The sequence below is a fragment of the Streptomyces sp. AP-93 genome (assembly GCF_022808175.1).
GTDB lineage: Bacteria > Actinomycetota > Actinomycetes > Streptomycetales > Streptomycetaceae > Streptomyces.
Window position 1 is genome coordinate 55,024 of the sequence record NZ_JALGBX010000014.1, and the last position, 56,237, is coordinate 111,260.

Genomic DNA, 56,237 nt, shown 5'->3' on the forward strand with positions numbered 1-56,237 from the left:
CCGCCAGGCCCTGTCCTCGACGCTGCGGCCGGCCGTGGAGCGCGGCGAGTTCACCGTGGAGTACCAGCCGCTGGTGGACCTGGAGAGCGGTGCGGTGCGCGGGGTGGAGGCCCTGGTGCGCTGGAACCACCCGCAGTTCGGCACGCTGACGCCGAATCGGTTCATCGCAATCGCCGAAGAGGACGGCTCCATCGTCCAGTTGGGCCGCTGGGTGCTGCGGACCGCCTGCCGACAGGCCCGGCGCTGGCAGATCGAGCAGCCCAGCGACTCCCCCGTCTTCGTCTCCGTCAACGTGGCCGTGCGCCAGGTCTGGGACTCCGACCTGGTCGGCGACGTGGCCGAGATCCTGGCGGAGACGGGCCTGGCACCCCAGCTCCTCCAGCTCGAACTGACGGAGTCGGCCGTGATGGGCTCGGCGGGCCGGCCGCTCCAGGCCCTCCAGGCCCTGAGCGACATGGGGGTGCGGATCGCCATCGACGATTTCGGCACCGGGTACTCGAACCTCGCCTACCTCAGCCGCCTGCCGGTCTCCGTCCTCAAACTGGACGGCTCCTTCGTCCGCGGCTTCCGCTACGAGGAGGGCTCCCACCCGAACCCGGCCGACGAGACCATCGTCGAGGCCATGGTGCAGCTCGCGCACCGGCTGGGCCTGACGGTGACGGCCGAGTGCGTCGAGACCGCCGGCCAGGCGGCCCGCCTGCGGCGCGTCGGCTGCGACACCGGCCAGGGCTGGCTGTACTCCCGCGCGGTGGCCCCGGACGTGATCGCCGGCATCATCAGCCGCCAGGCCGCGGAGGCGGCGGCGGGCACGGGCCCCGGCCGGCCGGAGGGACCCGCCCCCCACCCCCAGCTCTGAGCCGAAGACTCCGCACCAACGCCGCAGGACCCCGCGCACACAACGGCCCCCGCACCCTGGGAGAGGGGTGCGGGGGCCGCCGGCGCTCGGCGCGGGGTGGGGGGATCAGCAGGCGCCGAGGTCCTTCCAGACACCCCATTCACCGGTGGTGCCGGGCACCTCGTTCTGCGTCCACCACTGGGCCTTCCACTTGCGGCCGTTGTGCGAGACCTCGTTGCCGCCGGTGTAGATCGTTCCCGCGACGTACGCCGGGGTCGAGCCGCAGCCGGTGGGCGGGGTCGTCGTCGGAGGCGTCGTGGTCGGCGGGGTCGTGGTCGGCGGAACGGTCGTGGGCGGCGGGGTGACCGGCGGCTGGGTGGTTCCGCCGAGGGAGTCCGAGATCTGGTTCAGCAGGGTGGCGTTGGCGTCCAGGCCGAGCAGGGAGTACATCATCGCGCCGGCCAGGCCGCGCTGCTTGCCGTAGTCGACCCGGGCCTGGATGGACTTCTGGTTCAGGCCGGTGAAGAACTCGCCGTCCTTGAAGAAGTACGAGGCCTTGGCCTGGTCGTCCCAGAAGGTGGTCGCCGGGTTGTCGACGATGCCGCCGAGCTCCTTGTAGAGCGCGATGCCGGCCTGCTGGCTGGTCGGACGGGCGGCGGAGGCCAGGGTGGCGGGCTGGGCGAGACCGTTGGTGGTGCCGGGCTGCACGCCCTTCCAGCCGCGGTAGTAGAACTCGTAGCCCAGGACCAGCTTGTTGGCGGGGAAGCCGCCGGTGATCCCGTAGGCCGCGTTGCCGTCGATCCAGGAGTCGATGGCGTTCTTGATGCTGTACTTCTCGGTGCCCGGGGCGATCGCGTCGGTCGGGTCGGCCGACGAGGGCAGCAGCGGGGACTGGTGGTACGTCGGGCCGTCCGAGTCCCAGGCGCCGTGCATGTCGTACGTCATGATGTTCGCGTAGTCGAGGTACGCGCCGATCTTGTCCGTCTCGATGTACTTGATCTTGTCCTGGCCGGCCGGGAGCGCCGAGGTCAGCAGGTACTTCTTGCCGCCGTTGGCCGCGCCGTGGGCGTCGAGCTGCTCGCGGAACTCCTTGAGCAGGAGCGTGAAGTTCTGCTTGTCCTCGGGGGCGTAGTGGTTGCCGAGGTGGCCGCCCGACGAGCCCGGGTACTCCCAGTCGATGTCGATGCCGTCGAAGATGCCGGCCGCGCTGCCCACGCCGCCGTAGCCGCCCTCGACGGGCAGGTTGCCCTTGATGTACTGGTCGATGCAGGAGGAGACGAGCTTCTTGCGGGAAGCGTCGGTCTTGGCCGCGTCGCTGAAGTACTTCGAGTAGGTCCAGCCGCCGAGCGAGATGTTGATCTTCAGGTTCGGGTACTTCGCCTTGAGCTGCTTGAACTGGTTGAACACGCCGACGATCGGCTGGTCCCACTTGTCGGCGACGCCGCTGACGCTGTCGGCCGCGCTGAAGGACTTCTGGTAGTCGGCGTACGAGTCGCCCGCACCGTCACCGGCGTTGGGGTTGTTGTCGTCGCCCGCCGCCTTGTTCGCCTCGAAACAGGTGAGGTTGGTGGGGTGGATGTTGCCGAACGAGTAGTTGATGACGTCCAGCTTGCTCGCTATGCCACGGGTGTCGAGGTGCTTGGGATAAAACGCGTTCCCGTACACGCTCCACTGGTCGTAGTAAGCGATCTTGACGTTGCCGGCCGACGCGGTGGTCCCGGCCTCGGCGGCCGAGGCGGTGGTGAGTCCCGCGAAGGCGGCCAGCGTCCCGCCGGCCAGCGCGGCCGTGGCGGCGGCCGCGATGAGGGATTTACGGATGTGCATGAACTGCCTCCGGGGAAGTGGGAGGGGAAGGCAAGACTTCAGGTGGGGACAGTGATAGCGATCACTACAGGCCTGAGTCAATGGTTTGGACCAAAGAAGGACTAGACCAGTCGCCGCCCAGAACCCCACGTCAGCGACGTGGGACCACACCAAAAATCGCCCGCCACCCTTGGTGACGAGCGATTTAAGGCTGCCTTCATTCACCCTTCGGCAAGGTTTCGGCAACAAACCAGCCAAACTCCGGATGCCGTCCGATCAGGCTCAGGCGGAGGCCCGCACCTCCGCGGCCGGCATGCCGTACGCATCCGCGACGAGGGCGTACGAGCGCAACCGGGCCTGCCCGTCGTGGGCGCTCGCAGTCAGCATCAGTTCGTCCGCGCCCGTCAGCTTCGCCAGGTCGTCCAGGCCCGTGGTGACCTCGTCGGGGGTGCCGTGGACCATGCTCGCGAGCCGGCCGTCCACGAACTCCCGCTCCAGCGGCGTGTACGGGTACGCCGCCGCCTCCTCGGGCGTCGGGACCAGCCCGGGGCGCCCGCTGCGCAGCCGGAGCATCGACAGCGCGCCGGTCAGGACCTGCGCGCGGGCCGCCTCGGCCGTGTCGGCGGCGAGGGCCCCGACTCCGATGACGGCGTACGGGGCGTCCAGGACGGCCGAGGGGCGGAACGACTGCCGGTAGAGGTCGAGGGCGGGCAGGGTTCCGGCCGGGGAGAAGTGGTGCGCGTAGGCGAAGGGCAGCCCGAGTCCGCCGGCGAGGCGGGCACTGAAGCCGGAGGAGCCGAGCAGCCACACCGGCGGCCGTTCGGCGGGGCCCTGCACGGGGCCCGGCACCGCGTGCACGCGGGCGTACGGGTGCCCGTCGGGGAAGTCGTCGTCGAGGAAGCGGATCAGCTCCGCGAGCTGCCGGGGGAACTCGTCCACGGCGTCGTCGCGTCGCCCGGGCCCGCGCAGCGCGGCCGCGGTCTGCCCGTCGGTGCCGGGGGCGCGGCCGAGGCCGAGGTCGATCCGGCCCGGAGCCAGGGCCTCCAGGGTGCCGAACTGCTCGGCGACGGCGAGCGGGGCGTGGTTGGGCAGCATGACCCCGCCCGAGCCGAGCCGGATCCGGGAGGTGTGGGCCGCGAGGTGGGCCAGGATCACGGCCGGGGAGGAGCTGGCGACCCCGGGCATGGAGTGGTGTTCGGCGACCCAGTGGCGATGGTAGCCGCGCGACTCGGCGAGCCGGGCTATCTCGACGCTGGTGCGCAGGGAGGCGTGGGCGGTGCTGCCGGCGCCGACGGTGACGAGGTCGAGCACCGAGAGCGGCACCGGCGCCCGGCCGAGGGCCGTCCCGCGGATCTCTCCGTCGCCCGCACGGTCGACCCCCCGTCGCCCCGTGGCCCCCGCGTCCCCCGCGTCTCCGATGTCACTCATCGTCTCTCCCGCTCCGCTCGCCCGTCCGTCCCGTCCGTACGAAGAACCCGAACCGCGCGGCCGGTCCGGGCATTCCCGGCACTCTCGGACACCGCTCATGACCTAGGCATATGCCAGAGGAGTAGATCCAGGCAGAGCGGTGTGATTGAGCCATCAATCTCATCAACAGGCGCTCCACACGGGCCTCTTGATGGCTATCGTGTGAGAGCAAGCGGTAACAACCTGCTAGGGGGAAACCGTGGCGCTGAAGCCCGAGCCGACCGCGCCGTTCCACTCGGTGCAGTACGCCCTGCGCGTACTCGAAACGGTCGCCCGCCATACCGGCGGCGTGACCGATGTACAGATCGCGCGTGAGACCGGCCTGCCCGCGGTCCATCTCGCCCCCATGCTCCTCATGCTGCGCCGGGAGGGGTACGTACTGCAGGTGTCCGACGGCGCCTACGCCATAGGGGACTCCCTCGTCCTCCTGGGCTCCGGCGTCGACCGCCAGCAGGCGTTGCAGGACAAGCTCCAGGACACCCTGGACCGGCTGCGGGACTCCGTCGGCGCCGCGGTCTACATCAGCCGGTACGTGGACGGCGAGGTCCGGATCACGCAGTTCGCGGACAGCCCGCGCACCCCCAAGGTCCACGAGTGGGTCGACTTCCGCTCGGCGGCGCACGCCAGCGCGGTCGGCAAGTGCCTGCTGACCCAGCTCGACCTCGACGGCCGGCGCGACCACCTGTCCCGGCACAAGATCGCCCGGCTGACGTCGAAGACCATCGTGAACGAGCGGATCCTCTTCTCGAAGCTGGACAGCCAGCCGGCCACGGTGCCCACGCTCGACCTGCAGGAGTACGCCGTCGGCACGGTCTGCGCCGCCGTCCCGATCACGGCGGGAGCCTCGGTCGGCTGCCTGGCCCTGTCCCTGCCCGTGGAGCACGCCCACCGGCTGCGGGCCGCGGCCGACGTGCTGAACCGCAAGGCCGCGCCGCTGCTGCTCTCGCTCACCCTCTGAGGGGGTGGGCGGCCCGCCCGCGGACGGGCCCGGAAAACACTTCGGGCGGTTCCCGGTGAACCGGAAACCGCCCGAAGGACAGGTGCGCCGCCAGGGACTCGAACCCCGGACCCGCTGATTAAGAGTCAGCTGCTCTAACCAACTGAGCTAGCGGCGCCTGCTGACAGAGAAAATACTACCTGCTCCTCCGGAGTGCTCAAAACCGCTTCCGGATCCGCCCTCGGCGACCCCTTCGACGACCCCTTCGGCGCCCCGGTCAGCGGCTCAGCAGATCGGCCCGCCCCTGGGCCTCGTAGGCGGCCAGGAGCCCCGCGAGATCCTCCGCTTCCAGCCGCCGGTACGCGTCCTCGCCCGGCGGCCGCCACCAGACCGGGTCGGTGGTCCGGAAGGCCGCGCCGCGCAGGGAGACCCGGTGGACCTTGTTGGTCGCCGTGGTCGGCATGGCGTCGACGATGCGCACGTACCGCGGGGCCATCTTCGTGCCGAGGTCCGGCTGGGCGGCGAGGAAGGCCGCGAACCCCTGCGGGGAGAAGGCGGCCCCCTCGCGCAGGGCCACGGCGGCCATGACCTGGTCGCCCGCCACCTCGTCCGGTACGGCGTACACGGCCACCGCGGCCGCCCGGGTCCAGCGGGCCAGGATGTTCTCGATCACCGCGGCGGCCAGGTTCTCGCTGTCGACGCGCAGCCGGTCGTCGGTGCGGCCGGCGAAGTAGAGGAAGCCGTCGGGGTCGCGGAAGAAGAGGTCCCCGGTCCAGTACCAGCCGTCGCGGGTGCGGACGGCCTCCGCGTCGGGGTTGCGCCAGTAGCCCTCGAAGAGGCTGCGGCCCTTGTTGACCAGCTCGCCGATGGCCTCGGCGCCGTTGAGGAGCCGGCCCCGCGGGTCGAGCACGGCCGGTGGGCACTCGCGGCCCGTCTCCGGGTCGATGACGGCCAGGTCGTCGCCCGAGCCCGCGCGGCCGAGGGCGCCCGGCGGGGTGTCGGGGGTGCGCTGGACGGAGGCGCCGCCCTCGGTGGCGCCGTAGCCCTCCACGAGGCGGACCCCGAAGCGCTCGGCGAAGCGCGCCGCGTCGACCGCGCCCGCCTCGGTGCCGAAGCCGAGGCGCAGGGGGTGCGCGCGGTCGTCCGGGCGGGGCGGGGTGGCGAGGAGGTACTGCACCGCCCTGCCGACGTAGGTGAAGTACGTCGCCTCGTAGGCCCGTACGTCGTCCAGGAACGCGGAGGCCGAGAAGCGGCGGCGCAGGGCCACGGCGGCCCCGCCCGCGAGGGCGGGGAGCCAGTCGGCGATGACGGCGTTGCCGTGGAAGAGGGGCATGCAGATGTAGTGGACGTCGTCCGGGGTGACCGAAAAGTGACGTGCGAGCGAGGCGCCGGCGCCGGCCAGGCGGCCCTGGGTGCAGATGGCGGCCTTGGGGGCGCCGGTGGAGCCCGAGGTGAAGTAGAGGAGCAGCCGGGAGGCCGGGGTCGGGCCGGGGCCGAGCGTCGCGTCGCCGGGCTTTGCGCCGGCGTACGGGGCGAGCAGGGCCTCGTACTCGTCGGGGTCCTCGGCGTCCGTGACCAGGAGGCGTACGCCGGGCAGGTCGAGGCCGCGCAGGAGCGGCAGGTGGGTCCGCTCGGTCACCAGGATCCGGCAGTCGGTGTGCAGGATGTCGCGGGCCAGCTCGGGACCGCGCCGGGTGGGGTTGATCCCGGCGACGGCGGCCCCGGCGAGGGCCGCCGCGCCGAGCCAGAACGGGAACTCGGGGGTGTTGTCGAGCAGCACCCCGATGTGCGGCTCCGCCCCCGGCGGCAGCAGGTCGACGAGGAGCGCGGCGCGCGCCGCGGCCTCCCGGGCGGTCCGGTGGTGGCTGAGGACGCCGTCGGCGTACTTCAGACCGGGCCGGTGGTCGCCCCATTGGCTCGCGATGAGCTCCGCGACGGTTTCGGGTGTCGTCGTCCGCATGCCGCCGGAGAGTAGCTGACGTTCCGTCAGAAATGAACGCCGCGGTGGGCCGCAGCCGTCAGAACTGGACGTCGGAGCAGGAGTAGAAGGCCATCGGGGTGTCGTTGACGGTCCACACGGCGAGGATCAGGTGCCGGCCGGTCTTGCCGCTCGGCATGGCGCCCTGGTGGACGGTGGTCATGGCGGGGCGGGCGCCGTTGTAGGCGACCGTGAGGAAGGGCTGCGGGTCGAGGGCGGCGCGGGTGAGGGGCTTGGTGGGGTCCCAGCCGTTCTTGGTGACGTAGTACCGGAAGTCGGTGGTGGAGTGGTTCGCGGTGAACTGCCAGCGGAAGCCGTAGCTCTGACCGCTGGTCACCGGGGTGGCCGGCCAGGCGCCGCCGCGCGGGTCGTCGAGCTGGGCGAACTCCGGGTGGTTGCCGGCGCATATGCGGCCGTCGGCGGGACCGGCGGCGGGGAACCCCTTGAGGCCCTCGACGCTCTGGGGCTCCCACTGGATGGGGCCGCAGTCGGAGACGGTCTTGTTGGCGCAGAGCTTCTGGCGGCTGATCGGGGTGTCGGTGTACCCGTGGCTGCTGGCCGTGGGGGCCGTGACGAGCGCGAGGGCGGCGACGACGCCGAGGCCGACGGTGGTGGCGGTGGCCGTGGCGGCGGCCCGCTTGGTTCTGGGCATGCGGAAGGAACGCATGAGGCTGTTGCTCCTTGAACGTGGGGGGATGTCCGGAGAGAGCGTGCGCACGCGTGGGGATGGGCCGTACCGGTGTCGGCGGTACGGCCCGTTCACGAGTTCTGGTTTTAGGTCTAGACCAAGTTCCACAGTATTGACGGGAGTTGGCCATGTCCAGACCAATGGAAGAACGGGTGGTCCGGACCATCCGGATTCCACCCGTTCTCCCGTCGGCCCGGCGTCGGCGGGCCGTCGGCCCGGCGTCGGCCGGTGGGGGCTACTCGGCGCGGCCCGTGTAGAACGCCACGGTCAGGTCCTTCACCAAAGCCTTGCGCTCGTAGTCGTCGAGCTCGACGAGCCCGCGCGAGGTGAGGCGGTGGACGGTGTCGTCCACCGCGTCGACCACCGAGGTCAGCACGGTGTCCCGGTGCTTGGCGTCGATCGCCGCGACCCGGCGCCGGCGCATGGCGTCCGCGACCTCCGGGGCGTACTCGATCCGGGTGGGCTGCGCCGAGAACACCTCCACGCCGACCGCCTCGGTCTCGGCCGCCAGCATCCGGGTCAGCGCGTCGCCGACGGCCTCGGCGTCGCGCAGGGTCGGGGCGGCCTCGTGGAAGGCGTCGGCGGGGAGCTGGGACAGGACCCGGGCCATCGCCGATTCGACCTGCTCGGCGAGGTAGTCGACGTGGTCTTCCACGGCCAGGGTCGCGCGGGCGGTGTCCTTGACCTGCCAGACCACCTGGACGACGACCTGGAGGGCGAGCCCGCCGGAGTCCACGGCGGGCATCGGGTCGCTGCGCCAGTGCCGCAGCCGGACGTCGACCCGACGGCGCAGCAGCAGGGGGCTGATCCAGGTCAGCCCGGAGCGGCGGACGGTGCCGCGGTAGCGGCCGAAGAGGGTGAGCACCCAGGCGTGGCCGGCCCGGCCGCGGCCCAGGCCGCCGAGCGCGAGGAGGGCGACGATCCCGAGGAAGGCGAGCGGCGGCCAGAAGCGTGCCTGCAGTCCCCGGTAGGGGCGGGGCTCCGCGCCGAACGCCAGCGCGAGGGAGTCGGGGACGGCCCCGGCCCGCCAGAGCACGACCGTGCAGCCGGCGAGCGCGATCCCGCCGACGGCCACCGCGATCCAGCCGGGCAGCACCGGGCCGTGGTGCTCGTGGAGCCGGTCGTCGCCACGGGGCACGCGGCGGCCGGGGGCGGCCTTCGGCGACTTCGGGTTCGGGTTCGGGTTCGGGGTGGGGGTGGGGGTGGGGTTCGGCTGCTGGGGCTGGGGCTGGAGCTTGGGCTCCGGCTGGGCGGCGCCGCGGAACGGCAGGTGCACCGGCACCTCGGTCACCGCGACCCCGCGCACCGCAGTGACCTGGGGCAGGTCCTGCGTATCGTCCTCCGCGATCCGCGCCACGGCCCGCGCGACGACCTCGGCGACTTCGGCGGCCTCGGGCCCGGGCACGGCGCGGCCGCCGCCGGCCGCGGGCTGCGGGGCGGTGGCGGCCTCGCCGTCGGCACCCTCGCCGTCCGCGGCCTCGCCGTTGGCACCCTCGCCGTCCGCGGCCGCCCGTCCGGGTCCGCCGGCGCCGACGGGGCCGTCGCCGACGGGGCCGTTGCCGACGGGGCCGTTGCCGACGGGGCCGCCGTCACCGGCGCCGGCCGGGGCGGGCACGGACCACGTCAGCTCCCGCCCGCCGGCCGGGTCCGCCGGATCGGCGTCTCCCGGCTCGGGCAGGTCCGGTACGGGGTACCGATCCACGTACTCGACCTCCGGGGCGGGGCCCGGGACCGCGGGCTGCGGAGCGCGGCCCTGCTCGGCGGACGAACCGCCCTGTCCGGGCAGGTCCCAGGCGGCGGGCGGACCCTCGTGCCGTGGCGCGTGGTCCGTCGCGGCGTACGGGCCCTCCCCCGACGGGGTCGGCACCACGGCGGCGAGGGCCGCGCCCGGGGCGACCACGGCAGCCGGGGGCCAGGCCTCGTCCTGCGGGTGCGGGCGGGCGGATTCGGCGTCGGGGTTCCGCAGCCGGACCTGGGCCGCACCGGCGTGGGCCTCGTTCTGGGGGTGCGGGATGTCCACCCCCGGCTCGGCCTGGGCCCGCGCCGCCGGTACGTCGCTGCGCGCGGGCCCGTGCGGGGCGACGGCCGTGGCCTCTGCCGCGGCACCCACGGCGACGAGCCCGTCCGAGTCCCGGTCGGCCCCTGCCGGAGTCGGCCGGGGGGCGGCCTCGCCACGTGCGGGCCCGGTCGGCGGCTCGGCCGCGAGAGCCCAACCGGTCGGCGCGGCCCACCCGGTCGCCGCCGCCGCGGGCACGGGGGCCGCGGTCGACCCCGCGTCGGCGGCCATGGCCACGGAGATCCCTGCCCACCCCGAAGGAACCGGCACGGACGCGGCCTGCACGGGCGCGGCCCGGTCATGCCCGGCCCCCATGTGCGAGCCTCGCTCGGCACCGGACTCGGCCGGTACCCGCCCTGCCGCGTCCGCCATGGACGCGGCCTGCGCAGATGCGGCCCGGTCATGCCCGGCCACCATGTGCGAGCCCCGCTCGGGACCGGCCTCGGCCGATGCCCACCCTGCGCCAACCGTCACGGCTGCGGCCGGCACGGGCATGCCCCGGTCAGGCGCGGCCCCGTCGGGCGCGGCCGACAGGTGTGCGCCCCGCTCGGCGCCGGTCTCGGCCGATGTCCACCTTGCGGTGGCCGGCGCGGACGTGGCCCGGGCGTGCTCGGCCGGCATGTCCGGGGCCCGTTCGGCGTCAGCGGCGGCCGGGACCCGCCCGGCAGCGTGCGGCACGGCTGCGACCGGTGCGGGCGTGGCCGGGTCAGGCGCGGCCGACAGGTGCGAGCTCCGCTCGGTGCCTGCGTCGGCAGCCGCCCACCTTGCGGCAGCCGGCACGGACGTGGTTCCGGGCGCGCCCGAGGAGTGCGAGCCCGGCTCGGGACCGGACCCGGCAACTGCCCACCCGGCCTCGGCCGGGACAACCCACCGGGGCGCGGCAACTGCCGGTGCGGCTCCGGCCGACGTGGCTCCGCCCGGCGCGGCACCGCCCGCTGCTGGTCCGCCCGCTGCCGCTCCGCCCGGTGCCGCGGACTCGGGCTGGGGCGCCGTGGAGCGTGCCGGTTCGGCCGGAGTGGGGGGTTCGGGAGGCGGGGGCGTCGCTCGGGGGGTCGGGTGCGGGGGGATCTCGAAGGTGCCTGTGGTCGATGTCGTGCGCGTGGGGTACATCGTTGCCTCCGTCATGCGAACAGCCGGCGCCAGGTTTCCGGGCCCGGGTAGCCGTTGGCCTCGGCGCCGCGCCAGCCCTGGGCTCGCTGGAACGCCTCGACGCTGCGGCGGTCGGCCTCGCCCCAGCGGGGGCCCGGTCCGGCCGTGTAGTACTTGCCGAAGCCCTTCTTCACCAGCTGGCGGCCAAGGGCGGTGATGGACGGGTGGGACGCGCCCGGCCGGAGGAAGGACGCCCCGGGGAAGGCGGGCTTGCCCGCCGGGCCCGGTGCGCCGCCCGTGAGCGGCGGGATGTCCTTGCCCTGGTGTCTGGCGAGCAGCCGCCAGGTGGTGGCTCCGGGGATGCCGTCGGCGTCCGCGCCCGTCCAGCCCTGGGCGCGCTGGAAGGCCTCGGTGGCCTGCCGGTCGGCGTCGGACCACTTCGTACTGACGCCCTTCGGGTAGAAGCGCAGCCCGCCGCGGTCGGACAGCATCCGGCCGAGTTGGGCGACGTGGGCGTTGTCCGCGCCCGGCCCGAATTTCGACGCACCGGGGAAGGTGGCCGGGACGGCCGGCGTGCCGCCCGGCGCGGGCGGCTCGCCCGTGACCGGGGGCTCGGGAACGACTCCGCCCGCCACCCCGTTGAACCGGTACGGGATGTACTTCACCGCGTTCTTCCAGTAGCCGTACGGCGTGGCCAGCTTCCGCGTCGTGGGCCGGGTCTGCTCGTAGGCGACGTAGTGCGTGCGCGTCTCGTCCACCCACCCGCCGAAGAGGACGACGTGCGAGCCCTTGTTGGGGTCGGCCGGGTTGTGGAAGAGCAGCATGTCTCCGGGGAGCAGCTCCTCCTTCGTGATCCGCGTCGCGAACTTGTCGAGGCTGCCGGTCCACTCGTTGGTGCCGAGGTTCCAGGCCATCGAGACGTAGCCGGAGCAGTCCTGCCGGTACCCGTCCGACCAGTACTCGGCCATGCTGTACGGGACCTGCGCGTCCAGCCACAGCTTCGCCCGGTTGATGATCGTCGCCCGGTCGGTCCGCTTGACGGCGGAGGGCGCTCCGGGCAGCCCGGCCGGCTTCGCGGGGGTGCCTTTCGCCCCCTTCGGCCCGTGCAGCGGGGCCCGGCCGCCCTGCGGGGAGCCGGGGTCGTCCAGGGCCACCCGGCCGCCGGGTCCCGGCGCGGCCGTGGCGACGGCCGCTCCCCCGCCGCCGAGGACCACCCCCGCGGCGGTGGCCAGGACCAGCGCCCGGCGGGCTCCGCGCGCGGCAGGGTGTCCGCCGTCGCGCAGCGGTATGGCCCGGGCGCGCGCGAGCGTGCGACGGCGCTGGGCGCAGCCTCGGCACGGGCAGTCGCCGGCGGGTTCGTACTCCTCGAAGGAGGGCAGCGGCATCGGCGGCACCGCCTCGGCCATCGGCGTCGGCTTCACTTCGTAGACATGCGTCGGAGGCTGCATCGTCATGCGGTTCCGTCCACTCCCCTGCTCGTCACTGGTCGGCCGGGACCGCATCTGGCGGGGCATCAGATCCGGCCGGCCCAGACATATCGTGCACGACAAAACCCTCAAACATGGGTTAATCGGACAGAACGCGCGCGGCTTGTCACGAGCACCCGCAGCGGTGCGGTAGAGTTTTCCCTGTCACCAAGCGCCGCTAGCTCAGTTGGTTAGAGCAGCTGACTCTTAATCAGCGGGTCCGGGGTTCGAGTCCCTGGCGGCGCACAGACGCAAAGAAGCCCCTCGCAGTGAGAACTGCGAGGGGCTTCTTCGTTTCCGCCCGGCGCGGGCGCGGGCGGCGTGCGTACAGCGGGTGCGTACAGCGGGGTGTGTTCAGACCGCCGTTCCCGGGCGGACTCCGACGCCCGTCAGGTACGCCGACACGACCACGTTCGCCGAGTACTGCTTGGCCGCCTTGTCGTAGCTGCCGCCGCAGGTCACCAGCCGCAGTTCGGCCCGGCCGCGGACCTTGGGGCCGTAGACCTTGGCGGGATCGAAGTCCGCGCGCTCGTGGACCCGTACGTCCTCGATCGTGAACTCCGCCACCGAGCCGTCGGCCCGCAGCACGCGCACCTTGTCGCCGGCCTTCGCCGAGCTCAGGCCGTAGAACACCGCGGGCTTGGACCGCGTGTCCACGTGCCCGACCAGCAGCGCGGTCCCTGCCGCGCCGGGCTGGGCGCCGCCTCGCCACCAGCCGACCGTGCCCGGGTTCTCGTACGGGGGCGCTTCGATCGCCCCCTGCGCGTCGAGGTCCCGGACCATCACCGGGGCCTGGACGCCCAGGGACGGCACGTCCACCCGCGCGGGCGCGGCCGGCTCCAGCGGGGTGTGCGCCGCGGGCATGCCCGGGGCGGCCGGTCCGCCGGCCTGGCCGGGCAGGGGTATCGCCACCCCGGTGATCTCGCGGCCCCACAGCCACAGCCCGAGGACCAGCACCGACCAGGCGGCGAAGGTCAGCAGCCGGGAGCCGCCGGAGCTCCTCGGCTCGCCGCTCACCCGATCACCCGGTCACTCGCCGCTGCGGCGGCGGCGCAGGGCAAGCGCCCGGCCGGCGACCGCGAGGGTGGCGGCGGCGGCGAGCACGGCGCCGATCACCGTGTGCGGCAGGCCCGGGCCGTCGCCCTCGCTGTTCTTCTTCGCCGCCGCGGCGAGCTGCGCGGAATCGGCGGCCTCGGCGGCCTCGGCCGCACCCGCCGCCTTCGACTTCGCGGCGATCTCCTCGGACATGCCGCCGCCGCCCGCGTGGACCGGCCAGACGGGGGTGTGGTGGGGGTTGGGGCGGTGCTCCCGGCGGCGCTCGATCTCGATCGTGCCCCACTCGCGTTCGCCGCCGCGGCCGCCGCACTTGATCTTGATGTCGTGACGGCCGGGCTCGACCCAGGACCGGATCATCGCGTCGCCCCACAGGGTGCGGCGGTCGCCGCGGCCGGTGGAGAGACGGACCTCGGAGACGAAGACGACGGACGAGGCGACGGCCCAGTCGTCCTCACAGCCGCGGACGCGCAGTTTGACCTGCGCCCCCGGTTCCGCCGGATTGGGGTCGGCCGAGACGCTGCCGCGGTCACGGTTCCAGTCCTCCTCCGCGAAGGCGAAGGGGGCGGTCACGGCGGACAGGGCCGTCAGGGCGACGGCCACCCCGGTGACACGGAGAGCGATCAGATCACTGCGCATGGTGAACCTCCTCAACAAGGAGATTCACGCGCGGCGCGCCGCTCCGCATCCGGAGCGGCGCCCTCTTGGCCCGTACGTGTCAGCCGTACGCGCTAAACCAGATCGACCAGATCAGCGATGGAGTCGAACGTGTGGGTCGGGCGGTACGGGAACTTCTCGGTGTCCTCGACCGATGTCAGACCGGTCAGCACGAGGAAGGTCTGCATGCCCGCCTCCAGCCCGGCGAGGATGTCGGTGTCCATCCTGTCGCCGATCATCGCGCTGCTGTGGGAGTGCGCGCCGATGGCGTTCAGGCCGGTCCGCATCATCAGCGGGTTGGGCTTGCCGGCGAAGTACGGCTGCTTGCCGGTCGCCTTGGTGATCAGTGCGGCGACGGCGCCCGTGGCGGGCAGCGGACCCTCGGTGGAGGGGCCGGTCTCGTCCGGGTTGGTGCAGATGAAGCGGGCGCCCGCGTTGATCAGGCGGACCGCCTTGGTCATCGCCTCGAAGCTGTACGTCCGGGTCTCGCCCAGGACCACGTAGTCCGGCTCGTGGTCGGTCAGGACGTAGCCGATGTCGTGCAGGGCGGTGGTGAGGCCGGCCTCGCCGATGACGTACGCGGTGCCGCCCGGACGCTGGTCGTCGAGGAACTTCGCGGTGGCCAGGGCCGAGGTCCAGATGTTCTCCACCGGGACCGACAGGCCCATCCGGCTCAGGCGGGCCTGGAGGTCGCGCGGGGTGTAGATGGAGTTGTTGGTCAGCACGAGGAAGGGCTTGCCGGACTCGCGCAGCCGGTTGATGAAGGCGTCGGCGCCGGGGATCGGGGTGCCCTCGTGGATGAGGACCCCGTCCATGTCGGTGAGCCAGGATTCGATCGGCTTGCGCTCTGCCACTGGACTGTTCTCCGCTCTCGGTGGCGTCTGACGTCTGTGACGTCTGTGACCTCTGGTCTCTACCACCTTATCCGGGCCGGACCGTGGACGCGTGGGGCGTCCACGGCCCGGACCGTACCGCGGAACGGGTCGCCCGCGAAGGGCCTTCAGGGCCCCGCGCCAAAGGTCCCGTACCCGCCGGAAGCGGCCTCAGCCGAGCTTGACGTTGTCCACGGTCCAGTACCAGTTGTTGCTGCCGGTGTAGCGGAAGCGGACCTGGACGTCGGTGGCGTCGGCCGGGACCTGGAGCGCGATCGACTCGGACTTGGCGACGGCGTCGGCGGTGTAGCTCTTGACGAGCGCCGGGGTGCCGCCGTTGTAGGAGACCAGGACCTGGGCGGTCTGGCCGGACTCCTGGCGGTAGTGGGTCTGGAAGGTCAGGTTGCGGGTGGCGCCGCCGGTGACCGCCCACTTGGGGGTGATGAGGGTGGAGTCGTAGGAGCCGGTGTGGCTCTTGTCGTCCCACTCGTCGGAGTCGGCGACGGCGAACACGTCACGGGAGCGGACGTTCAGCTCGCGCCACTGGTCGCGCTGCGCCTGGCTCCAGAACTCGTCGGTCGCGAAGGCCCATCCGGCCCACTCGGTGACACCGCCCGTGCCCATCTTGGAGTTGTCGACGGACCAGCCGGCCGGCGGGGTGTGCGTGAAGCCCTTGGTGGCGACCGGGATGCCCGTCTCGTCCACGCGCGCCTGGAGGTTCGGGCGCAGGGTGTCGAAGGCGTCGCCGTCGTCCGGGGCGTCCACCGGGATGCCGTCGATCGCGGAGCCGGGCGTGACCCCGACCTGGGCGAGCGCGGTCGCCGCGACGTCGACGAGCTTCACGTCGCCCCGTACCGATCCGGCCGGGATGCCGGGACCCTTGGCGATGACGAAGGTGCCGCGCTCCTGGATGGTGGAGCCGCCGTGGCCGCCGGTGTTGGTGTGGCCGTGGTCGGTGGTGACCAGGATCTTCCAGTTCTCCTGGGCGTAGGTCGGGCGGTTCTGGACGGCCGTGAGCAGCTGGCCGACGAGGACGTCCACGCGGGCGACGGTGTCCAGGTACTGCTGGCTGGCGGCGCCGTAGGAGTGGCCGGCCGCGTCGATCTCGCCGAGGTAGACGAAGGAGGCGTCCGGGTTCTGGGTGCGCAGCTCGGTGGCGGCCGCCGCGGCGATCTTCGGGTCCTCGTTGCGGTAGCCGTCGCGGTCGCCCTTGAGGGAGAGGCGCTTGTCGACCTTGGCCGAGAAGATCGGGCCGTTCTGGTCGGTGGAGGTGATGGGCTCCCAGTCGGCGGCCGCGTACGTGTTGAGCGCCGGGTTGGCGTTCTCGATGCGGGTCAGGAAGTCCGGGTAGGCCGTGTAGTTCTTGCCGGTGAAGGAGTTGTCCTTCACTCCGTGCTTGTCGGGCCAGACGCCGGTGGCGATGGTGGACCAGCCGGGGCCCGAGGAGGTGGCGCCCATCGGGTTCGCGTACAGGGTGCTCTTGGCGGTCAGGCCCTGGGCCATCAGGCCGTTCAGGTGCGGGGCGTTGGCGACCTTGACGCGGTCGAGGACCGCGCCGTCGAGGCCGATGACGAGCACCTTGTTCGTGGCGGCTGCTTCGTCGGCGGGCGCGGCCGTCGCGGCGTGGGCGCCGAGGCCGGTGGCGAGCAGGACCGTGGCGGTGGCGGCCACGGCGAGGGTCCGTCCGGACAGGACAGTGGACACGTACTCCTCCGGGAGTAATCGTGGGGAAGGCGCAGGGGACGTACGGGGCGTGCGAGCGTGCGAGCGTGCAGGCGTACGGTCGTGCGGCAGCGCGAGCGAGCGTACGGCGGGTCCGGACCGAAGGCGAGAGTCGGTCCAGACCCGTTATCTGTGCGTCACTATCCCGGTCGTGGGTGACCGGGAGGCGGCCAGTCAGCTTCCGGTGGCCGACTTCCACGCGTCGACGTAGCCGGTGAGGTTCTTGTCGATGTCGGCCCAGTCCGGCTCGAAGAGCTCGACTCCGGTCATGAGCTGGGTGAGCTCGACGGCGTTGGCGTCGGTGGGCTTGACGTCCGTGCGGGCCGGGAAGCCGCCGCCGACACCGCTGACCAGCTTCTGGGCGTCCTCGCTGAGCAGGTGGTCGAGGAGCTTCTTGCCGTTCTCGGTGTGCGGGGCTTTGTCGACGAGGCCGGCCGCGTACGGGAGGGAGAAGGTGGTGGGCTTGCCGCCGTCCTTGGCGGGGAACCAGATGCCGATGTTCGGCATGGACTTGGACTGCGCGAAGTTCATCTGGACGTCGCCGTTGGCGACGAGCAGCTCGCCCTTGTCGGTCTTCGGCGCGAGCTTGCTGGTGGAGGAGGACGGGCCGACGTTGTTGGCCTGGAGCTTCTTCAGGTACTCGTTGGCCGGCTCCTTGCCGCCGAAGTCGTGCATCGCCTTGATGAGCACGGCGGTGCCGTCGCCCGCGACGCCGGGGGTGGAGTACTGGAGCTTGCCCTTGTACTTGGGGTCCAGCAGCTCTTCCCAGGTCTTGGGGGCCGCGGCCAGCGCCTTCTTGTTGTAGATGAAGCCGAAGTAGTTGTTGACGACCGAGGTCCATTTGCCGTCGGAGGACTTGTTCGCCCCGTTGACCTTGTCGGCGCCCTGCGGCGTGTAGGCCTGCAGGAGGCCCTTGCCGTCGGCCTGCTGGATGAACGGGGGCAGCGTGATCAGGACGTCGGCCTGGGTGTTGGTCTTCTCGCGGACGGCGCGCTGCACCATCTCGCCGGAACCGCCCTCCACGTACTTGACCTCGATGCCGGTCTTCTTGGTGAAGTCGGCGAAGACCTTGTCGTACCAGCCGTCACCCTTGTCGCTCTTGAGGCCGTCGGCGCTGTAGACGGTGACGACCTTCTCGCCGCCCTTGCCTCCGGCGGAGTCGGCGGAGGAGCCACCGCAGGCGGTGAGGCCGGCGGCGAGGGCGAGGCTGCCGGTGGCGGCGACGGTGATGCGGAGGTACTTGTTGCTGGGCATGGAACTTCCTCACGGGGAAAGGGAGTCAGCAAGGGAATCAGCGGGGTTGAGCGGGTCCCCGCAGCGGAGTGGGGCCGGGATCCGGCTGCGGGCGTCGGGCAGGGGTTCAGCGGTGGTGATTCAGCGGTACGTGGCCCTGGTGCGGACACGCGAGACGGCCAGCAGGACCAGCAGGGTGGTGGCCATCAGGACCACGGCGACGGCGGAGCCGCTGAAGAGCGAACCGCGGTCGGTGGCGGTGAAGATGCGGACGGGCAGGGGCATCCAGTCCGGCGGGTAGAGCATCATCGTGGCGCTCAGCTCGCCCATGGACAGGGCGAAGCAGAGCCCGGCCGCCGCGGTGAGCGACGGCAGCAGGAGGGGGAGCTTGACCCGCCACAGCACGTACGCGGGGCGGGCGCCCAGGGAGGCCGCGGCCTGCTCGTAGGCGGGGTCGAGACGCACGATGGCAGCCGAAACCGACTGGTAGGCGAACGCCGTGACAAGAATCGTGTGCGCCAGGATCACGATCGAGCTGGTGCCGTTGAGGAGCAGCGGCGGCTTGCTGAAGGCGACGAGCACGGCGAGGCCGACGACCACGGACGGCACGGCGACCGGCAGCATGAACAGCGCGTCCAGGGAGCTCTTTCCGCGCTTCTTCAGCCCGGCGGCGGCGAGCGCCGCCCAGGTGCCGACGGTGAGCGCGATCAGGCTGGCGGCCAGGGCGGTGAGCAGCGAGGTGGTCAGCGCCTGGAGGGACTCGCCCCGGACGGCCGCGGCGTAGTTCTCGGTGGTGGGGCCGGAGGGGAAGGCCCCGGACCAGTGCGTCGAGAAGGACGCGGCGACCACGACGAGCAGGGGCAGGGCGAAGAGGGGCAGGAAGAGGATGCCGAAGAGGCTCCAGGCGGCCCAGCGGCCGCTCTTGCTATGCACCAGCACGCTTGCTCACCACCCGGTAGAGGCCGAACAGGCCGACGGAGATCACGATGTTGACGACGGCGACCACGCAGGCGGCGGCGTAGTCCGATTCGAGGATCGCCTTGCCGTAGATGAGCATCGGGAGCGTGGTGACGTCCTTGGCTCCGGTGAACAGGACGATCCCGAACTCGTTGAGGCACATGACCAGGACGAGGCTGCCGCCGGCGGCGAGGGCCGGGAGGGCCTCGGGGAGGATCACCCGCCGGATGATGCGGCCGGGCTTCGCGCCGAGCGAGGAGGCCACCTCCAGCTGGGCGGTGTCCAGCTGGGAGAAGGCGGCGAGCAGCGGGCGCATCACGAAGGGCGTGAAGTAGGTGATCTCCGCGAGGAGGACGCCCCACGGGGTGGTCAGGAAGTGGAAGGGCCCTTCCGCCACGCCGAAGGTGTCGGTCCACAGGCCGTTGGCCATGCCGACCGTGCCGTAGATGAAGAGGAGGGCGAGGGTGATGAGGAAGGAGGGGAAGGAGAGGAAGACGTCGATGAACTTGGCGACGGCGCGCGCCCCGGGGAACGGGACGAAGGCGATGACCAGCGCGAGCGCGAAGCCGAGGACCAGGCAGCCGGCGGTGGCGCCGACGGCCAGCCAGACCGTGGTGCCGAGGGCCTCGCGGAAGGAGTGCGAGGCGAAGACGGAGGCGTAGGCGTCGAAGGTGCCGCCCCCGTTCTCGGGGGACAGGGACTGCTGGACGACCAGCGCGAGGGGGTAGAGGAAGACCACCGCGAGCACGGCGACGGGAGGCACGGTCCACAGCCAGCCGGGGACGCTACGGGGCGCACGTGGGGCCTTCGCCGCGAAGCCGCCGGGGGCTCCGGCCGGGCTTTCGGGCGTGCCGGGGGCAGGGCTTCGTACGGGCTGGTGGGGTATGACCGCGGCCTCGGGGCCGGCGGCCGGCCCGGGTGTGGGGGCGCGCCGGTCCGTGGCGTCAGCCATCGGAGACCCCCGCGGACAGGAGCACCGCGTCGCGGGGCTCGAAGTGCAGGGTGACGTGGTCGCCCAGCGCCGGGGTTTCGCGCAGTTCGGGCAGGTCCGCCTTGACCCGGTGGCCCTCGATGTCCACGTAGAGCCGGTGGGTCGAACCGCGCCACTGCACCTCGGTGATGGTCCCGCTCAGCGCGTTGGGGCCGGCGCCGAGGCCGAGCAGGTGCGGGCGTACGCACAGGGTGGCGCCGGCGCCGACTGCGGCGCGGCCGGGGTCGAGGGTGAGGGGGTGCCCGGCGAAGAGCGCGCCGCCGTCGGCGACGGTGACCGGCAGCAGGTTGGCGTTGCCGACGAAGGAGGCGGTGAACTCGGTGCGCGGGGCCCGGTACAGCTCCTGCGGGGTGCCGCAGTCCTGGAGGCGGGCCTGGTCCATGACGGCGATCCGGTCGGCCAGGGTCAGCGCCTCGACCTGGTCGTGGGTGACGTAGAGGATGGACACGTCGGGCAGTTCGCGGTGCAGCCGGGCCAGTTCGGCGAGCATCCCGGAGCGCAGCTGCGCGTCGAGCGCGGACAGCGGCTCGTCCAGGAGGAGGACCCCGGGGCGGATGGCGAGGGCGCGGGCGATGGCCACGCGCTGCTGCTGCCCGCCGGAGAGCTCGCGGGGGTAGCGCTTGGCGTAGGCCGCCATCCCGGTCATCTCCAGGGCCTCGGCGACACGGCCGGGGATCTCCGCCTTGGGCGCCTTCTGCGCGCGCAGGCCGAAGGCGACGTTGTCCGCGACGCGCATGTGCGGGAAGAGCGCGTACTGCTGGACGACCATGCCGATGCCGCGCTTGTGCGGCGGGAGCGCGGTGACGTCCCGGCCGCCGATCAGGATCCGCCCCGAGGCGGGCCGGACGAAGCCGGCGACCGCACGCAGCGCCGTGGTCTTGCCGGAGCCGGAGGGGCCGAGCAGCGCCATGACCTCGCCGGGCTCGACGGTCAGGTCGAGGGAGTCCAGGACGGTGTTGCCGCCGTAGGCGACCGAGACGGAGTCGAAGCGGATGCCGCTCACGCGCCGGGCTCCCCGGACTCCTCGTGCGCGACGCGCTCCAGCAGTGCGGGCAGCTCGGCGACGGAGGCCAGGACGTGGGTGGCGCCGTGCTCGGTCAGGGCCGCGCGGTCGTGGGCTCCGGTGAGGACGCCCGCCACGATCCCGGCGCCGGAGCGGACGCCGCTGAGCATGTCGTACGAGGTGTCGCCGGCGACCACGGTGTCGCGTACGTCGGCCACGGCGCCGGTGCGCAGGAAGGCGGCCAGCACCATGTCCGGGTAGGGCCGGCCGCGGCCGCCCGCGTCGGCGGGGCACAGGGTGAGGTCGGCCAGGTCCTGCCAGCCGAGGGCGTCGAGGATGGCGTCCTGGGTGACGCGGGCGAAGCCGGTGGTGAGGGCCACGGTGCGGCCTTCGGCGCGGAGCTTCTCGATGGCCTCGCGGGCGCCGGGGATCGGGGCGATGAGGCCGCCGTCCACGAGTTCCCCGTAGGCCTCCTCGAAGGCGGAGTTGGCGCGCTGGGCGAGGTCCTCGGCGCCGAAGAGGTGGCGGAAGACGGAGATCTTCGACTCGCCCATGGTGTCGCGTACGTACTGGAGCTTGGTGGCGTGGTCGGCGCTGCCCGGCTCGACGCCGAGGCGCTCGGCGGCCCGCTCGAAGGCGCGCTCGACGAGGCCGCCGTCGGCGACGGTGGTGCCGGCCATGTCGAGGACGATCAGCCGGTGAGTGCGGGGGGTGTGGGGGGTACGGGTGCGGGGGGTGTTGGTGTCGGTCATGGTGCTTACCAGCCCAGTTCGTTCGCGGTGGTTTCGGCTATGGCGGGCGAGCAGGTCATGCCCCGGCCGCCGGGCCCGGTCACCAGCCAGACGCCGTCGGCCACCTGCTGGCGGTGGACGACGCGGGTGGTGTCGGTGCACTGCGCGTACACGCCCGCCCAGCGGTGCCTGATCTGCGGCAGGGGGCGGCCCAGGAAGGACTCGACGACCTCGGCGAGGTGCGCGTAGGGGTCTTCGAGGGTGTCGAACGCGAAGGGGTGCTCGTACTCGTGGGTGTCGCCGATGGTCAGTCCGCCGTCCTGCCGCTGCACCATCAGGAGCTGCATCTTGTGCGCGGCGGCGATCGGCGCCTGGGCCTGCTCGGCGTTGAGCTCGTCGAGGGCTTCGCTCTTGTAGGCGGGGTAGTAGCGGAAGCTGTCGGCGTCGGCGACCGAGGTCGCCAGGGGCTCGCCGAGCGGGGCGGTCTGCATCATCTGCAGCCGGACGCGGCGTACGGGCAGGTCGGGGACCAGTTCGCGGACCAGGCCGGAGAGCCAGGCGCCGGTGGCCAGGATCACGGCGTCGCCCTGGTGGACGTCTCCGTGGTCGTCGCGGACGGCTCCGTTCCCCACGACCTCGCGCACTTCCCGTCCGGGGAGGAAGGTGTAGCGGCCGGAGGCCCCCAGGGCTTCGCGCAGGTGGAGCTGGGCGGTGCGCGGTTCCACGGCCGCGTCCCGCTCGCACCACAGGGCGGCCTCGAACGCGCCGCGCAGGGCGGGGTTGATCGCCCTGGCCTCCTCGGCGGTGACCAGCTTGTAGCCGCGGGCGGCGGCGTCGGGGCGGGCCACGGCGGCCTCGGCGACGGCGTGCTCGCGGGAGTTGCGTACCGGGGTCAGGGAGCCGATGGCGCGGAAGCCCAGGCCGGGTACGCGCTCACCGATCGCCTCCCAGAGCTCGCGGGCCCGCAGGGCGGTGTCGAGCTCCTCGCCACCGGCCCGCCCACTGACCCAGATCTGGCCGAAATTGCGCAACGACGCTCCGCGGGCCTCCGCCTCTCGCTCGATCTGGACGACCTCGTGGCCGCGTTCCACTGCTTGCCAGGCGTGCATGGTGCCTACCACGCCGCCTCCGACGACTATGACTCTCACGTGCTCCAAGGTGACGGCGGCCCGTGACCCGGGAGGATCCCCCGGGCGACGCTCCGGTGAACAGCCTCCAACGCTTGGACTAGACCCGTTACCATTCTGTGATACGAGTTCGTCCTCTTTCAGGGCTTACGGGGGGCTTCGGGCGGGACTATTCGGGCCGCAGGTGGGTCGTGAAGCTGAACCGGTCACCACGGTAGAGAGAACGCACCCGCTCCAGCGGCCTGCCGTCCCGATCCCGGGAGAACCGGTGGATGAGCAGCATCGGGAGCGCGGGCGGGGTGCCGATCAGCAGGGCTTCGCGGGGCGTGGCGAGGACCGTTTCCAGCTTCTCGTCGGCGTCGCCGAAGGAGATGCCGAGGCTGTCGTGGAGGTATCCGTAGAAGGAGGAGTCCGGCTGGAAATCGATGTCGAGGCGGGGTGCGCGGGCGACCCGGACGTAGGTGCTCTCGAGCCCGACCCGCTCCTCGTCGGCGAGCAGCACCCGCTCCAGGTGCCAGACCGGCTCGCCGGGCTCGGCGCCGATGCCGGGGGCCACGGGGGCCGGGCAGGGGAAGCGTTCCAGGCCGATCAGGTGGCGGCCCGGGGTGCGCCCCTGGCGGCGAACGCCCTCGGTGTAACTCGCCAGCGACAGGGGCTGTTCGAGCTTGGGCCCGGCGGCGACGGTGCCGCGGCCCGAGCGGCGCAGCCGGCCCTCCAGCAGCAGCTCGCGCAGGGCCTGGCGGACGGTCTCGCGGGAGACCTCGTACTGCTCGGCGAGATCGCGCTCGGTGGGGAGGAGTCCCCCCTCGCCGAGCTCGTCGAGCAGCCCGGCGATGCGGGCCTTGACGGCGTAGTACTTGGGGATGCGGCCGTGCTCGGGGATGCCGGAGCGGACGGGCAGGCCGGGCTGGTGGTGGTGCGCGTAGGCGGTCGGTTCTTCCACCCTCGGACTCTACGTGGACCTGCCCTACGCGGACTGCGGGCCGGGCCCCTTGCGCAGCCGGCGGGCCCCGAGCAGGAGTCCGCCGCCGCCGGCCAGGGCGGCCGCGGCGCCGGCCCCGTACGCCCAGGCGCCCGTGGTGAGGCCGGTGTCGGCCAGCGCTCCGGCCTCGCCGGTCTGCGCGTCCGGGCCCTGGACCTCGAAGCGGTAGCCGCCCGCCTCGCCGATCCAGTCGCCGTCGTCGCCCTTGCGCTGCACCAGCGCGGCGTCGGCGACGGCTTCGCCGAGCGGGGCGCCGGGGGCGAAGGCGAGCCGGACGGTGACGGTCACCGAACCGCCGGGGCCGACGGTGAAGCCGGAGAAGGCGTCGCCACCGTCGAAGACGGCGACGATCTCATCCCGGTCGGTGCGCTCGAGGCTGACGGGGAAGGTGCTGCCCGGGGCGTCGAACTCCATCCGGAAATGGGCGGGTCGCAGGGCGCGGGCCGGGTCGGTGAAGACGACGACGGGGTGGATTGCCGTGCACTCGGTGGTGGTGGTGTTGGTGAGGTCGAGGTACCAGGTCTGCGCCGCGCCGCCGGTCCGGTACACGGCCGGTCCACCGCGGATCCGGGCGCCGATCGGAAACTGCGTGCTCTTCCCGTCACCGCAGACGGCCTCCACCCGCGAGGGCAACGCAGGCGCGGGACGGGCTCCGCCACCGGTACCGATGTCCGCGGACGCGGTGGGTGCGGTGGAGACCACGAAGACGGCTGCGAGGGCAAGGGCTTTGCGCAGTCGCATGAAGAACCCCTACTCGCCGATGACAGAACAAGGAACAACGAACCGAACGACCCGAGCGACCAGAAAACCGATTGCCGTACAAGCCGACAATCACCCCGGCCTTGCCCGCACCCTCCCACGCACGCCCGACCCCATGTCCAGCACCACGCCCAAGTTCTCCCCATTTCCCCCCATTCGGCGGACATCGAACCTCGCCGACACCCGAGGACCGGCGTCCGGCTCTTAGCCGTCCGGCGTTTGAGGACCGGGGTCTGGGGCGGAGCCCCAGGGGGTCCGGGCGCAGCCCGGTACCCCCCCTCCAGCCCGTCCGGCGCTTGAGGACCGGGGTCCGGGCAGAGCCCGGGGAACGGGCGAAGGGCGGGTAGGGGACTTCGCCCCGCGCAGCGGCAAGGGTCGCCGCGGGGACTCCGCCCCGCGCAGCGGAAAACCCGCAGCCGCGCCTCGGTCGGGGGACAGGCCGGCCAGCCCGGCGGCACGCACAAGCCACACCCCGGACCGGGGCTAGGGGCCAAGGGCCAAGGGCCAAGGGCCAAGGGCCAAGGGGCAAGAGGCAAGAGGCAAGAGGCAAGAGGCAAGAGGCAAGGGCCAGGAGCCAGGGCCAAGCGCCCCTCACACCCCCCGCCCGAACAACGGGCCAAGCACCAACTCCGCCGCCCCCTCCGCCACACCCCCCTCAGCGAGTTCAACCCTCACCGCACCCCCCACAAAGGCCCGCACCCCCAACACCCCCCGCACCCCCGCCAGGAACACCCCCGGCGCAGCCGCCACCACCCGCCCCCCGAGCAACACACGGTCCACATCCAGCAGCGCGACCAGGTTCGCCGCCGCCTCCCCCACGATCCGCGCCGCCTCCTCCAGCCGGCCCCCGGCCACCGCGTCCAGGCACAGCACCTCCGCACACCCGCGCCCCCCGCACCGGCAGGCCGGCCCGTCCAGCCGCAGCACCTGGTGCCCGAACTCCCCCGCCGCCGAGCGCCGCCCCCGGTAGACCTCTCCACCGCCGGCCAGCCGGAGCCCCGCTCCCAGTCCGGTGCCGACGTGCACGTACGCCACGGCCTCCCCGAAGGCGGCCTCTCCGAAGCCGGCCCCCGCCGCGACCCCCGCATTGGTGTCCTTGTCCACCCGCACGGGAACCCCCAACCGCCCCTCCAGCACCTCCCGCAACGGGAACCCCTCCCATTCCGGGAACCCCGTCACCCGCCCCAGCACCCCGGTCCGCCAGTCCAGCGGCCCCGGCGCGGCCACGCCGACACCGACGACGGGCCGGTCACCGCCACGGCCGGCGCCGTCACCGCACACCCGCGCGACGGCCCGTACGGCCTCCTCGACCACCGCGTCCGGACCGGCCCCGAAGTCCAGCGGGGCCCGCGCGTCGGCGACGACGCGGCCCGCCAGGTCGACCCGTACCGCCGTGAGCTCGTCGCGGTCCAGGTGCACCCCGACCGCGTACCGCGCCTCCGGCACCAGCCTCAGCAGCGTGCGCGGCTTGCCTCCCGTCGAGGCCTCGCGTCCGGCGTCGGCCACCAGGCCCTCGCTCCGGAGCCGCGCCGCGATCTTACTGACGGCCTGCGGGGTGAGTCCCGTACGCACGGCGAGGTCACCGCGGCCGAGCCCTGCGGGGCCGGCTCCGCGCAGGAGGTCCAGTACCAGTGCGTCGTTGTGCCCGCGCAGCACCGGCAGGTTCACGCCGCTGCCGCCACCCGTGTCGCCCCTGCTACCGCCGCTACCCCTGCTACCCCTGTCCACCTGCCCATTGTCCACCCTCCTTGCACTTAGGCAACACTGTTGCCAAAGTGGACCCATGAACGCCCCCGCCTCCCCCCTCACCCCCACCACACCCATCCGCGTCGGACTCGTCGGCTACGGACTGGCCGGTTCCGTCTTCCACGCCCCGCTCGTCTCCGCGACCGAGGGCCTGGTCCTGGACACCGTCGTCACCTCCGACCCGGGCCGCGTCGCCCAGGCCCGCGAGGCCTACCCGGACGTCCGGATCGCCGCCACCGCCACCGAGCTGCTCACCCAGAGCCCCGCCCCGGACCTCATCGTCATCGCCTCCCCGAACAAGACGCACGTCCCGCTCGCCACCGCCGCCCTCACCGCCGGCATCCCCGTGGTCGTGGACAAGCCGCTCGCCGCCACCGCCGCGGAAGCCCGCGAGCTGGCCGCGCTCGCCGACCGCACCGGGACCTTCCTGTCGGTCTTCCAGAACCGCCGCTGGGACAACGACTTCCTCACCCTGCGCCGCCTCATCGCCGACGGCGAGCTGGGCGAGATCCAGCGCTTCGAGTCCCGCTACGAGCGCTGGCGCCCGCAGCTCAAGGGCGGCTGGCGGGAATCCGGCGCCCCTGAGGAGATCGGCGGCCTGCTGTACGACCTCGGCAGCCACGTGGTGGACCAGGCGCTGGTGCTCTTCGGCCCAGTCGTACGGGTCTACGCGGAGACCGACGTACGCCGCCCGGGCGCCGAGGCGGACGACGACACCTTCATCGCCCTCACCCACGCGAGCGGGGTCCGCTCCCACCTCTACGTCAGCGCGACCACGGCCCAGTTGGGCCCGCGCTTCCGCGTACTGGGCTCCCGCGCGGGCTACGTCAAGTACGGCCTGGACCCCCAGGAGGGCGCGCTGCGCGAGGGCCTGCGCCCCGGCGACCCCGACCACGCCTGGGGCGAGGAGCCCGAGCACCTGTGGGGCCGGCTGGGCTCCGGGGAATCACCGCTGACCGGCGGGGGCACGCCGGTACGGACGGCGCCGGGCGACTACCCGGCCTACTACGCGGCCGTGGCGGCGGCATTGCGCGACGGCGGCCCGGCGCCCGTCACAGCCTTGGAAGCGGCGCACTGCCTTGACGTACTGGAGGCGGCCCGCAGGTCGTCGAGGGACGGGGTGGTCGTGGAGCTCCCCGTATCCCGACGAGCCAGCCGAAGCCGAGGAGCCCACTGACCCTGATTCAGGGACGGCACAGGCCCGCACGACCCTCGGCCGGCTGGCACTCGAAGTTTGCGCACACGGCGCGCGGGATCTCCTCCATCTGCTTGCGATGCACATTCGGAACACCTTGTTGCGGACTTCGTCGCGAAAACCAAGTGCATGCGTCAGGAATGCGCACAATCCGCCATTTTCGGATCTTGGCCATATCAGCCATGAATCGTCGGCACGATTGGCGACATGAAGGCGGACATGGGGCGCAGGTATCGTGCGTACCCCACCGGCGATCAGGACGAGGTCCTGACCGGGTGGGGTCACACCGCGCGCGCTCTGTGGAACGTGGCCCTGGAACAGCGGGTGTACCTGTGGGAACAGCGCCGGTACAGCCTGCGCGCCATTGAACAGTCCAGGCACCTCACCTCTGCCCGTCATGAGCTGGACTGGATTGGGCAGCTCCCCGCGCAGGCCGGGCAGCAAATCCTGCGCAGCCTCGACCGGGCGTACGACAATTTCTGGAATCCTGGGCATGCTGCTGGGTTTCCAACGCGGAAGAAGCGCGGGCACCGCCTGTCCATCCCGTTTCCCGGGCAGGCGGTCGAGGTCCGCAAACTGAACCGCAAGTGGGCCGAGGTTCGCCTCCCGAAACTCGGCTGGCTCCGGTTCCGCCTCTCCCGCGCGATCGGAGGGACGATCCGTAACGCCACCGTGTCCCGGGACGGCAACGGCTGGCACATCAGCTTCGGCGCTCACACCGGTCGTAAGCCAGACGCACCGAACGGGAAGCCCGCGTGCGGAGTGGATTTCGGCGTCGCCGCATCCGTGTTCGTCTCGACCGAGACCGCACCCCGGCTCATGCCCCCGACGCTCACAACCAACGAACGAAAGCGACTGAAAGCGCTGGAGCAGCGCAAGTCCCGCCAGATCACCTACGCGAAGAAGCACCAGGGCGGGAAATACAGCCGCCGCCTGCGCACGACGATCACCCAAATCGCGAAGATCACCACCCGGCGGGCCAACCGACGTCAGGACTTCACGCACAAGCTCACCACCGACCTCGCCAAAAACCACGGCCTGATCGGCATCGAGGACCTACGCGTGAAGAACATGACCAAGTCCGCGAAAGGCACCACAGAGAGCCCGGGGAAGAACGTCCGGGCGAAGGCCGGGCTGAACCGGTCCATCCTCGACAACACCCCGGGGGAACGGCGGCGCCAACTGGAGTACAAGACCCGCATGCACGGGTCCGCGCTCGTAGTGGTGCCGCCGTTCCACACCTCCCAGACCTGCGGCAACCCTGCCTGCGGGAAGGTTGATCCCGAATCCCGTAAGGGATGCGGCCGGCTGTTCGCCTGTGTCCACTGCGGGCACGAGGACGACGCCGACCACAACGCCTCGGTCGAGATCGAGGCCCGAGCCCGCCGGACGGGCGGCTCGGACATCAACAGCACGCGCAGCACCACAACGGTGCGAGTCCCGGCCACCGGCCGGAGGCGTACGCGTGAAGCCCCGAAGCCCGCCCATGCGAGCTGAAGGGAATCGCTCCCGTTAGCGGGAGCGAGCATCGTCAAGCGTCCTTGAACTCCTGGCGCTGACGGCCGAGCCCGTCGATCTCCAGCTCCACGACGTCGCCCGCCCGCAGGAACGGCTTCGGCTCCGGCTGGCCCGCGGCCACACCGGCCGGGGTGCCGGTGACGATGACGTCGCCCGGGTACAGGGTCATGAACTGGCTGACGTACCGCACGACCTCGCCGACCGCGAAGATCTGGTCGGAGGTGTTGCCGTCCTGCTTGAGCTCACCGTTGACCCACAGCTTGACGTCCAGCACCTGCGGGTCCGGGATCTCGTCCGCGGTGACCAGCCAGGGGCCGAGCGGGGTGAAGGTCTCGCAGTTCTTGCCCTTGTCCCACGTGCCGCCGCGCTCGGTCTGGAAGGCGCGCTCGGTCACATCGTTGACCAGCACGTATCCGCCGACGTGCGCGAGGCCCTCCTCGGGGGAGGCCAGGTAGCGGGCGGTGGCGCCGATGACGACGCCGAGCTCCGCCTCCCAGTCGGTCTTGACGCTGGTGCGCGGGATCAGCACTGTGTCGTCGGGGCCGACCACGGTGTCCGGAGCCTTGAGGAACACGATCGGCTCGGCCGGCGCCTCGGCGCCCACCTCGGCCGCGTGCCCGTGGTAGTTCAGGCCGATGCCCACGACCTTGCCTATGCGGCCGACGGCGGACCCGATCCGCAGACCCTCGGCATCCAGCACCGGGAGCTCACCGGATCCGGCCGCGTCCCGTACCCGGGACAGCACGGAGTCGTCGGCGAGCAGCGCGCCGTCCACATCCGTGATCAGGCCGGACAGGTCCCGCAGGGTCCCGTCCTGGTCGAGCAGCGCGGGGCGCTCCGACCCGACGGGTCCTACACGCAGCAGCTTCATGGGCATTCTCCCGTGGTCGAGGGTGGTCGGCCCATGGGCATGCCCCGGGCCGGACGATGGGTTGCGGCCATCGGAGGATTGGTCGATCCTCCAAGATGTCGGCCTCATCCGCAAGACCCTGTTCACATGGCGGAACGCTCTGCTCCGCTGACCGCCCGCCCGGCAGGCTCCGCCCGGTCCTTCCGGTGCTGGAGCCAGATGCGCTCGGCCACCGACCAGGCGGTGGTGGTGACCAGGTACAGCCCGGCCGCCAGCGGCACCAGGGCAGCCGTGATCAGCGTCCCGAAGGACAGCAGGGGCAGTACGCCGCCCAGCTTCCGCATGAGCTCCTGCTGCTCGGCACTCAACCCGGCAACCGCCCCGGCTCCACCGCCCCCCGAGCCCTTGCCCCCGGGCACACCCCCACCAACCTTGGCCCGGCCACCCTTACCCGTGTCGGCCTTGGCCCGGCCACCCTTACCCGTGTCGGCCTTGGCCCGGCCACCCTTACCCGTGTCGGCCTTGGCCCTGCCGCCGTTACCCCCGCCGACCTTGTCCCCGCCGGCCTTCAGCCCGCCCGCCTCGGCCCCGGAAGCCCCGCCGGCCTTGCCCGCCCCGCCGGCCCTGCCCGCCTGGGCCCCGGAAGCCCCGACTCCGCCCGTCGCAGCGGCCAGCGCCACCGCCTTGCGTCCGCGTACCGCACTCCACGCGGCCACCACCGCGACGACCGCGAACAGCCCGAGGAACACCAGCCCCCGCTCCCCGAAGAGACCGCCCTCCCCGAGGGCGTCGCCCCACCGGTCCCCGAGCGGCGCGGCGAACAGCCGGTGCCCGAGCAGCTCGTTGGCGGCCCCGCCGATCTCCGCGGAGGAGAACGCCCGGTACATCAGGAAGAACACCGGCAGCTGGAGCAGCACCGGCAGCAGGCCCGCCACCGGGGTCGCCCCGCGGAAGGCGGCCCGGCTCAGCGGGTGCAGCGCGAGCCGCACGAGCACGGTGAACAGCACGATCGCGGCAGCGGTCGCGGACTCGGCCAGCACCGGCTCCAGGAGCCGGCCCAGCACAGAAACGAGATCGATGAAAACGGACACGTGGGCCCTCCGAAGGGACTCGTCGAACGTCGAAAGGAATGCGTTTCGGCGTGACGACCCGCGAGGGGCGGCAAGGTGAAGCGATCAGAAGTGATCTGCAGGAAGGAGCTGCGCGCCCCTACGCGGCCGTCGGCAGGGGACGGCCGGGCGCCCTGGGCCTCGACCGGCCCGAAGCGTCGGGATCGCGCTGCGGCAAGAACGCCGTGCGCTGCTCGCGATCACGGATCGCGGTACGTATTCGGTGCGGCGGCACCGGCCGGACCAGCCGGGCGGCCAGAGCCGAGGCGCCCACGGCGAAGCTCGCCGCGAGGACCACCACGACCGAGCCGAGCCCGCCCTCCCCGGCGAACAGCCCGAGGAAGCCGCCGAGCAGCAGGAGCGGGGCCAGCACGGCCAACAGCCGCGCGGACGGCACCGTGAAGCGCACGGGGCGAAGCCCACTGTGCTCTGCCATACGAACCGCCCCCTCCCGCTCCGGCGCACGAACTCCCGTACCCGCACTGGCACTCGTACTCGTACTCGCGATCGATACTAACCGCGCACACTGACAACGTACGGGACCTCGTTTTGATCCCCGGGCAGCGGATCACGCGCGAGAACCTCCTCGTCCGGCCTCCCGTCCCCCTCCCCCGCCCCCTCCCGCGGGCCGAGCCAGGTCACCGTCAGCGCGACCGCCAGGTTCACCGCGAGGGCGACCATGCCCGCGTTCACACCCCACACCGGGTCGTTGCCCGTGAAGACCAGCCCGCAGACGACCGCGACCCCCGCGGCCAGCCCGCACACCGCGGCCGCCATCGTGAGCCGGCGCCACACGAGACCCAGCAGCAGCATCGGCACCAGTTGCGCCATGCCCTCGTAGGACACGAGCGAGAGCCTGACCAGCGTGTTCGGCGCCGTGTACGTCATCACCAGCGCGATCGTCCCGGCCGCCACCACGACCACCTGCGAGGCGAGCTTCTGCCGCTCGCCCGAGCTCCAGCGCGGCACGAGCGAGAGCACGCTGCGCCCCCACATCGTGCCGATGACCAGCATGAACACCGCCATCGGCACGATCGACGACAGTGCCGCCGCCACCCCGATCACCCCCACCGCCCACGCCGGCAGGAAGTCCACGACCAGCTTGAACAGCGCGAGGTTGGACTCGGCGCCCGTCAGTCCCGGTACGACGAACAGCGCTGCCATGCCCAGCAGCATCGGCACGAAGAGCAGCACGTTGTACGCGGGCAGCAGGATGGCGTTGCGGCGCAGCGCATCGGCGCTCCGCGCGCCCAGGTACCCCGCCACCGTGGTCGGGAAGATGACAACCGTCAGCGCGTTCAGCACGGTGGTGGAGGCGAACCACCCCACCCCCAGCTCGCCCCGGCCGCCCTCCCCGCTCCCGGCGCCGGGGAGCGTCAGCCACTGCGGGCGTTCGGCCGTGAGCCGCTCGAAGAGCTCCCCGTAGCCGCCGAAGTAGTGCTGGGGCACGTAGACGGCGAGGAACCCGAGCGTGCAGATGACCAGCACGTCCTTCAGCACGGACACCCACGCGCTGCCGCGCAGCCCACTCACCACGACGAAGCCGGTGGTGACGGCGAAGGCGATGAAGTACGCCCATTCCAGGGACACCGCCCCGTAGGTCACCGTCGAGACCACCACACCCATTCCGGTGATCTGGAGCTGGATGTAGGGGAGCAGGAAGACGGTCGCGAGGACGGCGACCGCCGCACCGAGCCAGGGGCGTCCGTACCGGTGGCTCACCATGTCCGTGATGCCGACGAGGCCGTGGCGGCGCGCGTAGTCCCACAGCATGGGCCCGACGACGTAACCGACCGCGTAGCCGCAGGACATGTACGCGGCCACGTACATCACGGGGGCGCCGTAGTTGTAGCCCCAGCCGGCCGCGCCGAGGTAGCTGAAGCTCGTGTAGCCCTCGCCCGCCATCAGGACCCAGATGAAGACGGTGCCGAGCGACCGCCCGCCCACCGACCACTCGGCGATCCCGCCGCCGCCCCCGCTCAGCCCGCCCCGCCCGCGGACCGCGAGCAGTCCGAGCGCGACGGTGGCCACCATGAACACGCCGAAGACGCTGGTCGCCACAGCCACCTGACTCACCGGTGATCACCGCGCCAGGTCAGCCAGACCGCGAGCGGGGTCAGCAGGGTCGCCCCGACGAACCAGAGGAGCAGGAACGGTACGCCGCCCAGCGCCGGCTCCACCCGGTTCGCGACCGGCAGCCCGCCGGCAAACAACACGAACGGCACGGCAAGCCACACCAACTGCGGACGTTTCACCCTTTTCCGACGCACCGCCCCACCCTACGGTCCGCCCGCCCGTCCACGCGTCAGCGCTTGAGGGTCCCCCACACCACGAGCCGGTACTTGGAGCTGTACTCGGGCGTGCAGGTGGTCAGCGTGATGTACGCACCGGGCTCGCTGTACCCGGCCCCCGGCGTGACCGTGCTGCGCGGGACGGGCGCGATCACCCCGGTGTCGCGCTCGGTCGTCTCCGCCAGCGTCTGCCCGACCAGGTACACGTACCTCTTCCCCCGCACGTCCACGATCAACTCGTCCCCGGCCCTGAGCCGGTTGATGTAACGGAAGGGCTCCCCGTGCGTGTTGCGGTGTCCGGCGAGCGCGAAGTTCCCCTCGGCGCCGGGCTGCGCGGTCCCGGTGTAATGCCCGGCGTACCCCTTGTCGAGCACGGACCGCTTGTCCACGCCCTGCGCGACGGGCACGGCGACACCGAGACGCGGAATGCGCAGGACGCCGTACGCGGACGCCCGCGGCGGCGGCTTGGCGGTACGCGGCCCGGAGTTCCCCGCGGGCGCACCACCCGGGGACCCGGACCCGTCCGGCCCGTCGGACGGTCCTACGGCAGAGGCGTCAGAGCCGGCGGCCGGATCCTCCTCCACCCCACCCTCCTCGGGCACGGGGGCCCACCCACCCCTCTCCAGCTCCCTCACCACCTCGTGGGCGGCACTCAGCGCCTGCCGGTTGGTCCACCACACCTGGTGCACCACCAGCAACATCACCACCACGCCCACGGTGACCGCCAGTTCACCGGCCGCCCACAACGCCCCCGCGATACCGGCCCGGCGCGACCGCCGGCCCTTCCCCTGCACCACGACCCGCACGCGATCTCGCACGGGCGGCACCTTAAGTCCTCCCCCCTCAACTGACCAGCGGCAGTACGCTGCAAACCATGCGCCCCGACACGCCTGCCGAGCACATCGCCGAAGCCGAGCGCCTCATCCGCACGGCGACCCGCTACCCCGAGGACCAGGAGCCGTTGCTCCTCCAGGCCGCGGCCCACCTCGAACTGGCCGACGAACGCGAACGGGCGAGCGCCCTCTACGACCAACTCCTGGCCGCGGACACGACGGACGACCCGTCCCTCATCAAGGCCCTCCAGGCGGCCAACCTCTGGGAGTACGGCCACGAGCCCGAGGCCCGCGCCCTCATCCAGGGCATCCGCGCGGCGGCCCCCTCGGACCCCGCCCCCTGGGAGGTCATCGCCGAGGCCCTGGAGGCCCACGACGAACTCGAAGCCTCCCACCAGTGCTTCACGGAGGCGGCCACCCTCCTGGCCCCGGACAACGCCCCCCTCACCCCGGCCACGACCGCACTCCTCACGGGCCGCCACCGCGTACGCCGCCTCCTCGGGCTCCCCCACGACGACTGGGACATGGTCGCGGACACTCGCCACATCGGCCCGATCCCGCTGGACGAACTCCACGACCCCAAGCGGATCTGGGCCCTCGGCTCCGACGACCCCGCCGAACTCCGCGCCGAGATCGCCCGCCTGCGCGCCGAACTCGGCGACCGCCGCGCCGCGCTCTCCCGCCCCTTCCCGGTGGCGATCCTCCACTGGCCGGCCCGCGAACTGGCAGAGCTCCTCACCTCGTACCCCACCCTCTCCGCGGAGTACCCCTCCCACGACGCCCACCTGGCCCAGGTGGAAGCCTCCCTCCGCACCCTGGCCGCCTCGGGCACGACGAACCTGGGCATCGTCACGGCCAGCGTCCCCTCCTACGAAGCCTTCGCAGCCTCGGAGAAAACCTCCCCGTCCTCCCCATCCCTCCTAGCGGAATACGCCACCACCCTGGCCGCCCGAGGCAAAGCCACCCCGTGGCCCCCAACCCCCACAAACCCGTGCTGGTGCACCTCGGGCAGGCCGTACGGGGAGTGCCACGGAAATAGCGCTGCCTGATCAGCCCACCATTCCCCAGGCAAGAGCGGTGACGGTCCCGTCCCAGCCCTCGCTGGTCTGCCAGATCGCGGCGATGCCTTCAGCTTCCAGGTAAGACGCGTACACCCCGATGTCCTCGGAGAAGAGAGCGATGAGATGGGGGGCCTTCAGCCCCTTCTCTCCGTAGAGGAAGTAGCTGTATTCCTTGAGCTGACCAACGGCCTCGCGTACGGCAGAAGCAGCGTTGCCGTTCCGGAGCACCTTGGCTTCGACGAGCCACTCCTGGAGATCGACCGATCCGGCATCGCCCGCGGCCGCGTCGGCCGGGTGGAGCGTCAGATCCTTGGGGTGGATCTTCTGGTTCCTCGCCTCGTAGTCCCGCTGGGCGATGTGGGTAGCGAAATCCTTGATCAGCAGTTCGTGCTTTCGGCTCTTCAACTGCTCGTGGGCCGCGATGGCCACCAGGTAGGCCGAGCTGTTGCCCGGCTTGAACCCGATCAAGGGAGCAGCCCCGGCCTTCCGCTTGCGCTTCGGCTGGACAGGATCCGACTCGCCTTCCGCTACGGCGCGCATCCCCTTCTCAGCTTCCGCCGCACTCCTCAGCAGGCTCTCAGCCGCGCGAAGGTCCTGCTGAAGCTCGTCCTCCGCAGGCAGGTTGCTGATGTCGTACGGACGGGCCACCACGCTTGCGGCCTCGTACGCTTCCGGACGCTCCTGCCAACCGAAGGACGGGCGGTAGTTCCAATCCTCGGCCAACTCCGCCGGCAGAGCGGCAAAGAGGCGATCGGCCTGCCGCTCAAGATGACTGAGGAGGACCTTCCGCACACGGATCTTCTCCTCCAGATCCGTGACCCCCTGCTGAAGGGTCAACGTCACCGTCTTCAGGTCCGTGCTGAAAATATACGCAAGGTACAGCCCGATCTTCGGATCGCGATTGATCTTCGGATCGAATACTCCGACCCAGGGTGCGACGGCCGCAGTCCCCTTTCCTCCGTAGCCTGCGGCTTCCCAGCCTTCCAGCACCCCGAGGTCGGTACGGCTCGCCACCTTCCGAAGCACCTTCTGACCAGGAACGTGTTCCTTCGTACCCGCTTTCTGATCATACGTCTGTGAAACTTCGAAGAGCAGGTCTCGCATCGTCATGCCAAAACGCTACGCAAAGATCAACACCAGTCAATCCCGATCGATCACATTCTGGATATCTCTGGCCAGATTTCATCGCAGGCGAAATCGGCGCACCCAGGCAGATGGTGGATCAGGGCTATGGCCGAAACAACGGGAGTTGCTGGTGGCCGCGGGCCACGGCTGTGGGTGGGGTGGGGCGGGTGGTGGTCAGGGTGAGGAGGGTGCGGAGGGCTGCGATCACCTCGGACGGGGTGTCTCTCATCATCGAGGGGGTGGCGCTGACCACCAGGATGCCGTGGGACTCCAGGCGGAGGCGGCGGTGGAGGGTGGCGTGCCAGGAGTCGCGGTTGTAGTGGTACTCCGCCGAGTCGATCTCCAGGGCCACGCCCTCGTCGGGCCAGTAGGCGTCCGGGCTCGCCAGGAACGTGCCGTCCGGGGTGTGGAGGCGGGCGTTCCACAGGGGCGTCGGGAGGTCCGTGGCCGAGAGGGTGTCGCGGGCCAGGGCCTCGGCGACCGAGCGGACTCCGGCGAGGAGTTCCGCGGCCGCCGCGCGGATCGCGGGACGGGTCAGGAGGCGGGCGGCGCGGAGTTCGGCGTGCAGGTCCTGCGGGTGGCACCAGCCGGACTGGACGACCTGGGCCAGGACCGACCGGATCCGGTCCGCCGGCTCGTCGGTCCGGGCCGCGAAGTCGGCGGCCGCGCGCACCGGGCGCGTGCTCGGGATGCCGGAGACGGTGATGGTGCGGGGCCAGCGGGTGGTGGGGAAGGGCCGCACCTCCTGTGAGCTGGTGAGCTTGCGCGGGGCGCGGATCAGGATGTCCGCCGGGGTGTACGGGGCTTCGCGGATCCCGAGCAGGGCGAGGGCCGCGCCGCCGGTGAGGGCGGCGGTCTCGCCGGAGAGCGGGTCGGAGCCGGGCTCGGCGGCGTAGAGGACGGCGGCGAGGGCGCGTTGGCGCTGGTCCGGGGGGCCGGTCTGGAGGAGGTAGACCCGGGGCAGCAGGCGCTGCCAGGGCCCGCCGGGGCGGGTGCGGGAGGTGATCGTGCCGGGTGGGATGCCGGCGGTGGTGGTGAGCTGGTGGCGCGTGGCCAGGTTGAGTTGGCGGCGGGCGGTGGGGGTGGCCTCGGAGGCCTGCCTGGACCGAGTGACCGGCCTTGACTGCACCGGGTGCGCCGGGTGCGCCGGGTGCGTAGTGGTCGCCGCGCGGGACGAGGGCATCGAGTGGGTGGTGCGTGTGGGGCGTGTGGTGGGGTTCATGGGCGCGGTATGCCCGGCCCGAGTGGCTCGGACGCCCCGCTGGGCGATGTTTCGGGGCTGCCTTCAGGCGCCCTCGCGGTGTGTCCCGCGCCGTTCGGTGACGCTCCGCAGGGCGGGGCCCGTCGCTCTCCTGGCGGACGGGCTCGGTCCCGCCGGAGGAATATGGCCGAGGCCCCGCGTCTCCCGGATCCGGTCGGCGGGTCGGTCAGTTGGTCGGCCAGGCACTCAGGCGGCCGGGCAGTAAGGCGGCCGGGCAACCAAGCAGTCGGGCGGGTAGCCATAAGAGCGACGCGCGGTCCGTCTTCGGGCGTGCTCGGGCGCTCCGCAATGACAGGGGCAGCTCTCGGTGGTCGCCGTCCGGATGCGCGTGCCGTTCACGGCGGGCGGGGCCGTCCGGGCAAGGTCCGGAGAAGGGTCGGCACGGCTGCGCCGCCCGGTCCGGGAGGGGCGGGGACGGGACGGGACGACGATGACGCCCGTCTCCATTGCCGGGCAGGGCCCGCCGGGCGGGGTCTGACCAGGAGAGGTCCGGGATGGCGGCCGGGCTACGCCGCCCGGTTCGGGTGGTCCGGGGACAGGAAGACGATGACGCCCGTCTCCGTGCCGGGGAGGGGGGCCACCTCGTGCCAGCCCAGGCGGCGGTACGTGGCCACCGTGTTCTTGGCCAGCCGGCTGGTCAGCAGCCACGCCCGGCGGTCCGGGGCGTCGGTGGTGATCTCGGTGAGAAGGGCCCGGGCGGTGCCGCGGCCGCGCGCGTAAGGGCGTACCGCGAGTTCGTCTATCTCCAGCGCCCCGGTGAGGAGTTCCTTCACCCGGGCCGAGCCGAGCTGCGCCGCCACCTGGGCGTACGCGCGGTTCTTCGGGAAGGCCGCCGGGGTGATCCAGCCGGTGGCGAAGCCGTCGATGCCGGTGGCGGACTGGGCGAGGGCCGTACGGAAGCCGCGGCGCCGGGCGTCGGCCGGGAGACGGGCAGCGAACTGCCGAATGGTTTCTTCGTCTTCGTTCCACGGCGGGGCGGAGAAGACGTCGGCGTAGGCGTCGACCAGTTCGTCCGCGAGGTCGAGGACGGCCTGTCCGTAGCAGATCACGATGTCCTGGCTCCTGATGTGGGATGGGAGGGGTGGGGTGGGCGGAAGGGGGCGAGGTGGTTTGCCCCTTTGGGTGGGAGATTGAATTTATGCCCATCGGGTTCCCTCAGCAGACATCGCGCGGATCCGGCGAGTGTGCGACAAATCCCCTCGGTGCGGTCCGTGTCGGGCGGCCGGGCGGCCGCGTTGAGCAGCACGTGGACAGACTGCTTCGGGCCGTCGGCGGGTGCGGGCTCGCGTTTCTGCTCGTGTTGGGCGTGGTGGCGGTGCTGCCGCGCGGTGTACGGGACGCGGTGCCGGATCCGGTGATCGGTGGTGCCGTACTGGTGTTGGGCGCGGTGGGGGCCCGACGGGTGGTCAAGGGGTCACGTTAGTTAGCCTCGGGGGCGAGTGGGTGTGCGCGTATGAACCGATGAACCGATGAGGTGAGGGAGTTGGACAGCATGGCACGGGTTCCGAGCTCTGTAGTGGCGGCCGCCGGTCTGGTCGGGGGTTACGCCGTCGCACGGTGGACCAAGAAGCGGCCGCTCGGCGGTGTCGTGCTCGGCGCCGCGGGCGTCGTGGCCGGGCGCGAGTGGCACAAGCGCGGCGGCGTCCCCGCCGCGGCCGGGCTCGGTGCGCTGTACCTCGCCGGGTTCGCCGGTGCGCACCCGCTGGCGAAGAAGGTCGGCGCCTGGCCGGCGGTCATCGGCGCCGCGGGTGTGGTCGCCGCGGCGTCCTGGGCCGTCGCCGACCGCGGCTGACTCCCCGCCCCGGGCCGCGGGCCGGGCCCCGGATCGGAGCCCAGGGCCCACCCCAGCCCTGGGCCCTGGGGTGGGCCCGGACCAGGCATGAAGCCCATGAACGGACGGCCGCGCCACGGAGCCCGAACCCCGGCGGCTCGCGGTTCGTGCCAGGATCTGCGGTATGCCTGATCGCGCGCTGAGCTTCGGAGCGATGGCGGAAGCGTACGAACGGTTCCGGCCGGGGTATCCCGCGGAGCTCGTCGACCTGGTGAGGGAGTACGCGGGCCGTCCGGTCCGGACCGCCCTCGAAATCGGTGCCGGGACGGGCAAGGCGACCCGCCTGTTCGCCCGGCAGGGGGTCGTGGTCACCGCGACCGAGCCTGATGGAGCCATGCTCGCCGAGCTGCGCAAGCACGTGCCGGCAGCCGGCGTCAGGACGGTGCAAGCCGCCTTCGAGGACGTGCGGCCGGGCCGACGGTACGGCCGGGGGTACGGGCTGGTCTACGCGGCAGCGGCGCTGCATTGGACCGCCCCGGAGGGCCGGTGGGCGCGGGTGGCCTCGCTGCTGGAGCCCGGCGGCGTGTTCGCCTCGTTCGGCGGGCCGGTTCGGTTGGCCGATCCGGCCGTGGAGGAGGTCGTCCGTGCGGCGCGGGCACCGTTCTTGGAGAGCGACGAGATTCCCTCCCCGGACGGGACGCCACCCGGGTACGACGCGCAGTGGCCGGGCACCGAGCTCCAACGGTCCGACTGGTTCACCGGTGTTCAACAGGCTGTGATCGAACGCCGCCTGACGATGAGTGCCGGCGACTACATCGGCCACCTCTCCACCGTCTCGGCCTATCTCGTCTTGCCGGCCTCGGCGAGGCAGCGGGTGTTCCGCCAGATCACGCAGGTCCTGCCGGCGAGGGTCGAGATCGTCGCCGACATCACCGCCCATCTCGCGCGTCGGCGCTACGAGGCGTAGCACCGCCAGGCAGCGCCAGGCACCCCCAAGCAGCACCGAGCAGCACCAAGCTCCACCTCGTGGCGAGCGGACCCCCGTCGGAACAGGGCACCCGCCCCCGGCCCCCGCGCCGCTACGCCCCGAAGGCCCGCGACAGGGTGTAGATCAGGAGGCCCGCCAGCGCGCCGACCACCGTGCCGTTGATGCGGATGAACTGGAGGTCGCGGCCGATGTGGGCCTCGATCTTGCGCGAGGTGTGTTCCGCGTCCCAGCCCGCCACCGTGTCCGTGATGAGAGAGGTGATCTCCGCCCGGTACGTGGTGACGACGTACACCAGCGCGCCCTCGATCCAGCCCTCCACCTTGTCCTGGAGACGGCCGTCCGTGGCCAGCCTGGCGCCCAGGGACATCAGCGAGGAACGGACCCGCAGGCGCAGCGCGCTCCGCTCGTCCTCCGCCGCCGAGATGATCATCGAGCGGACCGCCGTCCAGGTGGAGGCGATCACGTCCTGGATCTCCTCGCGCTGCAAGATCTCCGACTTCAGGCGCTCCACCCGCGCCCGCGTCTCCGTGTCCGACTGGAGGTCCGCCGCGAAGTCCGCGAGGAAGCGGTCCACCGCCCCGCGTGCCGGGTGCTCCGGCATGTCGCGCATCTCCTGGACGAAGCGGAGCAGTTCCTTGTAGACGCGGTCGCCGATCTTGCGGTCCACGAACCTCGGGGTCCAGCCCGGCGCCCCGCCCTGCACCGCCGCCTCCACCGACTCGGCGTGGGTGACCAGCCAGTCGTGCGCCCGCGCGCACACCAGGTCCACGACCCGGTGGTGGCCGCCGTCCGCGACGACCTTCTCCAGCGTCTTACCGATCCCCGGCGCGATCTCCGCCGTCTCGGCCCGCCGCGTGATCGCCTCGCCCACGACGGCCTGCACATCGGAGTCCCGCAGGACCGTCAGCGCCCCGCGCAGGGCCGTGGCCAGCTCCGCCGTGACCCGGTCGGCGTGCGCGGGCTCGGCCAGCCAGGCGCCGAGCCGGCCGCCGATGCCCAGCGCGTGCAGCCTCGTACGGACCACGTCGGCGGAGAGGAAGTTCTCCCCGACGAACTCTCCGAGCGAGACGCCCAGCTGGTCCTTCTTCGTCGGGATGATCGCGGTGTGCGGGATGGGCAGGCCGAGCGGCCGCCGGAACAGCGCGGTGACGGCGAACCAGTCCGCGAGCGCGCCGACCATGCCCGCCTCGGCCGCGGCCGCGACGTAACCGGCCCAGCCGCCTGCGCCGGCATGCTCCGCCCACTTCGCCGCTACGTAGACCAGCGCGACCAGCACCAGCAGGCCGGTGGCGGTCCGCTTCATCCGGCGGACGCCGCGCCGGCGCTCCTCGTCCGCCTCGCTGAACACGAAGCCGCCCCGTGCGGTCGATGGCGATGGCGGCGCCCCCGATGCCGACGCGGCCTTCGCCGTCGGCGTAGCCGTCGTACTGCCCTGCTCCACGTGCTCCTGCCTTCCCCCGGGCGACGGTTTCGTCCGCAAAGCGTTCCGACTCCATAGGATCCGACTCCCGGGGCGCCCGGGGAGTTCCCGGCACGCCGTACTCGTCCCCCGTCTGTGGACCGCGGCCCCGTGGGCCGAGTCGCCCTACAGCTCCTTGCGCGGCTTCTGCTGCGAGACCGCCCGCTGCTGCTTCGGCGGTTTCACCTTCACCTCGACCCCGCCCCAGAACGCGAGGCCCGTCACGACCACCCGCGGAGCCCCCGGCTCCACCGGGCCGGGGCTGTCGGTCTGGTCGAAGCCGCCCATCACGCCGATGCCGCGTACGTCGAGCTCGACGCCCGGCGGCACGATGATCTGGATGCCGCCCATGATGGCGACGCAGTTGATCACCACCTCCCGCTCCGCGAAGCTCGCCTCGCGCAGGTCGAGCTCGCCGCCGCCCCAGAACGCCACCGCGTGGAAACGGGCGGGCACGGTCCAGTTGCCCTTGCGCTGGAAGCCCGACATGACCGCCACGGCCACGGCCGGGCCCCCCGCCGCCCCTCCGCCCACGATCCGGGCCGGCCAGGGAGTCTCCGACCCCGCCGGCACCGCCTTCGTCAGCCCGACCGGAGCCACCGGGGCGGCCGCGATCGGGGCCGTCGCGCCGAGCGCCGGCAGATCCCGCGTCAGCGGTTCGAGCTCCGCGTACGTACGGGACCGGTAGGCCGCGTCCAGCCGCTCCTCGAACTCGTCCATGTCGAGCCGGCCCTCGGCGACGGCGTCCCGCAGCCGGTCCACCACCCGCTCCCGGTCGGCGTCCGAAGCCCGCAGCTCCGGCAGCGGCGCCGCCGCCGAAGCAGACGCTGGCAATGGCGCCTGCGATGGCCCTCCGGGCAGCGCCGTCTCGGGCAACACCGTCTCGGGCAGAGCCGCCTCCGGAAGCGACTCCTCGGACCTCTCGGACCGCGACTTCTCGGGCACCGGCTTCTCAGGCCGCTCGTCACTCATGCGGACCAGCCTATGCAGTCACCGTTCCTAGCCAGTGTGCAGGAGTGAGTCTTGGACCCATTCATGCTTACTGGGCGCATCCCGAACGGTTTTGGATGCACTGGGTCGCCGCGTTCTCTTCCCGCTCGGCGACGGCCCTCCAGGGGCACGGTCCGTTGCGGGTGGGCGGTTTCCGTTACGCCTTCGGGTGCCTGGTCCGGCCTGGGCGGTCCGATGCCCCACACGATCACTCTGGTCGTGTGGGGGCGGTGCCGTCCGACGCCGGATCGGGTGCCCGAGGGCGCGTCGTCCGATCGCGATGCCGGCGGCATCGTGACGGGACATTTCGCGGCGCGGGGCGACCAGCGGTTTCTGCCAGTGCTGGCCTCCCCACTTGGAGGTGTAGGCGGGATCGACCGCGACGATGGCGAGGTCGTGTTCTTCGGCCATCGACACGAGCCGGGCCTTGAGCCTGCCGGTCGGGATGCCGGAGATGAGCTGCCGGAATCGTTTCCTGCGGCCGTGCTTCTCCCGAGTCTTCTCGGCGGTGAAGTCAAGGTCTTCGATCGCGATGGCCTTGGCGCCGACACTTTTCGCCCAGTGCAGCAGCCTAGTGATGGCGTGGCGGATCTGCGCATCGCGGTGATCCGCGGTGCCGGACAGGTCGTACAGGAAGCGGTGCGGGTCACCGACGGGGTTGCCGTGCGAGTCGAGCCGGTAGGCGGCGAAGTGGTCGGCGTTGGTATCGACACCGACCACGCCCTTCGCACGGGCGGTGGCCAGCGGGACCGTCTGGATGACAGGGCGTTGCCAGGCTGCGGTCAGATACCAGCGACCTCGTGTGACGTCCAGATGGATCCGGTAGGCCACGGCCCGATTCGCTTCGATGCGCTCGGCCCACTCCGCGCCCCGGTGCGCGAACGCGATCCGGCAGGCCAGAACGTACCGGCCATGCGCGCTGTTGGCCAGGTGCCCGAGCGGGGCCGGGAGCTTGATGCTGACCTCGCCGTCGGGGGTCACGCGGATCGTCTCGTTCCCGAACCCTTTCCCGGACTCGCCATCAGCGGCGAGAAACCAGCGTTCGGCTTCCCAGCGGGCACGCCACTGTTGCTCGGTGAGCTGGGCCGCGTCCAGATGGTGCCGAGTGTTCGCCAGCCGCTTCCCACCCCGGACCACCCGGACCCGGCCCGCCCGCCAGTCGGCCACAACAGCCGCATGCCGCTCTTCCAGAGCCGCGAGACGCCGGGACTTGCGAAACCACTCGCTCCTGGAGCGGTAGCCGCCGGCAGCCCGCTTGGTTCCCTTCTCACCTATTGGGAGGGCAAGGCGGTGGCGCAGTGTCCGGATGCCTGCGTCCAGGTTCTGGATGTGCGCAGCCTGGCAACGCCGGGCCAGGGACCACTGGTCGTGGCTGGCCTTGGTGATCGCCCCGGCGATCCGCGACGACGACTCCCCCGTCAGCCCCCGCTTACGGGCCGCCCACGTGTCGGCGGAGTGCTCGGGGCCGTCCGCGCACCGCTGCTTGAGGTCACGGGAAGCCAGAGCGCCCTGATGCGCCCCGACCAGCCGCAGGACTTCCTCATCCCCGACACTCAGGCGCTTGAGACGGTCACGTACCGCCACACCGGACGTACCAAGCGCCACAAAGGAGGGAGCGATAGTGCGCAACCTCTTGACCGGCTCAGCCATCGCCGACCGCCGCGGACAGAGCCCTGCTCGCCCGCATCTTCGCGGAGCGCTGTCCGTGCAAGCGGGCATAGAACACTGTCAGCCAACTGCCCTCACGGAACCAGCGATACGCACCCTGGGGACATACACCCCGCGCACTCGCCGACACCTTGAGATCCATACAGACGACCGTAACGACACTCACCCAAATGGACCATCACTCACAAGAGTGGAACAAAGAACCAGCAGTTCCCAACTCCGCCCCGCTGCCTCCGCCCCGCCCCCGCTACCCCCGCCCCGCGTACATCCGCGCGATCACGTCCTCGATGTCCGGCTCCCGCACCGACAGGTCCAGCAGCGGATACTCCGCCGCCACCGCCGCCACCAGCGGAGCCGCCGAAGCGCGCGCCGGGAACGCCAGCCACTGCCGCGCGCCCTCCACCTTCACCACCCGCGCCCCCGCCACCTCGATCGGCGGGAGCTCGCGCTCCAGGTCCACCACGAGCGTCCGCTCGCTCGCCACCGCACCGTCCGCGCCGCCCGCCGTGTGCAGCCCGCCCAGCGAGCCGTCGTAGACCAGCCGCCCGTGGTCGATCACCATCACCCGCTCGCACAGCTGCTCGATGTCCTGGAGATCGTGCGTGGTCAGCAGCACCGTGGTGCCGAGCTCCTCGTTCAGCTGCCGCAGGAATCCCCGTACGCTCGCCTTGCTCACCACGTCCAGCCCGATCGTCGGCTCGTCCAGGTACAGCACGTCGGGGTCGTGCAGCAGCGCCGCCGCGATGTCCCCGCGCATCCGCTGCCCCAGCGACAGCTGCCGTACGGGTACGTCGAGCAGCTCGGCGAGGTCGAGCCGGTCCACGCAGCGCTCCATGTTCTCCGCGAACCGCGCCGGCGGGATCCGGTACATCCGCCGCATCAGCGCGTACGAATCCTTCAGCGGCAGGTCCCACCACAGCGTCGTGCGCTGTCCGAACACCACGCCGATCCGGTGCGCGAGGCGCATCCGCTCCCGCGCCGGGTCGATGCCGGCGACCCGCAGCCGGCCGCCGCTCGGGGTGAGGATGCCGGTCAGCATCTTGATGGTGGTCGACTTGCCGGCGCCGTTGGGCCCGATGTAGCCGACCATCTCGCCCCGAGCCACCTCGAAGCTGATCCCGTCCACGGCCCTGACCTGCCGTTTCTCCCGGCGCACCAGGCCCACCCGGCGCCGTACGTCGAAGACCTTCTCGACCTCGTGCAATGAAATCAGCGCATCCGAATCCGGCATGGCTAGCTCCCCGTACTGCGGTACGAACGGACCCCCGCGCGCCAGGCCAGCGACGCGGGAAGAAACACCACGAAGGCCACCAGCGGGCTCGCGTACGCCACCCACCCCGGCAGCCCCAGCGGATCGGGCCGGCCCAGCACGTACAGGGCGGGCAGCCAGTTGACGAAGGCGAGGGGCACGATGAAGGTCACCCCGCGCAGCAGGTCCTTCGCGAAGACGGTCGGCGGGTACTGGAGCATGGTGCAGCCGCCGTAGGTGAAGCTGTTCTGCACCTCCGCGGCGTCCCCGGCGAGGAACTGGAAGGCCGCCCCGGCCACCATCACCGCGCCGAAGATCGCCGCCCCGGCCGTGATCATCACCGGCACCATCAGCACCTTCCCGACGGTCCAGTGCAGCTGGTCCAGCTCCGAGACCGCCCACCCCAGCACCGCGAGCCCCTGCACGATCCGCCCCAGCCGGCGCAACGCGAAGCGGTCGGCCGCCACCTGGGCGAGCACCGGGACCGGGCGCACCAGCATGGTGTCGAGGGAGCCGTCACGGATCCGGGCGCCGATCCGGTCGGTGTTGCCGAGCAGCAGGTCGGCCAGGCCCAGGGAGGCCGAACAGGACCCGTACAGCAGGGCGATCTCGGGCAGCGTGAAGCCGCCCAGCTCGTCCACGTGCGAGAACATGATCGTGATCGCGACGAAATCGAGGAGCGTGATGGCCGCGTTCCCGAAGGTCGAGAGGAAGAAGGACGTTCGGTACGTCATCGTCGACCGGATCCACATCGCGGCGATCAGCCCGTAACCGCGCAGCCCTTCCAGGACGCGGCTGCGCTGCGGGACGAGGAGCCCGGGCTCCACCGCCCTACCGGCCAACGCAGTCACTACGGTCCGGCCCCCCGGCGCCGCACCGCCCTCCACCACCCGCTCAGCCACCCTGAACCACCACCTTCCGCGTCGCCGCCGACTGCACCAGCCGCCCCAGCCCGAGCAGCACCACCGCCCACGCGGCCTGGAAGCCCAGCGCCCCCGCCGTCCCCGCGGCCCCCTCGACGCCCCCGCCCCCACCCCCGCCGAGCAGCACGTCCACCGGCACCTGGAGCATCGCCGCCCAGGGCAGGGCGCGTACGAACTCCCCGAAGCCGCCCGGGAACACGGTCAGCGGCAGCAGCATCCCGGAGAAGAAGACGGTGACGACCGTGGCCATCAGGTTGATCCCGGCGCCGTCCATCAGCCAGAAGGCCGCCAGCCCCAGCAAGTAGCGCAGCGCGAAGCTCACCACCAGCCCGAGGAACACCGAAACCATGAAGAGCAGCCAGCGCAGCGGGGCGGTGGGCAGCGCCAGTTGGAAGGCGAGCCCGCCGATCACCAGCGGCACTACGCCGCGGCCCAGGAGTTGAAACGCCGCCCGGCCCAGGTCACCCGCGAGCCACCACGCCTGGAGATCGGCCGGACGGTACAGGTCGACGGCGATGTCACCCGTACGGACGCGCTCTTGGAACTCCTCCTGGAACCCGCCGCCGATCAGCGCCCCGGCGGCGAGCAGCGCCTGACTGACCCACATGAACGTGAGGGCCTCGGACTGGTCGTAGCCGCCGAGCCCGGGCCGCTCGTCCCAGAGCGCGATGTACGTGTAGGCCAGGATGAAGCCGAACACGGTGTTGGTGAACACCCCGGCCGCAGTGGCCGTCCCGTAGGTGGCGTACCTGCGAAACCCCCCGGCGGCGACCGCCCCGTAGAGCCCGGCTCGCCCGGCCATCGGCTGGCGCACCCCATCCCCTCCGTTTCCCGAATCGTTGCTGCGTCGTTCCGTTGCTGCGTCGTTCCTACGTCGGCCAAAGCGCGCGAGCTTAGTGCGGAGGGGCGATCCACGCGAACGAATTACGCCCGTCCGGAGCGGAACCGGCGGCCATCGGGTAGACAGCATGAGGTACAGATGTGGATATTTCGTACGGCGCCGAGGAGTCCCGGAGATGAGCGACCCGTCACCACCGCCCGGCTGGACGCCTCGCGATCCCGACACCCCCGACGGGCAGCAGGCCACCGGCGCCGGCGCGGCCCCGCACCCCGGAGCACCACCCACGGCCAAGGACGCGAAGAAGGCGAACAAGACGGAGAAACAACAGGCGAAGGCGGCCAAGAAGGCCAAGCGCAAGCGCACCGGCTGGCGCCGCCTCCTCCCGACCTGGCGCATGCTCCTGGGCGCCTTCCTCCTACTCGCCCTCCTCATCGGCGGCGCCCTCGTGGCCGGCTACCTGCTGGTCCACATCCCGCCCGCCAACGCGGCCGCCACGGCGCAGTCCAACGTCTACCTCTACACCGACGGCACCCAGCTCGCCCGCGACGGCGAGGTCAACCGCGTCAACGTGCCGCTCTCCCAGATCCCCCGGACCGTCCAGGAAGCCGTACTCGCCGCCGAGGACCGCGACTTCCACTCCGAACGGGCGGTGGACCCCGCGGCGATGCTGCGCGCCGCCTGGAACACCGCGACCGGCAAGGGCACCCAGTCCGGATCGACCATCACCCAGCAGTACGTCAAGAACTACTACCTGGGCCAGGAACAGACGATCAAGCGGAAGGTGAAGGAGTTCTTCATCGCGATCAAGCTCGGTCGTGAGAAGTCGAAGAACTACATCCTCGAGGGGTACCTGAACACCAGCTACTTCGGCCGCAACGCCTACGGCATCCAGGCCGCGTCCCAGGCCTATTACGGCAAGGACGTCGGCAAACTCAACCCCGCCGAGGGCGCCTACCTCGCCACCCTCCTCAACTCCCCCAGCGCCTTCGACGTCGTCGCCCACCCCCAGGGCCGCGGCCGCGCCCTCGCCCGCTGGAACTACGTACTCGACGGCATGGTCAAAAAGGGCTGGATGACGCCCGCCGAACGCGCCGCCACCCAGTTCCCCGAGCCCGGCAAGGTCCGCCCGGCCGCCGGCCTCTCCGGACAGCGCGGCTACCTCGTCGAGGCCATCAAGGACTACATCGCCGAGAACAAGATCCTCGACGACAAGACCCTCGCCGAGGGCGGCTACCGCATCACCACCACCATCGACAAGACCCGCCAGACCGCCATGGTCGACGCCGTCAACGACAAGATGGTCAGCAAGCTCGACCCCGCGAATCGCAAGGCCGACCGCGTCGTCCGCACCGGAGCCGTCTCCATCGACCCGGCCACCGGCAAGGTCGTCGCCATGTACGGCGGCATCGACTACACCAAGCAGTACGTCAACAACGCCACCCGGCACGACTACCAAGTGGCCTCCACCTTCAAGCCGTTCGTCTTCGCCTCCGCCGTACAGAACGGCTCGCGCACCCAGGACGGCCGCACGATCACCCCGTACACGATCTACAACGGCGACAACAAGCGGCCCGTCGTCGGCAGCCGCATCCCCTACAACCCCGAGAACGAGGGACAGCTCAGCTACGGCAACATCACCGTCAACACCGCCACCGACCTCTCCGTCAACTCCGTCTTCGCCCAGATGGTCGTCGACGTCGGCACCGACAAGGTCAAGCAGACCGCCATCGCCCTCGGCATCCCCGAGAACACCCCGAACTTCGACCCGGGGCCGGCCATGGCGCTGGGCACCATGCAGGCCAGCGTCCTGGACATGACCCAGGCCTACGCGACCCTGGCCGACCACGGCCGCCGCACCCCGTACACCTTCGTGGAGAAGATCACCAAGGAGGGGGACACCGTCCCGCTCCCGGCGCGCGACCCCGCCCAGGCCGTCAGCCGCGAAGCCGCCGACACCACCACGTCCATGCTGGTCAGCGTCGTGGACAACGGCACCGGCACGGCCGCCCTGGCCGCCGGCCACCCGGCCGCCGGCAAGACGGGGACCGGCGAACTGGACCGCTCGGCCTGGTTCGCGGCGTACACCCCGGACCTGGTCACGGTCGTCTCGATGATGGGCCAGGACCCGGACACCGGCGCCCTGGAATCCCTCTACGGAGCCCTGGGCGAGGCCCGCATCGGAGGCGGCGGCTACCCGGCCCGGATCTGGGCCCAGTACACGAAGACGGCCCTGACCGACAGCGACCCCGTCGACTTCGACCTGGAACTCATGCCGGGCGCCAACCAGCCCCCGCCGCCCCCGCCCGTGAACCCGGACCCGACCCCCTCCCAGGAGGAAACCCCGGGCGACCGCCCCTCGAACCGGCCGGGCCGCCCGACGCGGACTCCGTCGACGGGCGGACAGACGAACGGAGGCCAGACGGACGGAGGCCAGACGAACGGCGGGCAGACGAACGGAGGCCAGACAAACGGAGGCCAGAACACGGGAGGCCAAACCACCGGCGGTCAGACCACGGGAGGCCAAACCACCGGCGGTCAGACCACGGGCGGCCAGACCGACGGCGGCCAGAACACCGGCGGCCAGACCGACGGCGGCGCCACGACCGGCACCACGACGGGCACCCAGGGCGGCACCACCGAAGGCCTGCGCCCACCGGCGGACCTCCTGGAGTAACCCAGTGAGCCGGTGACTCAGTGACCGGAGGTCGCCTTCAGCCCGACGACGGCGGCCAGCAGCAGACAGATGAAGAAGATTCGGGCGGCGGTGACGGGCTCCCCCATGGCGACCATCCCGACCACCGCCGCACCGGCCGCACCGATGCCGACCCACACGCCGTACGCCGTACCGATCGGCAGGGTCTTGACCGCGATCGACAGCAGCACCATGCTCGCCACGATGCCGGCGCCCGTGAACACGCTTGGCCAGAACCGGGTGAATCCCTCGGTGAACTTCATGCCGATCGACCAAGCGACTTCGATCAGACCGGCGACGATGAGCAGAACCCAGGCCATGACAGGCACCTCCGGAACGAGAGCGGAACGGGGTGCGTCGTCTTGTCATGCAGCCACTGGCCACTGGCCAAGGGCGACCCGGTACGGCGCGTCTCGTCGGGGGTTCCTCCCTACCGTAGCAAAACCGAACGAAAAGGGCCGGTGACGATGGTCACCGGCCCTTTCCTCACTCTGCTCGGGGGCTACTCGGGGGCTAGAGGTAGAGCCCCGTGGAGTCCTCGGACCCCTCCAGCCGCTCGGCGGCCACGGCGTGCAGGTCCCGCTCCCGCATCAGCAGGTACGTCGCCCCGCGCACCTCCACCTCGGCCCGCTCCTCGGGGTCGTACAGCACCCGGTCCCCCGGCTCGACCGTCCGTACGTTCTGCCCGACCGCGACCACCTCGGCCCAGGCCAGCCGCTTGCCGACCGCGGCCGTCGCCGGGATCAGGATGCCGCCGCCCGAGCGGCGCTCACCCTCCGGCGAATCGGATTTCACGAGCACGCGGTCGTGCAGCATGCGGATGGGCAGCTTGTCGTGGGTAGTGGTGTTCTCGCTCACGGCCCGAACCTACCCGCCCACACCCGCCCCGCACCCCGCAGGGTCATCAGTGCTTGCGGCGCGCCGACATCACCAGCAGGCCCACGACGCCGGCCGCGAGCAGCGCGACCGGCACGATCCGCTCGACGCGCGGGGCGCCGTCCTCGTGGCACAGCCCGTCGCGGGCGTCGGTGACGAGGCGGTTCACCGTCGCCACCGCACGGCCGACGACGTGGTCGACGTTGCTGACCACCTTCGCCTTGGCGTCCCCGACGATCGTCTTGGGGTGCATGCGCACCCCGATCTCGTCGAGCGCCTCGGCGAGCTGCTCGCGGCGGCGGACGATGTCCGCCTCGATCTGTGCGGGGGTCCTGGCTTCCGGCACCGCGCTGCCTCCGTCGTCGTGGTCGGTCCCTCGGCGGGTGTAGCCCACCATGAACAGTCTGTCAGCAGCTTAGTCTCGACACCGTACCGATCCCCTCTTGAGGAGACTGTTGAGATGAGCGAGCGACTTGAGCCGGGCGACATCGCCCCCGCCTTCACCCTGCCCGACGCGGACGGCAACGAGATCTCGCTCGCCGACCACAAGGGCCGCAAGGTGATCGTGTACTTCTACCCGACCGCCCTGACGCCGGGCTGCACCAAGCAGGCCTGCGACTTCACGGACAACCTGGCCGTCCTGGCCACGGCGGGCTACGACGTCATCGGCGTCTCCCCGGACAAGCCGGAGAAGCTGGCGAAGTTCCGCGAGCAGGAGCACCTGAAGGTCACCCTGGTCAGCGACCCGGAGAAGGAGACCCTGACGGCGTACGGCGCGTACGGCGAGAAGAAGCTGTACGGCAAGACCGTCACCGGAGTCATCCGCTCCACGGTGATCGTCGACGAGGAGGGCAAGGTCGAACGCGCCCTCTACAACGTCAAGGCCACGGGCCACGTAGCCAAGATCATCAAGGACCTGGGCATCTGAGTCCTCGGTCCCGACGAAGCGGCCCGCGCCTGAAAAGGTGCGGGCCGCTCGCCTTATCGGACGAAATTCCCCGTAACCGTCCGTCTATCGGTCCGTTACTCCGTACGAGGCTGCGAACGAACGGCCGAAGAACGGAGGGGGCGGAATGCCGATCAGCCCGTACACGAGGGAACGGCTCGCCGAGGCGGCGAAAGGCTCACGGACACTGTCCGAGGCGCTGAAGAGGCTGGGGGTGGACCCGAAGAGCGGATCACGGCGGTACCTGCTCGACCGCATGCGGAAGCTCGGGGTGGACGTCTCGCACTTCGAACGGGAGGGGGAGAAATGGACGAGGGAGATCCTGGCCGAAGCCGTCGCGGCCTCGACCATCATGTGCGAGGTCTTGCGGCGCCTCGGCCTTGAGGTCGTTGGCGGGCACCACACTCACATCAGCCGCAAGGTGAAGGCCTTTGGCATAGACACGTCGCACTTCAGGCTGCCGTCCCCTGTCGGACTCCCCAAGCCCCGCCGGACCCCGGAGTCGATCCTCGTCGTGCAGGACGGTCCCCATGCCCGCAGGGTCCAGAGTGAGCAACTCAAGGGCGCGCTCTCGGCGCTGGGTGTGCCCGATCGGTGCGAGTCGTGCGGCAACGAGCCCATGTGGAAGGGGTATCCGCTACCGCTGGAGGTCGACCACATCAACGGCGACTGGCGGGACAACCGGCCGGAGAACCTGAGGCTGCTGTGCCCCAACTGCCACTCCACCACGGACACGTATCGGGGCCGGGCAAAGGGGCGCCGATGAGTATCGGCAACCGCTACACGCAGGAGGTCCTGGCCGAGGCTGCAGCGGTGTGCGCAGACATCGACGAGGTCATAGCCCACCTCGGCACCAGGCCGTACTCTCAACTCGGTCGGTACCTCATGCGGTGCTTCCGCAAGTACGGCATCGACACCACGCACTTCAAGAGTCGACGCCGGAGCTACGAGTGGCGCACAAAGCCCGACAGCGCCACCTTGCGTGAGGCTGTCGCGTCCTCGCATTCACTCGCCGGCACCCTGCGCTGTCTGGGCAGGACGCCATCCGGCAGCCTGAACGAGGCTCTCAAGGTATGGATTCGCGAGGACGGACTGTCGACGGCGCACTTCCTCGGCCAGGCGCACCAACGCGGCAAGCCCGGTCGCGTGACCCGGCGCACGGCTGAGGAAGTCCTGGTCAAGCACGAAGGAACGCAACGCACCCGCACTCTTGTCCTCCGACGAGCCCTTCGGGAGGTCGGCGTCCCGGAGTGCTGCTCCATGTGCGGAACAACCCCCGACTGGCTCGGGCGTCCCATGACTCTGGAGATCGACCACATCAGCGGTGACTGGCGCGACGACCGTCAAGAGAACCTGCGCCTGCTGTGCCCCAACTGCCACGCGGTGACGGACACCTGGTGTCGAGGAGGACGGCGTAGTCGTAAATCGCGGGTGCGTCAGCCACATGCGTGACATGCGCAGTAGAGTGTTCCTGGCTTGCGCCCGTACGCGACCTGGTTAGCGGTGGTCTTTAGGTGGCCACGTATGTCGGTTCGAATCCGACCGGGCGTACCAGGACACGGCCGGGGCCGCCGAGATCGGGGGACCCGGCCGCACCTCGTCAGCCCAACAACTCCCGCACCACCGGCACCAAGGCCCTGAACGCCTGCCCCCGGTGGGAGATGGCGTTCTTTTCCGTCGGGGTGAGTTCCGCGCAAGTGCGGGACTCGCCCAGGGGCTGGAGGATCGGGTCGTAGCCGAAGCCGCCCGTGCCCGACGGGGTGTGGCGGAGGGTGCCCAGGAGGCGGCCTTCGACGACGCGTTCCGTGCCGTCCGGGAGGGCGAGGGCGGCTGCGCAGAAGAAGTGGGCGCCGCGGTGTTCGTCGTCGATGTCGCCGAGTTGGGACAACAGGAGCTCCAGGTTCGCCTTGTCGTCGCCGTGGGCGCCGGCCCAGCGGGCCGAGAAGATGCCCGGGGCCCCGTTCAGGACGTCCACGCAGAGGCCCGAGTCGTCGGCGACCGCCGGCAGGCCCGTCGCCTGGGCCAGGGCGTGGGCCTTCAGGAGGGCGTTCTCGGCGAAGGTGACGCCGGTTTCCTTGACGTCCGGGATCTCCGGGTACGCGTCCGCGCCGACCAGCTCGTGCGGCAGGCCGGCGGCGGACAGGATGGCGCGGAGTTCGGTGACCTTGCCCGCGTTGCGCGTGGCGAGGATCAGGCGGCTGGGAGAGCTGGCGGAGGGAGTCGTCGGCGTCGTCGTCGAGGTCATGACGTCATTATCCCGGGCCTGGCTCGGGCCCCGGCCGGGGTCAGCCCGGGGTGCAGACCTTCGAGATTTCCTTCGCCGCGTCCGCGACCGGGGTGACGTCGGGGGTCGTGGTGCCGCTCTCGATGGAGGTGCGGACGTTCTGGACGGCCGTGTTCATCGAGGCAATGGCCTTGCTCAGGTCGGCGTTGTCCGTCTGGTCGCCGACCTTCTTGAGGTTCTCCTCGATCGCGTTGAGCGCGTTCTGGGCGTCCTGCGGGCTGTTGCCGGCCTGCGAGACGGCCTGCTGGAGGTCGTTGGCGCCGTCCGTGATGGCGACCGCCGTGCTCGCGCAGTCCATCGCCGTCGAGATGGCGTCGCAGGAGGTGATCGCGGGTATGGCGAGCGCTGCCGTCAGGGCAACGGCTGCCAGGCGGTACTTCGGCTTCACTTCGGCCCCCAGGAGGATGGTGTGGATCCGGTTACAGATACGTGGACGGGCGCACGGCTTCGACGCCGTGCACCCGTACGACGAGAGACGCGCGGACGGGCCGCGCGGTTGCCGCAGCTCGCGCTAGAGCGTGAGCTCCAGGGCGCCGAGCTGGAGGGCCTCCAGGTCGGCGCAGCCGCCGGAGGCCAGGTCGAGGAGGGCGTTGAGTTCCTTGCGGTCGAAGGGCTCGCCCTCGGCGGTGCCCTGGACCTCGACGAAGCGGCCGTCGCCGGTGCAGACCACGTTCATGTCGGTCTCGGCGCGCACGTCTTCCTCGTAGCAGAGGTCGAGGAGCGGCACGCCGTCGACGATGCCGACGCTGACGGCGGCGACGGTGCCGGTCAGGGGCTTGCGGCCGGCCTTGATGAGCTTCTTGCCCTGGCCCCAGGAGATGGCGTCGGCCAGGGCCACGTAGGCGCCGGTGATGGCCGCGGTGCGGGTGCCGCCGTCGGCCTGGAGGACGTCGCAGTCCAGGACGATGGTGTTCTCGCCGAGGGCCTTGTAGTCGATGACGGCGCGCAGCGAGCGGCCGATCAGGCGGGAGATCTCGTGGGTGCGGCCGCCGATCTTGCCGCGTACGGATTCGCGGTCGCCGCGGGTGTTCGTGGCGCGGGGCAGCATCGAGTACTCGGAGGTGACCCAGCCTTCGCCGCTGCCCTTGCGCCAGCGCGGGACGCCTTCGCTGAAGGAGGCGGTGCAGAAGACCTTGGTGTCTCCGAAGGAGACGAGGACGGAGCCCTCTGCGTGCTTGCTCCATCCGCGTTCGATGGTGACCGGGCGGAGCTGTTCGGGCGTGCGGCCGTCGATACGAGACATGGCACCGAGCCTATCCGGTGCGGGGGGACGAGAAGACCCCGTCCGGGTGCGTCCGGTCGGGGTCCTGTCGTACGTACGGGTGCGCGTGCGGGTACCCGTAGGGGTGCGGGTACGGGCGCGTGTGCGAGCCGGTGGGCTCAGCTCACATCATGTCTTCGATCTCGCCGGCGATCGGGTCGGCGTCGGTGCCGATGACGACCTGGATCGCGGTGCCCATCTTGACGACGCCGTGGGCGCCGGCGGCCTTCAGCGCGGCCTCGTCGACGAGGTCCGGGTTGACGACCTCGGTGCGCAGGCGGGTGATGCAGCCCTCGACCTCTTCGATGTTCTCGATGCCGCCGAGCCCGGCGACGATCTTCTCAGCCTTGGTGGCCATGTGTTTCTCCCTGAGTTCTACGAAGAACGAGTCCGACTGACATCCGGCGCCCGGCGTCTCTGCTCGCCTGCCGCCCGACCGACCGACCAACCAGGGCGGTCCGCTTCGTCACGGTAGCCCACGTTTGGCCCAGTTACGCGGGCACATGCCCGGTATCTGCCGAATGATGATGATCAGCACCAACCTGCCCTCAGGGCGGGTGAAATGCGACCGCAACACAAGTGGTCTACACCAGTGTGCCGCAAGTGTCGCGACTGCCAAAAACGGGCCGGTCAGGGAGGACGCGGATGAGCGCGAGCAGCGCCGCAGCAGTGCCACAGCAGAAGTGGTGGAACGGCTTGTTCCAAGGGCTGCAGAAGATGGGCCGGAGCCTGCAGCTGCCGATCGCCGTGCTGCCGGCGGCCGGCATCCTGAACCGGCTGGGCCAGGACGACGTGTTCGGCAAGGACGGCCTGGGCTGGACGAACGTCGCCAAGGTCATGGCCTCCGCGGGCGGCGCCCTGCTCAACGCGGACCTCGGCCTGCCGCTGCTCTTC

At 71.5% G+C, this 56,237-nt stretch carries 53 protein-coding genes and 3 tRNA genes (2 of these 56 only partly in view); 14 read left to right on the forward strand and 42 right to left on the reverse strand.

Annotated elements, in window-relative coordinates; translation table 11 throughout:
• Positions 1-856, forward strand: partial view of a bifunctional diguanylate cyclase/phosphodiesterase gene (locus MTF69_RS23005; RefSeq protein WP_243337167.1) — the 3' portion only. Its footprint begins 1,016 nt before the window's first position; only the last 856 of its 1,872 coding nucleotides appear in the window; the start codon falls outside the window, past its left edge; the stop codon is at positions 854-856.
• Positions 857-961: 105 nt separating this feature from the next.
• Here the strand turns inward: MTF69_RS23005 and MTF69_RS23010 are convergent, their stop codons facing one another.
• Together MTF69_RS23010 and MTF69_RS23015 are read right to left on the reverse strand one after the other, a co-directional pair.
• Positions 962-2,659: a glycosyl hydrolase family 18 protein gene (locus tag MTF69_RS23010; RefSeq protein ID WP_243337169.1), complete on the reverse strand. Its 1,698-nt coding sequence runs from the start codon at positions 2,657-2,659 to the stop codon at positions 962-964.
• A gap of 261 nt (positions 2,660-2,920) precedes the next feature.
• Positions 2,921-4,066 (reverse strand): LLM class flavin-dependent oxidoreductase, encoded by a 1,146-nt coding sequence (locus tag MTF69_RS23015; RefSeq protein WP_243337171.1) that lies wholly within the window; start codon positions 4,064-4,066, stop codon positions 2,921-2,923.
• Between the two features lie 238 nt (positions 4,067-4,304).
• Here MTF69_RS23015 and MTF69_RS23020 point away from each other — a divergent pair, with 238 nt between their 5' ends.
• On the forward strand, positions 4,305-5,063 hold the full coding sequence (locus MTF69_RS23020) for an IclR family transcriptional regulator (protein WP_243337173.1): 759 nt from the start codon (positions 4,305-4,307) through the stop codon (positions 5,061-5,063).
• Positions 5,064-5,146: 83 nt separating this feature from the next.
• On the opposite strand, the gene MTF69_RS23025 is transcribed toward MTF69_RS23020, so the two are convergent.
• From MTF69_RS23025 to MTF69_RS23045, 5 genes are all read right to left on the reverse strand, one after another.
• A tRNA-Lys gene (locus tag MTF69_RS23025) sits at positions 5,147-5,220 on the reverse strand.
• A 99-nt stretch (positions 5,221-5,319) separates the two neighbouring features.
• Complete coding sequence (locus MTF69_RS23030) at positions 5,320-7,002, reverse strand: AMP-binding protein (RefSeq protein ID WP_243337174.1); 1,683 nt, start codon at positions 7,000-7,002, stop codon at positions 5,320-5,322.
• A gap of 58 nt (positions 7,003-7,060) precedes the next feature.
• Entirely contained in the window at positions 7,061-7,687 is a 627-nt protein-coding gene (locus tag MTF69_RS23035) for a lytic polysaccharide monooxygenase (RefSeq protein WP_243337177.1), read from the reverse strand.
• 256 nt (positions 7,688-7,943) lie between these two features.
• On the reverse strand, positions 7,944-10,442 hold the full coding sequence (locus MTF69_RS23040) for an SPFH domain-containing protein (RefSeq protein ID WP_243337179.1): 2,499 nt from the start codon (positions 10,440-10,442) through the stop codon (positions 7,944-7,946).
• 443 nt (positions 10,443-10,885) lie between these two features.
• Positions 10,886-12,238 (reverse strand): peptidoglycan-binding protein, encoded by a 1,353-nt coding sequence (locus MTF69_RS23045; protein WP_243337440.1) that lies wholly within the window; start codon positions 12,236-12,238, stop codon positions 10,886-10,888.
• Between the two features lie 253 nt (positions 12,239-12,491).
• On the opposite strand from MTF69_RS23045, the gene MTF69_RS23050 reads away from it, so the two are divergent.
• A tRNA-Lys gene (locus tag MTF69_RS23050) sits at positions 12,492-12,565 on the forward strand.
• 108 nt (positions 12,566-12,673) lie between these two features.
• Here MTF69_RS23050 and MTF69_RS23055 read toward each other — a convergent pair.
• The 13 genes from MTF69_RS23055 to MTF69_RS23115 form a co-directional block, all read right to left on the reverse strand.
• The gene (locus tag MTF69_RS23055; protein ID WP_243337181.1) at positions 12,674-13,336 is read right to left on the reverse strand and encodes a class F sortase; all 663 of its coding nucleotides are present in this window, start codon (positions 13,334-13,336) and stop codon (positions 12,674-12,676) included.
• Between the two features lie 12 nt (positions 13,337-13,348).
• A complete protein-coding gene (locus tag MTF69_RS23060; protein WP_243337183.1) occupies positions 13,349-14,011 on the reverse strand; it encodes a hypothetical protein in 663 nt (220 codons plus the stop codon).
• Between the two features lie 92 nt (positions 14,012-14,103).
• Positions 14,104-14,883 (reverse strand): HAD-IIA family hydrolase, encoded by a 780-nt coding sequence (locus tag MTF69_RS23065; RefSeq protein ID WP_243337185.1) that lies wholly within the window; start codon positions 14,881-14,883, stop codon positions 14,104-14,106.
• A 189-nt stretch (positions 14,884-15,072) separates the two neighbouring features.
• Positions 15,073-16,605 (reverse strand): alkaline phosphatase family protein, encoded by a 1,533-nt coding sequence (locus MTF69_RS23070; RefSeq protein WP_243337186.1) that lies wholly within the window; start codon positions 16,603-16,605, stop codon positions 15,073-15,075.
• 192 nt (positions 16,606-16,797) lie between these two features.
• On the reverse strand, positions 16,798-17,877 hold the full coding sequence (locus MTF69_RS23075; protein WP_243337187.1) for a 2-aminoethylphosphonate ABC transporter substrate-binding protein: 1,080 nt from the start codon (positions 17,875-17,877) through the stop codon (positions 16,798-16,800).
• A gap of 120 nt (positions 17,878-17,997) precedes the next feature.
• Positions 17,998-18,795 (reverse strand): ABC transporter permease, encoded by a 798-nt coding sequence (locus MTF69_RS23080; RefSeq protein WP_243337188.1) that lies wholly within the window; start codon positions 18,793-18,795, stop codon positions 17,998-18,000.
• Positions 18,782-19,765 carry a 2-aminoethylphosphonate ABC transporter permease subunit gene (locus MTF69_RS23085; RefSeq protein WP_243337189.1) on the reverse strand — a complete coding sequence of 328 codons (984 nt, stop codon included), beginning with the start codon at positions 19,763-19,765 and terminating at the stop codon, positions 18,782-18,784. The genes MTF69_RS23080 and MTF69_RS23085 overlap by 14 nt, the downstream gene beginning before the upstream one ends.
• Positions 19,758-20,807, reverse strand: coding sequence for an ABC transporter ATP-binding protein (locus tag MTF69_RS23090; RefSeq protein WP_243337190.1), 1,050 nt, complete (start codon positions 20,805-20,807; stop codon positions 19,758-19,760). The genes MTF69_RS23085 and MTF69_RS23090 overlap by 8 nt, the downstream gene beginning before the upstream one ends.
• Positions 20,804-21,559, reverse strand: a complete 756-nt coding sequence (locus tag MTF69_RS23095) for a phosphonatase-like hydrolase (protein WP_243337191.1) — start codon at positions 21,557-21,559, stop codon at positions 20,804-20,806. Before MTF69_RS23095 ends, MTF69_RS23090 begins: the two co-directional genes overlap by 4 nt.
• 5 nt (positions 21,560-21,564) lie before the next feature.
• Positions 21,565-22,686, reverse strand: coding sequence for a TIGR03364 family FAD-dependent oxidoreductase (locus tag MTF69_RS23100; protein WP_243337192.1), 1,122 nt, complete (start codon positions 22,684-22,686; stop codon positions 21,565-21,567).
• A 148-nt stretch (positions 22,687-22,834) separates the two neighbouring features.
• The gene (locus MTF69_RS23105) at positions 22,835-23,608 is read right to left on the reverse strand and encodes a GntR family transcriptional regulator (protein WP_243337194.1); all 774 of its coding nucleotides are present in this window, start codon (positions 23,606-23,608) and stop codon (positions 22,835-22,837) included.
• 24 nt (positions 23,609-23,632) lie between these two features.
• A complete protein-coding gene (locus tag MTF69_RS23110) occupies positions 23,633-24,388 on the reverse strand; it encodes a hypothetical protein (RefSeq protein ID WP_243337196.1) in 756 nt (251 codons plus the stop codon).
• Positions 24,389-24,997: 609 nt separating this feature from the next.
• Positions 24,998-26,074, reverse strand: coding sequence for an ROK family protein (locus tag MTF69_RS23115; RefSeq protein WP_374323591.1), 1,077 nt, complete (start codon positions 26,072-26,074; stop codon positions 24,998-25,000).
• A gap of 115 nt (positions 26,075-26,189) precedes the next feature.
• Here MTF69_RS23115 and MTF69_RS23120 point away from each other — a divergent pair, with 115 nt between their 5' ends.
• Positions 26,190-27,329, forward strand: a complete 1,140-nt coding sequence (locus tag MTF69_RS23120) for a Gfo/Idh/MocA family oxidoreductase (RefSeq protein ID WP_243337200.1) — start codon at positions 26,190-26,192, stop codon at positions 27,327-27,329.
• Positions 27,330-27,554: 225 nt separating this feature from the next.
• Positions 27,555-28,844, forward strand: a complete 1,290-nt coding sequence (locus MTF69_RS23125; RefSeq protein WP_243337202.1) for a transposase — start codon at positions 27,555-27,557, stop codon at positions 28,842-28,844.
• A gap of 34 nt (positions 28,845-28,878) precedes the next feature.
• Here MTF69_RS23125 and MTF69_RS23130 read toward each other — a convergent pair whose 3' ends face one another.
• The 6 genes from MTF69_RS23130 to MTF69_RS23155 all read right to left on the reverse strand — a co-directional run bounded on the left by MTF69_RS23130 (position 28,879) and on the right by MTF69_RS23155 (position 33,933).
• Positions 28,879-29,736 carry a fumarylacetoacetate hydrolase family protein gene (locus tag MTF69_RS23130; RefSeq protein ID WP_243337203.1) on the reverse strand — a complete coding sequence of 286 codons (858 nt, stop codon included), beginning with the start codon at positions 29,734-29,736 and terminating at the stop codon, positions 28,879-28,881.
• Between the two features lie 122 nt (positions 29,737-29,858).
• A complete protein-coding gene (locus tag MTF69_RS23135) occupies positions 29,859-30,806 on the reverse strand; it encodes a YidC/Oxa1 family membrane protein insertase (protein WP_243337205.1) in 948 nt (315 codons plus the stop codon).
• A gap of 118 nt (positions 30,807-30,924) precedes the next feature.
• A complete protein-coding gene (locus tag MTF69_RS23140) occupies positions 30,925-31,260 on the reverse strand; it encodes a DUF6412 domain-containing protein (RefSeq protein WP_243337208.1) in 336 nt (111 codons plus the stop codon).
• A gap of 77 nt (positions 31,261-31,337) precedes the next feature.
• Entirely contained in the window at positions 31,338-32,858 is a 1,521-nt protein-coding gene (locus tag MTF69_RS23145) for a sodium:solute symporter (RefSeq protein WP_243337443.1), read from the reverse strand.
• Between the two features lie 38 nt (positions 32,859-32,896).
• Complete coding sequence (locus tag MTF69_RS23150; protein WP_243337211.1) at positions 32,897-33,040, reverse strand: DUF3311 domain-containing protein; 144 nt, start codon at positions 33,038-33,040, stop codon at positions 32,897-32,899.
• A gap of 89 nt (positions 33,041-33,129) precedes the next feature.
• The gene (locus MTF69_RS23155) at positions 33,130-33,933 is read right to left on the reverse strand and encodes a class E sortase (protein WP_243337213.1); all 804 of its coding nucleotides are present in this window, start codon (positions 33,931-33,933) and stop codon (positions 33,130-33,132) included.
• A 56-nt stretch (positions 33,934-33,989) separates the two neighbouring features.
• On the opposite strand from MTF69_RS23155, the gene MTF69_RS23160 reads away from it, so the two are divergent.
• Entirely contained in the window at positions 33,990-34,997 is a 1,008-nt protein-coding gene (locus MTF69_RS23160; RefSeq protein WP_243337215.1) for an SEC-C domain-containing protein, read from the forward strand.
• Here the strand turns inward: MTF69_RS23160 and MTF69_RS23165 are convergent, their stop codons facing one another.
• The 3 genes from MTF69_RS23165 to MTF69_RS23175 all read right to left on the reverse strand — a co-directional run bounded on the left by MTF69_RS23165 (position 34,998) and on the right by MTF69_RS23175 (position 38,444).
• Positions 34,998-36,119, reverse strand: coding sequence for an MrcB family domain-containing protein (locus MTF69_RS23165; protein ID WP_243337216.1), 1,122 nt, complete (start codon positions 36,117-36,119; stop codon positions 34,998-35,000). It lies immediately after the preceding gene.
• A gap of 118 nt (positions 36,120-36,237) precedes the next feature.
• Positions 36,238-37,356 carry a hypothetical protein gene (locus MTF69_RS23170; RefSeq protein WP_243337218.1) on the reverse strand — a complete coding sequence of 373 codons (1,119 nt, stop codon included), beginning with the start codon at positions 37,354-37,356 and terminating at the stop codon, positions 36,238-36,240.
• A 545-nt stretch (positions 37,357-37,901) separates the two neighbouring features.
• On the reverse strand, positions 37,902-38,444 hold the full coding sequence (locus tag MTF69_RS23175) for a GNAT family N-acetyltransferase (protein WP_243337220.1): 543 nt from the start codon (positions 38,442-38,444) through the stop codon (positions 37,902-37,904).
• A gap of 443 nt (positions 38,445-38,887) precedes the next feature.
• Between MTF69_RS23175 and MTF69_RS23180 the strand changes: the two genes are divergently transcribed.
• Together MTF69_RS23180 and MTF69_RS23185 are read left to right on the forward strand one after the other, a co-directional pair.
• Positions 38,888-39,187: a hypothetical protein gene (locus MTF69_RS23180; RefSeq protein WP_243337221.1), complete on the forward strand. Its 300-nt coding sequence runs from the start codon at positions 38,888-38,890 to the stop codon at positions 39,185-39,187.
• A gap of 163 nt (positions 39,188-39,350) precedes the next feature.
• Positions 39,351-40,133 carry a trans-aconitate 2-methyltransferase gene (locus tag MTF69_RS23185; protein ID WP_243337223.1) on the forward strand — a complete coding sequence of 261 codons (783 nt, stop codon included), beginning with the start codon at positions 39,351-39,353 and terminating at the stop codon, positions 40,131-40,133.
• 112 nt (positions 40,134-40,245) lie between these two features.
• Here MTF69_RS23185 and MTF69_RS23190 read toward each other — a convergent pair whose 3' ends face one another.
• The 6 genes from MTF69_RS23190 to MTF69_RS23215 all read right to left on the reverse strand — a co-directional run bounded on the left by MTF69_RS23190 (position 40,246) and on the right by MTF69_RS23215 (position 47,245).
• Positions 40,246-41,502, reverse strand: coding sequence for a DUF445 domain-containing protein (locus MTF69_RS23190; protein WP_243337226.1), 1,257 nt, complete (start codon positions 41,500-41,502; stop codon positions 40,246-40,248).
• A gap of 237 nt (positions 41,503-41,739) precedes the next feature.
• Positions 41,740-42,585 carry a DUF1707 domain-containing protein gene (locus MTF69_RS23195; protein WP_243337227.1) on the reverse strand — a complete coding sequence of 282 codons (846 nt, stop codon included), beginning with the start codon at positions 42,583-42,585 and terminating at the stop codon, positions 41,740-41,742.
• A gap of 27 nt (positions 42,586-42,612) precedes the next feature.
• Positions 42,613-44,253, reverse strand: a complete 1,641-nt coding sequence (locus MTF69_RS23200; RefSeq protein ID WP_243337229.1) for a transposase — start codon at positions 44,251-44,253, stop codon at positions 42,613-42,615.
• A gap of 265 nt (positions 44,254-44,518) precedes the next feature.
• Positions 44,519-45,502 carry an ATP-binding cassette domain-containing protein gene (locus tag MTF69_RS23205; protein ID WP_243337231.1) on the reverse strand — a complete coding sequence of 328 codons (984 nt, stop codon included), beginning with the start codon at positions 45,500-45,502 and terminating at the stop codon, positions 44,519-44,521.
• A 2-nt stretch (positions 45,503-45,504) separates the two neighbouring features.
• Entirely contained in the window at positions 45,505-46,272 is a 768-nt protein-coding gene (locus tag MTF69_RS23210; RefSeq protein WP_243337445.1) for an ABC transporter permease, read from the reverse strand.
• A gap of 142 nt (positions 46,273-46,414) precedes the next feature.
• Positions 46,415-47,245 carry an ABC-2 family transporter protein gene (locus MTF69_RS23215; RefSeq protein ID WP_243337447.1) on the reverse strand — a complete coding sequence of 277 codons (831 nt, stop codon included), beginning with the start codon at positions 47,243-47,245 and terminating at the stop codon, positions 46,415-46,417.
• 214 nt (positions 47,246-47,459) lie between these two features.
• Between MTF69_RS23215 and MTF69_RS23220 the strand changes: the two genes are divergently transcribed.
• On the forward strand, positions 47,460-49,958 hold the full coding sequence (locus MTF69_RS23220; protein ID WP_374323598.1) for a transglycosylase domain-containing protein: 2,499 nt from the start codon (positions 47,460-47,462) through the stop codon (positions 49,956-49,958).
• A gap of 17 nt (positions 49,959-49,975) precedes the next feature.
• On the opposite strand, the gene MTF69_RS23225 is transcribed toward MTF69_RS23220, so the two are convergent.
• The 3 genes from MTF69_RS23225 to MTF69_RS23235 all read right to left on the reverse strand — a co-directional run bounded on the left by MTF69_RS23225 (position 49,976) and on the right by MTF69_RS23235 (position 51,249).
• Positions 49,976-50,296 carry a multidrug efflux SMR transporter gene (locus tag MTF69_RS23225; RefSeq protein ID WP_243337238.1) on the reverse strand — a complete coding sequence of 107 codons (321 nt, stop codon included), beginning with the start codon at positions 50,294-50,296 and terminating at the stop codon, positions 49,976-49,978.
• 193 nt (positions 50,297-50,489) lie between these two features.
• Positions 50,490-50,834: a co-chaperone GroES gene (locus tag MTF69_RS23230; protein WP_243337241.1), complete on the reverse strand. Its 345-nt coding sequence runs from the start codon at positions 50,832-50,834 to the stop codon at positions 50,490-50,492.
• Positions 50,835-50,880: 46 nt separating this feature from the next.
• Positions 50,881-51,249 (reverse strand): DUF3618 domain-containing protein, encoded by a 369-nt coding sequence (locus MTF69_RS23235; protein WP_243337243.1) that lies wholly within the window; start codon positions 51,247-51,249, stop codon positions 50,881-50,883.
• A 63-nt stretch (positions 51,250-51,312) separates the two neighbouring features.
• Between MTF69_RS23235 and bcp the strand changes: the two genes are divergently transcribed.
• The 4 genes from bcp to MTF69_RS23255 all read left to right on the forward strand — a co-directional run bounded on the left by bcp (position 51,313) and on the right by MTF69_RS23255 (position 53,352).
• On the forward strand, positions 51,313-51,780 hold the full coding sequence (gene bcp / locus MTF69_RS23240; RefSeq protein WP_243337246.1) for a thioredoxin-dependent thiol peroxidase: 468 nt from the start codon (positions 51,313-51,315) through the stop codon (positions 51,778-51,780).
• A gap of 145 nt (positions 51,781-51,925) precedes the next feature.
• On the forward strand, positions 51,926-52,564 hold the full coding sequence (locus MTF69_RS23245; RefSeq protein WP_243337248.1) for an HNH endonuclease signature motif containing protein: 639 nt from the start codon (positions 51,926-51,928) through the stop codon (positions 52,562-52,564).
• Positions 52,561-53,250, forward strand: a complete 690-nt coding sequence (locus MTF69_RS23250) for an HNH endonuclease (RefSeq protein WP_243337250.1) — start codon at positions 52,561-52,563, stop codon at positions 53,248-53,250. The genes MTF69_RS23245 and MTF69_RS23250 overlap by 4 nt, the downstream gene beginning before the upstream one ends.
• A gap of 26 nt (positions 53,251-53,276) precedes the next feature.
• Positions 53,277-53,352 (forward strand) — tRNA-Leu (locus MTF69_RS23255).
• A gap of 46 nt (positions 53,353-53,398) precedes the next feature.
• Here MTF69_RS23255 and rdgB read toward each other — a convergent pair.
• The 4 genes from rdgB to MTF69_RS23275 all read right to left on the reverse strand — a co-directional run bounded on the left by rdgB (position 53,399) and on the right by MTF69_RS23275 (position 55,791).
• A complete protein-coding gene (gene rdgB, locus MTF69_RS23260) occupies positions 53,399-54,043 on the reverse strand; it encodes an RdgB/HAM1 family non-canonical purine NTP pyrophosphatase (RefSeq protein WP_243337252.1) in 645 nt (214 codons plus the stop codon).
• Between the two features lie 40 nt (positions 54,044-54,083).
• Positions 54,084-54,470, reverse strand: a complete 387-nt coding sequence (locus MTF69_RS23265; RefSeq protein ID WP_243337254.1) for a hypothetical protein — start codon at positions 54,468-54,470, stop codon at positions 54,084-54,086.
• A gap of 123 nt (positions 54,471-54,593) precedes the next feature.
• Complete coding sequence (gene rph / locus MTF69_RS23270) at positions 54,594-55,325, reverse strand: ribonuclease PH (protein ID WP_243337256.1); 732 nt, start codon at positions 55,323-55,325, stop codon at positions 54,594-54,596.
• A 142-nt stretch (positions 55,326-55,467) separates the two neighbouring features.
• The gene (locus MTF69_RS23275; protein ID WP_279346121.1) at positions 55,468-55,791 is read right to left on the reverse strand and encodes a PTS glucose/sucrose transporter subunit IIB; all 324 of its coding nucleotides are present in this window, start codon (positions 55,789-55,791) and stop codon (positions 55,468-55,470) included.
• Positions 55,792-55,988: 197 nt separating this feature from the next.
• Here MTF69_RS23275 and MTF69_RS23280 point away from each other — a divergent pair, with 197 nt between their 5' ends.
• Positions 55,989-56,237 carry the beginning of a PTS transporter subunit EIIC gene (locus MTF69_RS23280; protein WP_243337258.1) on the forward strand. 1,053 nt of this gene lie beyond the right edge of the window, so the window shows 249 of its 1,302 coding nt (coding positions 1-249); it begins with the start codon at positions 55,989-55,991; its stop codon lies beyond the right edge, outside the window.

Bases quoted from the DNA above. Each gene is read 5' to 3' on its own strand.
- MTF69_RS23235 (WP_243337243.1), bottom strand. From the start codon at position 51,249: ATGGTGGGCTACACCCGCCGAGGGACCGACCACGACGACGGAGGCAGC.
- MTF69_RS23130 (WP_243337203.1), bottom strand. From the start codon at position 29,736: ATGAAGCTGCTGCGTGTAGGACCCGTCGGGTCGGAGCGCCCCGCGCTG.
- bcp (WP_243337246.1), top strand. From the start codon at position 51,313: ATGAGCGAGCGACTTGAGCCGGGCGACATCGCCCCCGCCTTCACCCTG.
- MTF69_RS23075 (WP_243337187.1), bottom strand. From the start codon at position 17,877: ATGCCCAGCAACAAGTACCTCCGCATCACCGTCGCCGCCACCGGCAGC.
- MTF69_RS23185 (WP_243337223.1), top strand. From the start codon at position 39,351: ATGCCTGATCGCGCGCTGAGCTTCGGAGCGATGGCGGAAGCGTACGAA.
- MTF69_RS23060 (WP_243337183.1), bottom strand. From the start codon at position 14,011: ATGCGCAGTGATCTGATCGCTCTCCGTGTCACCGGGGTGGCCGTCGCC.
- MTF69_RS23030 (WP_243337174.1), bottom strand. From the start codon at position 7,002: ATGCGGACGACGACACCCGAAACCGTCGCGGAGCTCATCGCGAGCCAA.
- rdgB (WP_243337252.1), bottom strand. From the start codon at position 54,043: ATGACCTCGACGACGACGCCGACGACTCCCTCCGCCAGCTCTCCCAGC.
- MTF69_RS23225 (WP_243337238.1), bottom strand. From the start codon at position 50,296: ATGGCCTGGGTTCTGCTCATCGTCGCCGGTCTGATCGAAGTCGCTTGG.
- MTF69_RS23095 (WP_243337191.1), bottom strand. From the start codon at position 21,559: ATGACCGACACCAACACCCCCCGCACCCGTACCCCCCACACCCCCCGC.
- MTF69_RS23145 (WP_243337443.1), bottom strand. From the start codon at position 32,858: ATGGTGGCCACCGTCGCGCTCGGACTGCTCGCGGTCCGCGGGCGGGGC.
- MTF69_RS23160 (WP_243337215.1), top strand. From the start codon at position 33,990: ATGCGCCCCGACACGCCTGCCGAGCACATCGCCGAAGCCGAGCGCCTC.
- MTF69_RS23010 (WP_243337169.1), bottom strand. From the start codon at position 2,659: ATGCACATCCGTAAATCCCTCATCGCGGCCGCCGCCACGGCCGCGCTG.
- MTF69_RS23195 (WP_243337227.1), bottom strand. From the start codon at position 42,585: ATGAGTGACGAGCGGCCTGAGAAGCCGGTGCCCGAGAAGTCGCGGTCC.
- MTF69_RS23180 (WP_243337221.1), top strand. From the start codon at position 38,888: ATGGCACGGGTTCCGAGCTCTGTAGTGGCGGCCGCCGGTCTGGTCGGG.
- rph (WP_243337256.1), bottom strand. From the start codon at position 55,325: ATGTCTCGTATCGACGGCCGCACGCCCGAACAGCTCCGCCCGGTCACC.
- MTF69_RS23250 (WP_243337250.1), top strand. From the start codon at position 52,561: ATGAGTATCGGCAACCGCTACACGCAGGAGGTCCTGGCCGAGGCTGCA.
- MTF69_RS23165 (WP_243337216.1), bottom strand. From the start codon at position 36,119: ATGACGATGCGAGACCTGCTCTTCGAAGTTTCACAGACGTATGATCAG.
- MTF69_RS23205 (WP_243337231.1), bottom strand. From the start codon at position 45,502: ATGCCGGATTCGGATGCGCTGATTTCATTGCACGAGGTCGAGAAGGTC.
- MTF69_RS23085 (WP_243337189.1), bottom strand. From the start codon at position 19,765: ATGGCTGACGCCACGGACCGGCGCGCCCCCACACCCGGGCCGGCCGCC.
- MTF69_RS23210 (WP_243337445.1), bottom strand. From the start codon at position 46,272: ATGTGGATCCGGTCGACGATGACGTACCGAACGTCCTTCTTCCTCTCG.
- MTF69_RS23245 (WP_243337248.1), top strand. From the start codon at position 51,926: ATGCCGATCAGCCCGTACACGAGGGAACGGCTCGCCGAGGCGGCGAAA.
- MTF69_RS23045 (WP_243337440.1), bottom strand. From the start codon at position 12,238: ATGCCGCTGCCCTCCTTCGAGGAGTACGAACCCGCCGGCGACTGCCCG.
- MTF69_RS23035 (WP_243337177.1), bottom strand. From the start codon at position 7,687: ATGCGTTCCTTCCGCATGCCCAGAACCAAGCGGGCCGCCGCCACGGCC.
- MTF69_RS23110 (WP_243337196.1), bottom strand. From the start codon at position 24,388: ATGCGACTGCGCAAAGCCCTTGCCCTCGCAGCCGTCTTCGTGGTCTCC.
- MTF69_RS23170 (WP_243337218.1), bottom strand. From the start codon at position 37,356: ATGAACCCCACCACACGCCCCACACGCACCACCCACTCGATGCCCTCG.
- MTF69_RS23215 (WP_243337447.1), bottom strand. From the start codon at position 47,245: ATGGCCGGGCGAGCCGGGCTCTACGGGGCGGTCGCCGCCGGGGGGTTT.
- MTF69_RS23200 (WP_243337229.1), bottom strand. From the start codon at position 44,253: ATGGCTGAGCCGGTCAAGAGGTTGCGCACTATCGCTCCCTCCTTTGTG.
- MTF69_RS23015 (WP_243337171.1), bottom strand. From the start codon at position 4,066: ATGAGTGACATCGGAGACGCGGGGGACGCGGGGGCCACGGGGCGACGG.
- MTF69_RS23220 (WP_374323598.1), top strand. From the start codon at position 47,460: ATGAGCGACCCGTCACCACCGCCCGGCTGGACGCCTCGCGATCCCGAC.
- MTF69_RS23125 (WP_243337202.1), top strand. From the start codon at position 27,555: ATGAAGGCGGACATGGGGCGCAGGTATCGTGCGTACCCCACCGGCGAT.
- MTF69_RS23140 (WP_243337208.1), bottom strand. From the start codon at position 31,260: ATGGCAGAGCACAGTGGGCTTCGCCCCGTGCGCTTCACGGTGCCGTCC.
- MTF69_RS23120 (WP_243337200.1), top strand. From the start codon at position 26,190: ATGAACGCCCCCGCCTCCCCCCTCACCCCCACCACACCCATCCGCGTC.